The following is a 41301-nucleotide window of genomic DNA, read 5'->3' on the forward strand; positions in this document are numbered from 1 at the left end:
AGGTAGTCATCGGCGCCGGCATCCAGTCCGGTGACACGATCGTTGACGGTTTCACGTGCTGTAAGCAGGAGTATGGGCAACGTGTAACCATTGGCGCGTAAGTCGCGGCAAACGGAAACGCCGTCTTTATTAGGTAACATCCAATCCACGATCAGCAAATCGTAATTTTCGACTTCGGCCTGTGTCTGACCGGAGCGGCCGTCATATACGATATCCACGGCATTTCCGGCCTCGCTCAATCCGCGCTGAATGAAGGATGCCACTTTGCGGTCATCTTCGATCAATAAAATGCGCATAACAATACCTTTTCGATTGGAAAAATTTACATCTAAAACAGACGTAATGCAACGCATTGTGAATTAAAAAACATTAATGCGCATGCAAGGATGATATGCTTTGCGCCGCCTCCCCCTCGTAAAGTAGAACGTGTTGAAACGAAAAAAGGATTATACCGTCGTCCAATAGATTAAAAAACTTAGGGCTCATTCTTAAAACTATTTAATGCTTCATTAATCTGGTTTTAATGCGAGGTATGTACATTGGGATCAATCTTATCAAAGGAGAAGCGGCTTATGAATCCGGCGCATATGCATCTTTTATTAAACCACATTCCGGTATTGGCTTTAGCGGCGGCGACAATCTTATTGATCGCAGCGCGATGGCGATCGCAAATAGAATGGACACGATTGAGTATGTACTTTTTTGTAATCGCGGGTGCGGTATCCGTGCCGGTTTTTATGACCGGTGAGCCGGCGGAAAAAATCATTGAAAACATCGGCGGTATATCCATGATGCATTTGGAGTCTCACGAAGATTCAGCGGTAGCGAGTTTGATCGGGGCTTGTATTTTGGGGGTACTGGCCGTGATAGGGCTTTTTTTTATTGAACGGGTACACGCCCATCGCTTGATATGGGCGACCTTTTTGATCGTTGCATTGACGGCCAACGGTTTGATGGCATGGACAGCCAGTCTCGGTGGCAAAATTCATCATACGGAAATTCATAACGGCTACGCTCCGTCGCAAACACAAAAAAAGTATGATGATGATTAAAATATTTTTTCAGGAGAACTAAATTATGAAACGATGGATTGTTTACTTACTGCTCTGTGCTGGCTTTTATTTTTGGCCTGTGTACGGGCAAGAGAATAATGAAAAAGACGATGCCCGTCCTTCGGTTTCCGGTTACGCCCAGATCATATATTCTCAATACCTCAAAAATCAGGAACATGATCGCCAGAGCGGGTTTGATATAAATCGTGTGCGTTTTGCTTTTGAAGGAAGCGTCCTTCCTGATCGTGTACATTATGCCGTGGAGTTTGATCCGCAAGGGTCGCCGATCCTAGACGACACGTATCTTGATTTCATGATCTCTAAAAATTCAAAAGTCCGGCTAGGTCGGTATAAAATTCCTTTCGGCGCTGAGAACCCGACCGGTGAAGACGAACTACATTTCATCGAAAAAAGTAAAGTGGTCGAATCTGTCTTTTCCGCACGCGAAGTAGGTATTGGTACATATTATGAGCAGAATTGGATTGTCGGTGATGTCGGATATTTTCAAAAATCGGAAGACGAGCATATCGAACGCGACGTCATCGGGCGAATCGGTTTTAAACCATTCGGAAAATATATTGAAACCGGCGGTTCGGGGTATTACGAAAAAATTCATACCGATTCGACCAATTTTGCCATTCATCGCATCGGCGCCGATCTGACGTGTGAAGTCGGACCGATCAAAATACAGGGCGAATACATACGCTCCAAAGGTACGATGGAAGACAAACACCTTTCCGGATACGGGTATTATGGATACGGGCAATACACCCACCATATCGGTGATACCCAAATTTCGTGGGGCGTGCGGTATGAATTTTATCAACCGGATAAAAACAACAAATCCGATCAGGAAAGAAAGTATGTCGTAGGTTCTACGATCGCATTCCATCCGAGAATGCGGGCACAGGTCAATTTCCAACATATCCGTGAGAATATTGAAACCAATAATCAGGGACAAAATAAACTGATTGTCCAATACCAATTTAGTTTCTGATCAGAGGGCATTGCATGTTTAAAAAGTACGGCGTACTCACAGCGGCTTGTATTTTCGGTATAGGCACGTTCTCAGTTTATCTTTTCGGAGAATGGCATGAAATACAAGATGAAGGTCTGCGTTGGTTTTTAGAATTGCCGCACATGACCTTATCTTTTTTTCTGATCATCATGCTTCCTTTAGCGGTCCATCAGATGGCTATTCTGATTGAGCGTAAGAATGAGACGCGGATGTTGTGGACACGATTTATGGTGGTCGTCGTGCTGCCGTATATCGTCGTGGCGACCTATCTGGCCGCCGAATGGGATGAGATCGAGGAGGAGTGGTTGCCGTGGTTGATCAAACCGTCTCATTTTCTGATTGTACTGATCAATGGGATTATGATTCCGGGCATTCTGTGGCTGATCATCAATAAATTCATACAGCTTTGGGATGAACGCGAGCGTTTCTTAAAACGCATTGTCGAGTTAGAAAATGAGTTGCGTTCATTTGTACATCCCGAGGTGTACAAGCGTATTTATGAAAAAACTTCGCTGGAAGCTACCGGCGCATTTAAAATTATCATGGCGGACATGCAGGGATTCACAAAGTTTTGTGAAGCTCATTCGGCTGCAGAGGTTGCCAATCTGGCTAATGAATTCTGTAACTTGATGGACGAACGTATTCGGCAAGTCGGAGGAATCACATTATCCTATGCCGGTGATTTGGTGTTTGCGCTTTTTGATGAACACATTGCAAGTGACGATATCGTAGGGGTGGCTAAAAAAATGCAGGAAACGTTTCGCGCGTTTGCACAAGCCAAATTTCCGGATTGGGATACGAACCTCAATATCGGCATTCATTATAGCCGGGATATCGTACTAGGAACAATAGGCGGCGGAAGTGCACAGAAACATTTTACGGCCAATGGATTTGGCATCTGCGAAGTGTCGCGTATGTGTTCAGAAGCCGATCATGGGCAGATTCTCGTTTCGGAAGCATTTGCAGAAACCGTCACGAGTGACCCAATACGATCACGTCTCATAGGAATTGCATGGAGTAAACAGCCCAAAAATATTACAGTGCCTCCGGTTATGTTTGAATACCGTTTAGTTGAAATGAAATAACTTAAACGGTAAAGGTGGGACTTAAAATTTTTTAATACCTGATTACGCCGATACCGGAGACTCCTGCATAATGCGCTCGATATCCTGGCACACGCGTGTGATGAGGTCGCCGATTTTTTCGCGAACATTGGGTGTGAGCTCTTCGCCAAATTCAAAATTGGCGCCCTCTATGCCGTAAATAATGACTTCCGGAACGGGATGGTGTAATGCTTTGGCCAATTCGATAGCCTCGGAAATACTATAGGCATGCGAAGAGTAATTGAAAAAATTACCGGGTATAATATCGGCATTAGCCCGAAGCCTGTAGATGGTCCCCGGTATGTTATCCGAACACACTGTATCTATGATGATAACCCATCGTGCATCGGACCATACATCTTGCAGCGACGAGCCGTCGCCGTTATGTTCGATGACGCACACATCCGGTAAACACATGTCCGCTATGGCGCGCGCCACTTCGATACCGGCGCGATCATCCCGCCGGTATTCATTGCCGATGCCGATCACGACGACCGATGCCGGCGTTGTGATAACATTATATTCTTTCATAAGCCGTTCCTTTAATGGTGAATAAAACGAACGGTGCATTTTATACGTGTTCGATCATGTCCAAAATCTGGAGCCGTGTGGATTCCAGGCGCTGGGTCACGATATGCGAAAACCGTTTGAGCAATTGGTATCCGAGTTCATGATCGGATTCGCATTTGTTGCGCAGGCATCGTCCATCCAGTGCTATAGCTAATGTCAAATCCAAAGCCCGCGCATCAAATTGCCAATGGTACGGCGGGATGAGCCATGACCATCCGAGGATATCGCCTTCGGTCAACGTATGTATGCCGATGTGACCGCGACCGGGCGATCCGATTTCTAATGCAATCTTGCCTTGGCGGATCAGATAAAATTCGTTAGCCTCCTGCCCTTCGCGAAAAATAATTTGTCCCGTATCAAACCGCACATTGGATGCACAACCGATGATCAATTCAACGTGCTCGGCTGACATATCAATCAGTAACGGGTGCTGCATCAGAAAAAACTTCAAATCTTTCATAGTGGTTTTCCGTCTTAAAAATAAGCGCCGGCATAACAGACACACCCGGACATCAAACGATACAGCCGTAAGCTGTATGTAAACGAATCGTACACGTACTCGGGTCCTGGATATCGGGGGAAGGCGGGAACGTTATGCCGGCAAAAGTTTTCATACACCGGACTCCTATAGTCCTGTAACTTAAGATAAGGCTAATGACTCGACTGCGCGACGACGTAGGTCATCACGATGTGTGATATGCGTCAGCGGTTTAAGTTAAATGGCCCTAAGTTGTTGAGATTTATAGAAGTTCAAAGTATGAGGGGGGAGGGGATGCTCAAGGCTGAATTTTTATACGTTCTTTTTTAGGGAGTTTTTTGACGACTTCGTCGTAGGAATGATCAATCATTAGAAAAATTTCTTTATCCGGCACGGATCCGTCCAAATACACGCTATTCCACAATTTTTTATTCATGTGGTATCCCGGTTGAACGCCTTCGTAACGCTCGCGCCATTCGATGGCTTTTTCAGGATCGGCTTTGAGATTGATAAATTCGGCAATATGGGTATTGATGAGAGCGAAAATTTTTCCACTGACCCGGAATACCAATGTTTCGTGATCAAACGGAAAATCCTCATCGGTTGATTTTTTCTTAAGACAATATGTGCGGATCGTTTCGAGATTCATGATGCGTGAGTAATTTTAGTTTGAATTCACTTCGTAAAAAACAGAACCCCGCTTTTCAGCGGGGCTCAACGATTTCCGGGAACCCCCGTAGCACGTCGCTAGCGGGCATCACCGGAGGTTCCCATTAAGTTATGCTTAATACGGATCACCTCCTATCCCCAGGGTTGAAACTTCTCGCCTGAAATCGCCCTGAACAATTTCACGCGAAGCGTTAATTACGTATTAAACTTACAAGCTATCCTTTCCATTGTCAATACTCATTTTTGCAGATGACGCTCCTGTTGAAGTATTGTTCTGAAAACATCAGTACATACGGCTTGCAAAAAAACAAGTTCTCGCTAAGACGCTAAGTTTTTAATTACAATCGAAACATTTTTTATCTTTGCGGCTCTGCGAGAGGTTATTATTGATGGTAGCTTCAGTAGGTGCACGACACCTCGGTACGTCGCTTCGCTCCTACTCGGTGTCAGATAGCATGCGCCGAGTTGAGGGTTCTGTAAAGACAGAAAACATATTCTCGCTAAGACGCTAAGTTTTTAATTACAATCGAAACATTTTTTATCTTTGCGACTCTGCGAGAGAATTTTATTGATGCTATCTTCAGTAGGCGCACGACACTTCGGTACGTCGCTTCGCTCCTACTCGGTGTCAGATAGCATGCGTCTAGTTGAGGGTGCTATATATATAATAATATAGACAGAAAACATGTTCTCGCTAAGACGCTAAGCCTCGAAGTGCAATCGAAGCGTTTTTTATCTTTGCGACTCTGCGAGAGGTTATGATTGATGGTAGCTTCAGTAGGCGTACGGCACCTCGATACGTCGCTTCGCTCCTACTCGGTGTCAGATAGCATGCGCCGAGTTGAGGGTTCTGTAAAGACAGAAAACAAGTTCTCGCCAAGGTGCTAAGTTTTAAATTACGATCGAAACATTTTTTATCTTTGCGACTCCGCGAGAGGTTATTATTGATGGTAGCTTCAGTAGGCGCACGACACTTCGATACGTCGTTTTGTTCCTACTTGGTGTCAGATGGTTGTTGATGAAGAAATGATGGGAGAAGCGGTGTCCCGCGTGAGGGATGTGGAGGGTGAGCTCGCGTACAGGCGCGAGCGAAGACCCCGTAAACGCGCCAAAGGCGCGTGCGGAGGCCGATAGCCCGGAGCAAGCCCGACCCGTCACGCCGCGCGCGTGACGGGGCACGCCTAAAAAATGAATATCTATAATTTATTATGCGCCGGCTTCGTCGCGTAAACCGAAACGCATCGGATGCGGCGGAAGATTGATGATTTCATCCGGATAAAACGATACGATATAATCAATCACGCCGCGTACGGACGTAAACGCAACCGGTTCGCCGTTTTCATTGACGATCGGGATATGGCGTACATCGTGCAGTGCAAGGATACGAATCGCCGCGCTAATAGGGTCGTGCATTTGCAGACACTGCGGTGCGACACGCATATAGTCATCCACTTTAGCGGTATCAAAATCCGGCGTCTCGTGTGCGATCTTGTACAATAAAAAACGCTCCGTCACGGTACCGATCAATTTTTTGTCACGCACAACCATGACGCAGCCGATATTGCGATCGGCCATCTGCCGCACCGCATCTTTGAGCAGGCCGCCGGACTCCACACACAAAGCCGCGGGCGGATCCAGGACACCGATCGGACGATCAAAATCTTCGGGATCAATGCCTTGCTTTTCACGGGCTCGTTTTTTTTCGGATGAACGCGGTTTTTTTTCTTCGGTATCAAGCCGGACATGCATTTTGGCTAAAATGTGATCCAAGATGTCTTCGAACGTGAGAATGCCGCTCGGATCTCCGACCTGGCTGAGTACGGTGATATTGCGAAATCCGCCGAACGTCATTTCATTGAGCGCGTACTCCGCCGAATCGTCGGCATACAAACAATGCGTATCAGTGCTCATCAGGCGCGTAACCGGCGTATGTGAAAACTCCATATGCATCGCGATCAGATTGCGAAGAATGGTCCGCTCGGACAGCGTTCCTATCAATGCGCCTTTGTCACGCACCAAAATACATCCGCTTTTGGTTTGCTCCATCATCGCGACCACATCGGCCACGGTCGCATCTTTTTCTACATAGAGCGGTTTGCGGGGATTGAGTGAATCCACACGGGCTTTGGTAATTCCTGCATTCATGGTAACCTCGCCGTTAAAATGTCCGTTGAACGGACCGTTGATCTATCGCTTTTCCAGTTCTCGCATCCATTCTTTTTCGATCATGCGCCCCACGTCATGCATTGAAATCGGTCGGTATGATCGGCGAGAATTTTCTTTTTATTTTCATCCGTGCTAAAAAACAAACCCGTAGCCAGCGCATCCGTGTCGCGTCCATTGGTCCCGACGATAGTCAGGCTTTGGAACTGTGCCCGTTTGGGTTCGGCTAGTTTGGGATCGATCAAATGATGGTACACGCGTCCGCCGGAACGGAAATACTGTTCATACGTACCCGACGTCGCGATCGCCTGATCATGCAGTGTCACGATAGTCGCCATCACATCGGCACGTTCGGGATCGCGCACACCGACACGCCAGCCTTCGCCGTCGGCTCGCTGGCCCAGTGCGACGATATCTCCTCCCAGATTGATCAGCGCCTGCGTGATCCCTTCTTTTTTCAAAACTTCGGCGGCACGATCAGCGGCATACCCTTTGGCGATACCGCCAAGATCAAGCCGTACGTCGGGTGATAAAATTTTTACCGACGCCTCGGAGCCACTCGTCACATGAATAAAACGATGCAGGGACAGTCCGGCGAACCGCTGCCATACGTCTTGCGCGGGCGGCTCCGTGCGATGCTTCACATCCCAGGTATCGCTCACTTTTCCCAGCCCGGGCTCAAATCCGCCGTCGGTCACTTTGGACCAATGCAGCGCCCGTTCGATCAGATCGGCCGTTTCCGGTGCAACGCGAATTTCCGCGCCCGTCACCGCCGCATTGATACGTCCGACATCGCTGGCCGGCGAAAAATATGTCAATAGACTTTCAAGTCTCTGTAATTCCTCAAACGCCGCTTCCATGGCGCGATCGGCCCAGCGCGCATCGTCCGACACGACATGGATTTCGCCGATCGTTCCCATCAGAGGGCGCGTCATCGTGTACACACGGCGTCTTGATAAAAGCAATGGTCCCAGGCCGGCTCCGGCACATACCAGCAGCATGGCGCCGCTTGTTTTGAGAAATTGTCTTCGGTGCATAAAAAAAACTCCGTTCTTATTTCGTCGGTGCAGCCGATCCGGCCCACGGCATTTTTTTGCGAAAGGCTTCCCGCGCTTCGCAATGACCGCCGCCGCAGCTTCCGTCTTCATCGCAGTGGCCGCACGACGGCTTATGGTCAAAAAGATTTTTAGTTTTCATACGGCGTGCGATCATCTGAACGATAATCCAGAACGCGCACAAAAATGCCGATGCAAAAACGGGCAAGATGTATTTGGCTAATTCCATAATTTTAATTTGAGCTGAATAATCCGGCGAATCCCATAAACGCCATGGATAAAATACCGGCAATAATCAAACTGAGCGCCGTACCCTGCAGTGTTTTAGGAATATCCATAATGCGTGTTTCTTCACGAATACCGGCCATAATCACCAGAGCGAGCGTCATGCCGCCGCCACCGCCGAGCGCATAAAACAACGCTTGCACCAATCCGTATTCTTTGGACGTCTGGAATAACGCAATGCCGAGAATCGCACAATTGGTCGTGATCAGCGGAAGATAAATGCCGAGCGCACGAAAAAGTTCCGGGCTTAGTTTTTTGATAACCATTTCCAAAAACTGCACGGTGCTGGCAATCACCACGATAAAACTGATGAGCCGCAAATACGGCGCATACACAAGTACATAGGTATTAAGAGCCCATGCGCAAATCGCCGTAATGAGCATTACAAAAATATTGGCCAAACCCATACGGAATGCCGTCTCAATTTTATTAGACACGCCGAGAAACGGGCAAATGCCGAGAAAATTGGCCAAAGTAAAATTATTGATCAGCAGCGCCGAAATAAATATCCAGAGGTATTCGCCCATATACGCCTACACTTTCGCCGTTTGACGGCCAAACTTGATCCAATTGATCACAACCAACAGCGAGCCGAGCAATAAAAACCCGCCCGGCGGTAATATCATAATAACCCACGGTTCGAACGCGTCACCGAAAAGTGATACGCCAAAAAGCGAACCATTGCCTAAAACCTCACGGATGCATGAAAGCGTCATCAATGCGCCGAGAAAGCCGAGTCCCATACCGAGTGCATCCATTACGGCAAGCCACGGCGGATTTTTGTATGAAAAAGCTTCCTGCCGCCCGAGTATGATGCAGTTAACCACAATCAAGGCGATGAACGCGCCAAGTTCTTTATGAATTTTAGGGAAAAAAGCTTCGAGCGATTGATCAACTGCCGTCACAAATGTGGCGATGATCACAATAAAAGTCGTGATGCGTACTTGTTTAGGTATCCAATGACGCAACATGGACACCAAAAGGCATGAGCCTACAAGAACAAATGTAGTGGCCAGTCCCATAGCCAGTCCGTTGATCGCCGAATTGGTAACGGCGAGGGTAGGGCACATGCCCAGTACGGCAACAAATGTCGGATTTTCTTTCCACAGGCCTTTGATCAATTCGTGTGTTGCGCGTCCGCTTTTTTCAATCGCGTTCATGGTTGTTTCGGATTATAAGTAAGATTGTTCTGCTGCATGTAATCATCAATGGCGGTTTGCCATCGTGTCATGGCCTTTTGTAAAGCACGAATAACAGCTTTCGACGATATGGTCGCGCCGGTGATCGTTTCGACCTGATTGGGTTTGGTTTTTTTTCCGGTCTTTGCGGCCTCGATCTCCGGTTCGACCGACAGCGCTTTAAAATTGGCGACGAAGTTTTTGTCTTTGATGATTTTATCGCCGAGCCCGGGCGTTTCTTTATTTTCGAGCACTTCAAATCCGACGATGATTTTTCCGTCGGCCTGATACCCGTAAATGATTTTGATCACATCCGCAAAACCGGGTTCCGATGCAGGGATCGCAAAACCGACGACCGATTTTTTTTCATCGTACCCGAGAAATATACGATCGCCCTTTTTGGCTTCTTCGCCCTGCGCTTTTTCAAGACGGTCGTTTTTTAAAACCAATACTTCATAACTGCGGCAACCCGGTACGACGCGATAGATGGCTTCCTGCAGCGCTTCTTCCTTATTCTGCTCGATGATCGGCAGCGTCGAAAAATAAGCGACCACTAAAATCAGTCCTGAAAAAAATCCGGCCACGGCCAGCGTCAGGATCAAAATCAATGAGCTGGGTTCGGCTTCTTGCGGCGCTACGGGTGTTGCGGGTATATGTTGATGTTCCATAATTTATTTCGTTCCGTAAACGCGATGGCGCGTAACGCGGTTGATCAACGGCGTTACGGCATTCATCAGCAATATGGCATACATCACGCCCTCCGGTAAACCGCCGAAGATGCGGATGAGAACTACTAAAATTCCGATTCCGCTTCCGAAAATCCACATGCCGCGCACTGTCATAGGCGACGTCACAGGGTCGGTGGCCATAAAGACGGCGCCCAGCATCAAACCGCCGGAGAAAAGCATGTGCATCGGTGAAGGATATAAAACCGGGTTGACGATATATAATATACCCGACAGTACGACGGTAGCAGTCATGATAGAAACCGGGATGTGCCAATTGAAAATTTTTCGATAGGCCAGATATACGCCGGCTAAAAGTATAATCACGCCGCAGGTTTCGCCAAGCGACCCGGAGGTATGGCCCAGCATAAGCTGTGATAATTCGGTGGCTTCGTGCTGAAACTTCATACTCGAAAGGGGTGTGGCGCTGGAGATTGCATCTAACGGTTCGCCGTGAAAAAAAGGCCATGCCAGATTAGTACCCCGCGCGGAAAAATATCGTCCGTCCGGCACCGACCACGTCGTGATCGCCGTGGGAAATGCGGCTTGCAGAAAAGCACGGCCTACCAATGCAGGATTAAAAATATTTTGTCCGAGCCCGCCCCATATATACTTACCGATCATGATCGCGATCAGTCCGCCGAGAAATGCCATCCACATCGGAAAGCCCGGCGGTAAGGTCAATGCCAGCAAAAGTCCGGTCAATAAAGCACTGCCGTCGAAGAGCGATTGGTGACGCGGATTCGATCCGGACAAAAGCCATTCGGCAAACATGCATCCGCTCACGGCGGCAACCGACAGTAAAATCACACTCAGTCCGAAAAAATAATACGCGGCTGCCGCGACCGGCACCAAAGCGTAAATCACTTGACGCATGATCCAAGGCGTCGTCGCTTCGTCATGCAAAAACGGCGACGTGGATAGTGTTAATTTGGATTGGGTTTCGATGACGCTTTCGCCTTTCTTTCACGTATAGCATTTTTGGCAACCCGAAAACTCTGTACTAAAGGAATTCCCGAAGGACAGACAAACGAACACGACGCGCATTCAAAACAATCCATCACGTGCTGTTCTTCCAGTTCATCATACAAATCTTTACGTGAGAGCAGCCCCATGAGGGAAGGATTGAGAAACATCGGGCACACATCTATGCAGCGCCCGCACTTGATACATTGGTATGTGGAAAGTTCCTGCACTTCGTTATCTGTCAGGACAAGTACGCCCGAAATGCCTTTGGTTACGGGTACATCCAACGTTTTTTGCGCGATGCCCATCATCGGCCCGCCGAGCAAAATTCGAACGGCATCTTGCGTAACGCCGCCGCACCAATCGATCAGATGGCGAATCGGTGTACCGATCGGCACCATAAGGTTAGCCGGTTTGCGAATAGCCGGACCGGTCACGGTCACTACGCGCTCAATCAGCGGTACGGCATTTTCAAAATATTGCGCCAGTGCTACCAACGTACCGACATTGGACACAAGTGCGCCGACATCCAGCGGTAATTTGCCCGACGGCACTTCCGTTCCCAGTACCGCTTTGATCAACATTTTTTCTGCGCCCTGAGGATATTTGACCCGGAGCGCTACCACTTCATAATCGCAATTTTGTTTTTTGATTTCTTCTTGCAACGCTGCGATCGCATCCGGTTTGTTATCTTCCACGCCGATTACGACCCGCTGTGCGGGAACAAAATGTCTGAGTATCGTGAGACCATGGACCAAGTCGGCCGCAAACTCTACCATGATGCGATGATCGGATGTAAGAAAAGGTTCGCATTCGCAGCCATTGGCAATGATCGTCGTACAGGTTTTTCCTTCGGGGATGGAAAACTTCACATGCGCGGGAAATCCGGCGCCGCCAAGGCCTACCAAACCGGCGCTCTGTACAGCGGCGATAAATTCTTTGTGCCCCATATTTTTCCAATCCAGCGGTGGTCGCTGCGGTACGGTCTGTGCGCTGTACGGATCGGCTTTGATACGAATAGAGTACACCAGCAATCCGTTGGGATGCTCGCCGAGTTCGATACCCGTGACGGTACCCGTGACGGGCGCGTGCTGCGCTACGGATACGAAAGCATCCGGCCTCGCGATCACATCGCCGCGCGTGACGTGTTGGCCTTTTTGTACAAGCGGCACCGACGGTGCGCCCGCATGCTGCGCAACCGGAACGGCGTATTCTTCAACGAAGGGCATGCGTTCGATCGCAAGATCGGCGGTCTGATCTTTATAAGCTTCGGGATGAATCCCGTGGCGAAACGTCAATCGTGACGACATGTTTTCCATTATTGTTTTCCGCTCGCTTGATATCCGGAAAGCGCTAATAACTTATCCCGCAACTTGATGCGAGTGGATTCCAGATGATTTGATTCCTGTTGTTTCAGTTTGGTCTCATATTCACTACGCAGTGTATCGATGGCCGAATTATGTTTTTCGGACCATTCGGCATCCCAATGCGCACGTAATTTGACCGGGTGGGACGAAAGAAGGCCGGCCATTTCGCGAAGTTGTAACCACGCATCATAGACGACCGCACACGTTTCAGCCAAGATGCCCGATAGTAAATAGAACACGCCTTCGCGTTCATAATACGCGGTATGTTTAGCACGCTCTTCAGCGGAAGCCAACCATGTACGAATATCCAAACTTCCGGAAGAGGGTTTGCTTACCGGTGAAAAATGCGATTTCCACATCGGCTGAAGCCAGGCCCAGTCGGCAAAGGTCACGTTCTTTTCGGTTACAAAATCCAATTGATAATCGGGATTGTGATCAAGGTGTAATAATTCAGCCGCTAATTTTTTCTTCGCGTCGGGGATGTAGCGCAACAAAGGAAATACACGGGATTCTACGGACATGGCGTACATGTCTTGCAGTTTGAATTTTTCTATCATCATCGGTGTATGCACGCACATCATGGCCGGCGTTTGACTGCGCAGACAAGCTGTAATACTGCGGTACATGTCGGCCGGATAGCCGGGGGATACATGAGCCCACGCTGTTTGACGTTGCGCAAAAAGCATGGCGTTCAATCCCATACGATCGTACATATTTTGTTTGCCACCGGTGGCGGGCTCAGTGACGATCCATTTGATCGGCAAGCCGCTATTCATAAGCGCGATGATGTCACCCGCCGGCATGGCATCCAATACGGTCGCATCCGTCACTAAAAGCAAAGGCGGTGTAAGATTCTTTTCTTCTTCCGTAAGATCATTCCAAGTGATGGCCGCAATTTGTATATCGTGTTGGGACGGCAAATACGCATTTTGTAATTCGAGATCGGCACGCCGTAAAAGTTTGATATTATCAATGATGTGGCGCATTTGCCCGAGGCCGATACCGCGGACGAAGTCCGGAGCGATGGCTTCTGAAAAAACCATGACCGGCACGAGGAACGGATTATCCGGAAATTGCCGTGCCCATGCCAGAGTATCATTGCCGCTGATTACCGCCGAATACCGCGCACGTCCGATACCCGTAGGTCCTTTTGTCAAAAGCCAATACAGTTGTTTCAAGTCACGCAGAAGATACACGGCGCGTTCGATCCACACCGTATCGACGACGCCAAATCGTTGCGAGGAACCAAGTTTTCCGATCAGGGCATCAAGCGACATGCGTTCCGTGCCGTGTTCGGAAACGGCGGCCAGTAGATGTTCGGTACTTTGTGTCGGTAAAGCGTCGCGCAAAATATTTTGCAATTTATCCGTAAGATTTTGGATGCGCTTTTCTATCGCGGACGTGTGCGTAAGCATACGTGCCTGTGCCGTCGCTTCGACAGCGGCCGTGATCAGGTGCAACGCGATTTTTTCCGCCGGTTGGTCCGTGCGTCGGTTGCCGAGTTGCGTCATATAATAATGACGGCTCAGAAATAAGGCGGCCAGCGGATTGTAACTTTCGTTATCTAAATATTGTTTGACCGTGGCTCCGGGCGTATCCGGCAGCGCTTCCCAAATCCGGTACGAAGCTTGTAACTGCGCTTCCGACGCCGGATTCACGGGCTGCATGCTAAGGGCTTGTTCTGAACACGATGCAGCACAAATGCCGCATCCATTGCAAGCATGCGGATCTACGGCCAATGAAAAAATCAAGCCGCTGCCTTTAGCATACTGTTCCGGTGTTTTGAAAAATGTTTTGGTAATCACAGCCGGAAGCGGGGCAAGATATTGAGCGACGTCGTTCGCTTGCGCGATCAAATTTTCTTTTTTGGATGAATCCATTTTCATCTGCACGGCCAGTTTTTCGGCGGCCACAGGAAGCAGGTCGCATAACGATGGGTTGTTCTCTGATACCATCGGATGCAACAGTTTGGCGAGATTTTTGATTACCGGCGGAGTCATTTCTGTCAGCGATTTTCCGGCCCGTATCGTTTGTTCGACTGCCGACTGTACGAGCGTCTCTGTCGAAAGAGCTACCATCGGCAGAGCGGATTCAGGGCAATATACGGCACATTGGCCGCAACCGGTGCATGACTCCGATTTTAACACCGGATACATCGCCCGTTGTGCTGTGGCATTGTGAAACGCCGACGTCGCCGAGGGTATGACCGGTAAGGCATGAAACGGATCGGCCGTCATGGCTTTAGTTTGACCGGACTCTGTAAAAAATCCGACACGATCATAAAATGAAGCCACACGTGAATACGGTGCGCCACGATCTTCGTAACGGCGTACGATACCGGGAATGTCAGGCGAAGTCGCAATCATTGTTTTGGCTGATTCGTCGAGTCCTATCGAACGCGCATTCAAATCCGGAAATTCGCGATGCAGGTTTTGAAAATGAATTTGTTGTTTCGGATACGAGGACTTGGTTCCGGTAAAATCAAGTTGTATAAAAAACTGACGGCGTCCGCCCGTGCGCATGTGTTCATAAATATTCGCGACTGTTTTTTCCGGCATGTCATAAACGTCCGTGCCAAATTGACCGGAAAACAAAACAGGTTTTTCACGTTCATTGATTGACGGATATTCCGGGTACGGCGGCGATTTTTTTTGCCCGGCATTTTCGCCGGCTTTTTGTAATGCCGATATCGTTTCGCGATATAACGGTCCCTCCTGAACAAATCCTCCGGACAGAGGTTCAAGTACGGCCACATTTTTTTTACCACTGATGGCCTCGCAAACTGCGGTACCGGGAAAAGGCTGCCACACGCGGATATTCGCTACACCGGCTTTTATTTTGGCTATTTTGAGTTGTTCTGCGCCGGACCGAAGTGCGGCAATGACAGCGCCTCCGGAGAGGATGAGCTGTTCGGCTTTTTCTGAACCTAAAGTTTCGACGCTTTTATATGGACGACCAAACTGTGTTTGAAATTGGTCCCACGCGGCATCGATGATCGGTGCGGCCGCTTCGGAGAAATACACGCCGCCGGCCGCCGCTTCAAACGCATGCATCAGACCGGATTTATCGGCGCCCAACATAACCGGATAGTCGCTATGAAACCAGTTGGTGATACGCCGCCGCATTTTTCCGAAAATTATTTTTTGTCCGGATGTCGGTGTTTCGATCATATCATCGGGATCGCCAAGATAAGTGCGTAAGGCTTCTTCATTTGGAAAAGTAACATGGCCCGCCGATGAGTTTGTCATATCGGCTAAAACCATTACCGGAATCATCGTCAGTTCGGCTATACGATGCGCCGCTATGATCATATCGGCCAATTCCTGATGGTTTGCCGCTATCAATTGTATCCATCCGGCTTCACGGGCCAAACGACGTACTCGTGTATCGCAAAACGATCCTTCTCCGTTTTCATTTTGTTCACGTTCAAATGCCACGAGTACTACGGGCAAATGACGACGAACGCAGGCGTGCATCATTTCTGTATCTTGAAGGAGCGCCTGAAGTGTAACTGTTGCAGAGGCGCGAATACCCGAAGAAGCCAATCCCATCGCCTGCCCAAGATTGCGGGCCGATACGTGCAGTAGCGGTCTTCCGAAAATATTTTGCCCGCTTTCGTCGTGACCGGAAGCCGTCTCCGTCAAAGCCGATGCGATGATATCAAAACACGCCGCCGCCGTCGTGGTGTTGGTCAAACCGGCGTAAAGAGTATAATTGTTCTTATTGTGCATCATAGTTCCTCAGGTAAAACTTCCACACGCCCTATCGGTAGCGGCGTTGCAGGCGCTTTTTCAAATTGACGGCCTTCCACCCACACGATGGCTCGTGTCGGGCAACGGCGCGTCGCGTCGGGGCGCGCTAATACATTTTGACTATAATCAATCACGGGCAAATTATTCTTCATCTGGATCAAACCCGGCGCTGCATCGGCCACACACCGGGAGCACGCATTGCAAGCTACCGAACACCGTTCCAATGCGGCATCGCCCTCAAGCAGTGAACGGCACTGTACGATCAGTTTCTGACTGACGGGCATGATGGTAAAAAGTTTTTTGGGGCATACATCCACACAATCGTTGCACGCCGTGCACTGGATGGGATCGACGACCGGTAGACCGTCGCTATTCATCGTGATCGCGTCAAAATCGCAGACCGATTCGCAATCTCCGAGACCTAAACATCCCCATACACAATCTTTCGTTCCGCCGGTAACCATCGCTACACTGCGGCAGGTGCGTTTTCCATAATAGTCGGCCTGGTTGTGGCTTTCTTGTTTTCCACCGGCACATAAAAGACGTGCTACGCGTTTTTCTTCAAAGCCGGCGGCCACACCGAGGAATTCCGCGATTGATGCTACCGCCGAAGGTGAACTGACGGTACACTTGCCCGGTTTATTGATGCCGCCGACGACACTTTCTGCAAATGCACGGCAACCCGGGCGACCGCATGCGCCGCAGTTGGAACCCGGTAACATAGATTCGACCTGATCAATGCGCGGATCTTCTTCGACACGCAGCTTTTTATACGCGAACGCCAGTACCGATGCGAAAAGCAGCCCGAGCCCGACCATGATCGTTACAGCTATGATGATTTCGGAAAACACGATAAATTCTTCTTACGTAACAAAAGTTGTTAGTTAAAAACGGCAGCCCGCTGGATCAACGCATCCAATCCGTCTTCCGAAAGATTGAGCGGTAATCCGGGGTGAATACATTTAGCCGGACATTTCTCAGCCGCTTGCACGATATGCAAATAACTTCCGGCACGGGCGTCGCCGATATACGCTTGTTTAGCGCTGTTATACTTAAAAATATTCGGATTCAGGTTGATGCATTCATTACAACTTGTACAACGTATCGTTTCAAGCCAAGCTTCGTTGGATATGACCGGTTCTTCCTCCACCGGTGCAGAAACCGTCGGTGTATCGGACACCGTAGCCGATGTTTCAGCTTTGGACACACTTAAAGAGGGTACGGATGAAGGCGTGTTGTGCACAGGCAAAGTATCCAGATCCAACAGCACCGCTGATAATTTTTCCATCGCACTGCGCGCGGTTTCTTCACGCACTTTTTCAATTTCACTTTGATGAAGCGCATGCAGCGCGTCCAGTGCCCGTTCTTTTTCAGCCGTCATTTCAGTTCGGGTTTTTGCAATCGCCCGCGCAACGTGATAACTGTTGATGCCGCCGAATTCCTGAATAAAATGCCATGCATCCAGACGATCCTGCGCCATCAATACGAGCGCATGATCAACCGCCGTTTTGTGTAAAATCCCGTCTTTATCGGCGGTCCACACATAAGGGATTTTGGTATATGCTTCCGATGGAGGCAGCGCGAGATAATCCGCGAGTAAAACAAGATCCGGTGTCCAGTGCGAAGGCGGCACATCCATGAAGTGATGCGTCATCGTGTCATCCAACACAAGATGATCGGCAAACGTGAAAGGCAATCGCAGCAAGGTTTCGGTTTTATCATATTGCGTGGCGGTCAATTCATACACCGGCCAGTCGCTGTCAGCTTGGGGATTGGCTTCCACACTAAATCGGCTGCCCCATTGAACGCCGCGTTGCGGATCGTAGGAATATTCGGGGAAAGCGCGGCTTTCTAATGCGGAACCCGATGCCAGCAGTGCGTGTTCCGATACCGGTGCCAACATATAAAACAACGATGGTGCCGATTGAGACAATCCGGTGCGGATACCGTGAAACACTTGCTCGGGATGAACCATCGCGGCCTGATACACATACGCCTGGCGATGTGCGACCGCCATCGCGGCCAGATCATGAGCAAATGAGATAACACCTGTCGGCGCCGCTTGGTCACTGTGGTATCGTGATTGCATGACAAAAAATTTGATCGGACGCCGCGAAGCTAAGGCTGTCGAAAAATCATGAAGATGGTCACGCAGGATTTCTTCATCCGAAGCTAAAACGACGACCGGCGCACACAAAGCCACCTCCTCATCGCTCAATGCACGCCAGTCAAATTTTTCAAAATACACATCGTGTACGTCGGCCTCATAACGATCTTGCGATTCAAGTTGCGCGATGCGTTTGGCACGAACCCACGAGGTCATCGTTTGCATGTACGCATCAAACTGCGCTTCGGCCAATCGCAGCGCCTCTGCACTGGGTGCTATGGATATCCGTGCGGAGGTCATGGTGTCGGTCCATGTCATACCGTAACGCGCTTCGATGTCCGGCGTGACGATAAGTAATGCCGATTCTTTGAAAACAGTATCAGGCTGGCTGAGTATCGCCAAAGCTTCAGTTATCCGCTTGCGGCGTGCCGGTGCCATCGGCAAGGTCGGTGATGCCGGCAAAACGCGTGATACCGCGGTAAAATCAACAAACGCACTGCCGTAACCATGATTGCGGGATGCGGCCGATGAATTTTTTGCTTCAGGATTTCTGTGGTCTTCGATGAGAATCATTTCTTGCAACCGCTGACGCAAAACAGCGGCGTCTTTGAGAAGCCGGGTACGTGCATCCGCGACACGATGACGGAGCGCCGATGAAAGCAATGTAAGCGCCATAGCTTTCGAAAAATCATACAAGTGCCCGTCCTTGGGCAAATGATCTTTCAGATGCTTTGCGTCCGATAAAAAAGATTTTTCTGTTTCGCCTTTGAGATGCAATTGTTCGGTAAGTCGCGTGACCGCTGTTTCCCAGATCGCAGTACATGCTGCGGTGCCGCCGTTTTCACTCAGATATTGGCGAATCATTTGTTCTAACCGCAGCCGGTTGTCTTTGAGTATTTTGGCATCGTCCGCACCCGGTGCAAAGGATACTATCGCGTCCTCCAAAAGTTGATTTAGCGTGCGAACGGATTTCGCGTCATCCGATGAAACGGCAATCCAAACGGGATAATCAAACCGAATGCGATCGGTATCGCGGAATGGTAAGAGCAATGCCGGCAACCGGTTTTTGGCGATCGCGCCGGAGGCGTCACCGCGATAAAACGCACGGAGATTTTTCCAGAACAGTGACGTCTGCGAAGGGTCTGCCGCTTTGGATTCCGGGATAAATGGTTTCGCCGCTTTTTCGGATTTTTGTTCCGCACGGGTATGGTCTTGCGTACCGTGCGTCGACGTGTTTCGCAACACGTGATCGAGATGGGCAAACATAGGATCAGGGCTCGTCATGGGAGCTTCCTCATTTTTCATAAAATTTCAAACCGCAAATTTGTCTAATTTTCTGCTAATGATTTTTTCTTGTTGTTTAACACTTGAATTTATTTTATGAGGGTCATTTTTTTTGACTGAACGAAATTACCAGCTTGTATTCTATAAATATAAATTCCGCTAGCAACCTGCATACCTACATCATCTTTACCATCCCAAAAGGAATCATAATATCCTGCTTCAAGAAAGTGACCAAACACCGTACGCACCTCTTGCCCTTGCATATTATAAATTTTAAGAGTCACGTTAGACGCCCCGGGTATTCCAAATGAAATAGTTGTCGAAGGGTTGAAAGGATTAGGATAATTTTGGTCTAATTCAAACTTTGAAGGAGTGAAGTTTACTTTTGTTTTTGATTTTGCTAAGCAAGGTAACGCGTTGGAGTTATTTGCAATAGCCAAAGGTTCATCGCATCCACCGCCGCCGCCTGAACATACAGAAACTGGTGTGCTTGTTGAAATGGTTTGTGAGCCGCTGGACATGGTTAATGTCAAAGTAAAATCATAACTAACCTGTAAAGAAATAGATGCACTTGTACCAAGAATAGCACCATTGCGAGTCCATTGATACGAATTCGTTCCAGTACCGCCGGAAACAACAGCCGAGAAACTCCCTATCTGACCTTTGTTTACACAGGAAGGGCCTTCGATATAAGTAGACAAAGGAAGGTAATACTCACCTGAGTATTCAACTTGTGGTCTTGAATTCCCCGCTGTATTAAACGCAACTACTACATAACTTTGCTTACCAACTAGATAAGTACTGTCAGTCCAAGACGTCACATTTGTACCAACCGACCCGATTAAGCTGTAGCCATTTAGAGTACCATCCCATACTGAATTTGTGGCTTTTCTATAAATACGAAACCCTTGTTCTTGATTCTCTATTATATCAAACCAATATATACCATAAGTATATTCGCTCGGGCAAGTATTATCATTCCAACTCAAAGTACGCGAATTAGGAGAGCCTGATACTGATAGTGAAGTTGGGGTTGACGGGAGTGCAGAACCGGATTTCAGGATCAATGAATTATATAATGCATTTATGGATGGGTGATACTTTGATTCCGTTGAATTAATTAGTGCATTCCTATATGCCTCAATGTGAGTGTCCCCAATTAATTGGCCTAAGACATTGTAACGACTGATAAATTTACTAATTAAAAACGCAGCAGACAATGATATATCATCATTATCCCCTGTGTAATTGGGTGCTCTTAGTCCATTACCATCCCAAAGACTATAAAAAAAGCAAGCAACAGCGCCCTCGACTTTTTTATTGTTTCTATCTGGAAATAGTATTCCTTGAGAATAATCCATAAATTGATAAGTCGGTGACGGTCCTGCTTCTACATCGTAACTGCCCCGTTCAGGAAGTGATGGCTGTTCGACTGAATACCAGTACATGTGGGTGGCAGCAGCATAAAACTCAGCCCAGCCTTCATTCCAGGCTAATGTATTGTTTGTCTCTTTTGAGAACCAGTGTGAACTGGAATAATTGGCATCAGCTATAAAGCCGACACGGTCATATTCTATAAAATGCCCATATTCATGATAAGCGGTTTCCGTCCTTGGCGATACATCAAAAACAATGCGCGGTGCATTGATGTTTTGACCGCCGCAATTTCCTGGTTGACAGAAAAACGCGCCATCAACATTCCTAAAGTAATAACGAACCTGATGTGGCGTATAATTTAACTGAGCTATGCTAAATTGGCGAGCTCTGTATAAATGACGAAGAGCGCTACCTTGTTTATCATTAGTTTCGAGATCACGAGCAGCAATGACCGACGTAGTCGCACCGGAGATGTCAATCTTGACAGAATTTGAAATAAGTGGTACCATTTTAGCGCCGTTTCCAAGATCGGCATCATAACCTGCTGCGTTCGCGTTGTTTGCGTAAACACGTATTCTTTGAGAATAGTAGTTGGCCGGCTGTGAACTTGCAAACGTAAAGCTGAAATAGTAGTAGCCATTGTTATCACTGATATCGTAGTCAACGTGCAGCGTGTTTCCTCCATAATATGGCGTATAACCGGTTGTTAGATTATCATCATAGTCCCAATCCAGATAGACTCCGACCGCTGGAATTCCTTTCATGCCATAAGGGTAATAAGGATGGTTGTATTTTATTTGCCCGGAAATCTGAACGGTGATATAATATGTTGATTCGGTCATCTCTTGGTTTTGAATTTTTTGACCAATACCTCCGTTTTTAAATGTGGTATCCATTGGAATATACGAAGCAGTAGCTTTCTGTTCATTCTCAGACCTATTAACTTCTATAGGCCATTGGGTATACTTGATACTTGGCTTAGTATCATAATTTGTAACTTCGCCATTTAAGATTTCAATGTAGATTTCAAAACTCTGATATTCAGAGAGTCTATTTTTTTCAGATTCATCATTAGCCGGTTTGAAATGTAATTTGATTTGAAGGGTGAAATAGCCGTCCTCTGCAAAACTGAATTCCCATTTCTTAATAAATTGTTCAAATTTGTTTTTTCGACCTTCACTTGATTTCATGATGCCGCTTTTCAAAATAAAAGATTCAGGTATACTAAAATCGACGCCTACGTCACCGCTTGCTTCCATATTGAGCGACAGGTCAATCGAAGCTTGTTTTTTGTTATGAGAAAGTTTCAAATCGTTAAGTTTAAATGGGCTTTTAGTGTCTTCAGATGCGTAGGTTAGTTTGAATCCAAATAATGCAATAAGAAAAATTAATTTCATAATTCGGGACATAATGAATCTCCTTAATCCTATTTATATGGTTTAACAAGACAATCACTAGGCACTCCGTCATCGACAGGTCCAAACTTTGAACGGGTTTCCACCGAATTGACGAGATAGTATTGCAGACTGTCTATAACATACAGCGAATCCATTCGGAATAGAAAACATGCCAAGATTCGTAAATTGGTAGCATCGCCTAGGTCTATGATTTTCCACATCTGTTCATATACAGAATCCTTTTCAAAGACAACTTCTCCGTACGTAATATGACTTACAGAGTCGGAACCCAAAGTATCTAAGAACGGGGAAGTAATAATAATACTTCCTGCTGAAAGCATAATTATTCCTTTTCCATCAAAAGCGGGCTTGATGCGCGTTTTAACTGTAATTGTGTCGCCAACTTTAATGCTATCGACATTGCAGTTTATTTGTAGGCTCCCGGTTTCAAACACACTAGGACCTGAATAGGGTTCCGGTTCATCTTTATGATTACATGAAATAATCGCATAAGAAAATAAGAAAAGAATTAGCGTTTTCATTTTCCCCCTTTTCTATTGGTTGATTGATTCGGTTTTTTTTGTATTACTCCATTTCATATCTCGTTGTAGCGCTTTGGCCGAGGTTTGATTTTGCTCATTGGGAGGTACGTGATACCAATCTAAGTTCTCTACTCTTGCTGATTCAGCAGTGCTATCTGGAAAGCCCCCACAATCCAAACAATCTTCTTCTGTACATGAGAAGTTTGGTGAAAATACGAACAAAAATGAAAGCAAAACAAAAAAACATAGCATAAAACCTTTATACGTCATCATAAAATTTACTCCAAATTTTCTTACGCTATTTATATCGAATCAAATATATTCTAACTGAAGAATTTGAAATAACATTTCATTTACACCGCAAATTTGTCTAATTCCTTGTGGATCGCGCGCATTTTGTCCTCCGGTGAAATGCCGAGATTGTGCGCACCGTAATCATCATACCGTTCGGCGTTCTTATTCTGATACAAAAGGCCGATCACTTCGCGGTCATGATTGCCCGCCAAAGTTCTGGCCTGATTGATATCCGACGGATCATGCTCGACCACGTTTTTATATATTTTTGTGATCGCGGGGTCAACTTGAATTCCGTTTTTATGCGTCAAAAGTGTGATCGCATCGGGACTGCTCATGGTTGTCTGAAAAAGATCTTTTTGGAAAACCGGGCAACGTTGTAAAACGCGGATAAACGACAAACCGGGATGATTGTAACCGGCTTCGATCGTAGCGTACAGATGCGCCGGATTCCAATCTACCGTCTGTGCGACGAAGGAAACATTGGAGACGCCGAGCGTGGTTTGTATCGGATTGATCGGAGGTAATTGCGATCCGCGCGGTGAGGTATTGGAAACTGTACCTTTATTGGAAGTCGGTGAAGCTTGTCCTTTGGTCAATCCATAAATTTCGTTGTCCAGAAGCAGCACGGTGATATTCATATTATAGCGAATGGCGTGAATCCAATGCGCCGTACCGATGGAGCAACAATCGCCGTCGCCGGTGGCGACAAACACATGCAGATCCGGACGGCGAAATTTGATACCATTGGCTACGGGAAGTGCACGGCCGTGCAAACCGTGAAATCCGTAGGTTTTCATATAATGCGGCAGACGGCTCGAACAGCCGATGCCGGACACAAATACTGTTTTTTCGGGCGGTAATTGTTTTTCGCTGCACAGTCTTTGTACAGCGGTCAAAATGCCGTGATCGCCGCATCCCGGACACCAGCGTGCCGTTGCGCTTTCATAGTCGGCTAACGTGTAATAATCCTCAGGTATATCGAGGACGCAATCGGATTTTAATCCAAACACGGGAGTGCTCCTTTATATGATTTTATTATTATAGTTGACATGGTCAGGCCATAACCGGTTCGTCGTTTTCGACCAGGGATAATTCCTTTTTGATCATATCCAAGATCATGCCCGGACGTATCGGTTGGCCGTGCACATTGGAGAAACAATCCACATCGGTCAATGTGTGAGCGCGCAAGTACCAGGCCAGTTGCGACATCCGGCGGTTTTCCGGCGTGATCAGCGGATCATTCAGATTATCCGAATAGTTGATTTCCACCGTCATGACTTTTTTGAACCGTTTGAAAATATCTTTGAGACCCGGTTCTATCGGCGAGAGGAAACGCAGATGCAGAGACGATACGCGACCGCCCAATGCACGGGCACGATGGACGGCTTCTTCGATCGCACCGAGGGTCGAACCCCAGCCGACGATCAGCAGATCACCTTCGGGATCGCCGTTGACGACCGGCGGTTTGAGTGATTGGAGAAATGCGGCCAGCTTACGGCTGCGCATATCGCAACCGACCTGATTGGTTGCCGCTTCGTACGCGACTTTGCTGCGCTGGTCATGAGCCAATCCGGTGAGAGTGTACATCCCGTTTTTCTGGCCGGGTATCGGGCGGCGGCTGAGGCCAGTTTCTTCATCCCAATCAAACGCCGGAACGCCTTCGCGCCACGGGCTTTGATCAATCGGCGGAGCAAACCATTCCTGATTGATTTGCGGACGCGGGTACGGCTGTACGCCGGTTGCGAGATTGGCATCGCTGAGCAAAATGACCGGCATGCGGAAAGCCTCCGCAAGACGCCGGGCGAGAATGACGAAGTGAAAACATTCTTCGATCGTTGCAGCGGCTAAAACTATTTTTGGGGCATCGCCGGGTTGGCCGTATAGCGCATAGAGTAAATCACCTTGTTCGACTTTGGTCGGTAAACCGGTCGAAGGTCCGCCGCGCTGGACATTGACGATCACGAGGGGAACTTCCGCCATGACCGCAAGGCCGATGAATTCGGTTTTGAGCGCCATGCCGGGTCCGGAGGTGATCGTGATGGCCGTTTTACCGGCATACGATGCGCCGATGGCAAAACCGATTGCGGCGATTTCATCTTCCGCTTGATGGATCAGCCCGCCCGCTGCTTCAAAACATTCAGCCAAATGATGCGATGCCGATGTCGCCGGGGTGATGGGATACATGGAACACAATTCGATGCCTGCGGCCAATGTGCCGAGACTGATCGCTTCATTACCATTCATCACGACAAATTGTTCATCGGTCGCCATCGCCGGTATGTCATATTGAAATTTGAGATTTTGTTCGGCCCAGGCGTATCCCGCACGGAACAGTTTGAGGTTGACGTCCACGACGTCTTGCTTTTTTTTGCGGAAAGTATGACGAATCTGATTTTCGGCTTTGGCCGTATCGCGCTGATAGATGCAGCACAACATGCCGAAAACCCACATGTTTTTGCCCTTGCGCGGATCAGCGATATGCTTCATGGATTCTTGTTCGATCGGTATCTCGATCACGTCATATCCGCGCGATTTCAGATCGTTGAGACCTTCGGTATATTCGTCCTGTATTTTTTTGACATCATGTTTGGCCCACTTGTTATCCAGAAGGATTTTTGTACCCGGGCGAAACGCTTTTTGATCAATGCGCCCATAAAGCACCTGTTCATTCAACGCAACGACCAGGTCGGCTTCGTCGCCCATATTGGTTATTTTTTTGGAGCCAATGCGGATACGAATACCCGACGCACCGGCTTTGGAACGTGCCGGCGGTTGGATTTCGGCGGGAATGATCTCGACGGTCCAAACCCCATTGCCCATTTTGGCGGACAGCATACCGAGCGATTGACCGGCCTTTTGTGCGCCTTCACCGGAATCGCTGACAATTTCTACAATATGTTCGTGAATTAAGGTTTTTTGGACTGAGGCATGATTTCCCCCGGAAGAAGTGGATTCTTTCATGATTTCCTCGTTGATATCGGTTAATAAAGGACTTAAAAAGACTATATCATTACTTTTGTCAGGATAAATGTCGTTTCGGAATTCTCATGAAACAATGACATTAGTCTTGAATCAGCATGACCTTTATAAGGCGAAGTATCAATAGAAAGAAGGGATGAACCGCGTATAATGGAAAAAAATACCCATAACCAATGATGCGAATATTGGAGTTCCAAAAACATAGTTTAGATTTCTCTTTGCGGCTTTGCGAGAGGTTATTACTGATAATTATTTCGGTAGGTACAAGACACTTCGGTACGTCGCTTTGCTCCTACTTGATATCTGATAGCGTGCGCCGAGTTGAGACGCTTATAGTAACAGAATACATATTCTCGCCAAGACGCCAAGTACCCAGAGTACAATCGAAATATGGTTATTGCGGCGTTGTACAAAAACATGTACACATCAAGACGTCAGATGCGCTAAGAATACGCCCACGCCAAAAACACTTTATCCATTCTTTGGCGGGTCTTGCTTTTGTCTCGTTTATTTAATTAAATAAACGCACCTGCCTGTACGATTACTTTATATAGTTGAAAAAATACGTCCGTAAAATAATAAAAGGAGTCCCATCCAATGAGCGTCGGAAAATTTAAAATCGAACCGTTGATGCTATTGTTGGTTTTTGTGCCGATCAGTATTGTATTGGAAGTGATGCATGCCGATCCGGTTTGGATTTTTGTGTCAGCGTGCGGAGCGATTATTCCTTTGGCGGGTCTTATGGGAAAAGCCACGGAGCATCTTTCGCATAGTCTCGGCGCCGGGTTGGGTGGCCTGCTCAATGCGACGTTTGGCAATGCGGCGGAATTGATCATCGCGCTTTTTGCACTCAAAGCTGGTTTGCACGATGTAGTCAAAGCGTCGCTGACGGGATCCATTATTGGAAATATTTTGCTTGTGCTCGGTTTGAGTATTACAGTGGGCGGGCTTAAATTTGACAAACAAACGTTTAATCGTACCGCTTCCAGTAACGGCGCTACGCTTTTGGCCCTGAGTGCAATTGCGCTGGTAGTACCGGCCATTTTTCATATGCTCGTCAAAGGTCATCCCGATGCACATGAACAGGAATTGAGTCTGGAAATCGCCATCGTACTTTTTGTGATTTATATTTTGAGTTTGATTTTTTCACTGCGCACGCACAAACATTTGTACGCCGGCGACAGCGCCGAGGTGCCGCATGAACATGACGGTCCTATTTGGTCAAAAAACAAAGCGATCGGCGTTCTGCTGGCTGCAACGGCATTCGTAGCCCTGATGAGTGAATTCCTTGTGGGCGCCGTCGAACATACGGCTAAAACCTTCGGCATGACGGATGTTTTTGTCGGTGTGATTTTAGTGGCGATCATCGGTAATGCGGCAGAACACAGTACGGCTATTTTAGTGTCGGCTAAAAATCAAATGGATCTTGCGATGAATATTGCTATCGGATCAAGTATTCAGATTGCGTTATTCGTTGCCCCGGTACTGGTGTTTGCGAGCTATTTTTTTGGTCAACCGATGGATTTGATTTTTACGACATTCGAAGTTCTGGCGGTAGCGTTATCGGTTGCCGTACTGGCTTTGGTGACAATAGACGGTGAGTCCAACTGGATGGAAGGCGTTCAACTTTTGGCGGTGTATGTGATATTAGGTATCGCGTTTTATTATTTGCCCGCGCATTAAAAAAACCTAGGATAATTTTGGAGGACGTCGAGCGTTGTGTTTAACACGATACGCCGAGACGTCCTTATTTTTTTTACGCATCGCGATAAAACAGTTATCGGTCATTTCGGCGGGATTACGCAACGACTTAGAAATGACAGACTCTTAGAAAATTTATCAGCGGTGGATTATCCCACTTTCGCGTGTACGGTCAATAAATCATTTCCGAGTATGGCGTGAAGTTGATCGCCTGTCACGACCGGACCGACGCCTTTCGGCGTTCCCGTATAGATCAGATCGCCGCGCTCCAGTGTAAAAAATTGTGAAACGTAACTTACGATAGCGGCGATATCAAATATCATATCCGATGTATTGCCGTTTTGACGGATCGTACCGTTGACAAGAAGTTTGATATCTTGCTGCATGATATTTCCGGTCTGTTCTTTAGGCATAACCTGAGAAATGCACGCCGAGGTGTCAAAGCCTTTAGCGATCGTCCAGGGCCGTCCTTTTCTCTTGGCTTCGCTTTGCAGATCGCGCAATGTCATGTCTAGTCCGACAGCGTAACCGAGTACGTGATGCATTGCATCGGCCGGTGATATTTGTTTTCCGGTTTTTCCGATCACGATGATGAGTTCGACCTCATGATGCATATCGTTGGAAACGGACGGACGTAGGATCGTACCGCCGTCGTATATCAGCGCGGAAGGCGGTTTCATAAAAATCACCGGTTCGGTAGGAAAATCGGGTTCTTTGCCCGCCGGCGTCAATTCGATGATGTGTTCGCGGTAGTTTTGGCCGACGCATAAAATTTTTGAAACGGGTATTTTTTCTCCCGATGTGTGCATAGTGACATGTGCCATGATATTTTCCTTGGGCTTGAATTGTGTGCAATAACTTAGTAAGTTTTTACGCGATCAGGAAGAGATAATTTCTAATCGCACCGTCTGTCTAAATATTGAAAAATTTTTCCGTACATACAGGAGAACCTATGTCCAATAACAATGTCAAAATCCCCAACGCTCAGAGCAAAATAACACGCGATCCGTTTCCGGCTTCCAAAAAAATCTATGTCGAAGGAAGTTTACCGGGTGTGTACGTGCCGATGCGCGAAATACAGATCAATAGCCGCGGCGCGCATGGTGTGAAGAGTAACGGGAGTTCAACCGAGCAGGTGACCGTATATGATACCAGCGGACCGTACACCGATCCGGATGCGCAGGTGGATATCTATAAAGGTTTGGCCGGCGTGCGTTCCCCGTGGATACAGACGCGCGAAGTGCAGGCATTGGAGGGGATTTCCTCACAGTACGGGCGTCAACGTGAAAACGATCCATCGCTGGATGCCATTCGTTTCAAACGTACACGCAAAGTGCTCAAAGCCAAACCCGGAAGCAATGTATCGCAAATGCATTACGCGAAAAAAGGCATCATCACTCCGGAAATGGAATACATCGCTATTCGTGAAAATCAAAAACGGGAGTCGGCGATAGCAGAATATGCGAAACAACATCCCGGCGAACATTTTGGCGCTTCGATTCCGCCGGTGATTACCCCGGAGTTTGTGCGCAGCGAAGTGGCGCGCGGACGGGCGATTATTCCGGCCAATATCAATCACCCCGAGATCGAACCTATGATCATAGGTCGTAATTTTTTGGTCAAGATCAATGCCAATATCGGTAATTCGGCTGTGGCCTCGAGCATTGAAGAAGAAGTGGAAAAAATGATTTGGGCGATCCGTTGGGGTGCGGATACGGTGATGGATCTTTCCACCGGAAAAAATATACATGAAACGCGCGAATGGATACTCCGGAATGCACCCGTACCTATCGGTACCGTGCCGATCTATCAGGCGCTCGAAAAAGTCGGCGGTAAAGCGGAGGAACTTACCTGGGAAATTTACCGCGACACGCTGATCGAACAAGCCGAACAAGGCGTGGATTATTTTACGATTCATGCCGGTGTTTTATTGCGGTATGTGCCCCTCACAGCCAAACGTGTGACGGGTATCGTGTCACGCGGCGGTTCGATATTGGCTAAGTGGTGTCTCGCGCATCATAAAGAAAATTTTTTGTACACGCATTTCGAAGAAATCTGTGAGATCATGAAGGCCTATGACGTGAGTTTTAGTTTGGGTGACGGTTTGCGTCCGGGTTCCATCGCCGATGCCAATGACGATGCGCAGTTCGGGGAATTGGAAACGCTCGGCGAGCTTACGAAAATCGCATGGAAACATGATGTGCAGACAATGATCGAAGGGCCGGGCCATATCCCGATGCACATGGTGCAGGTCAACATGACCAAACAACTTGAAGTGTGCGGTGAAGCGCCGTTTTATACGCTGGGGCCGCTGACGACGGACATCGCGCCGGGTTACGATCATATCACGTCGGGTATCGGTGCAGCGATGATCGGATGGTACGGTTGCGCCATGCTGTGTTACGTCACACCCAAGGAACATTTGGGATTGCCCAACCGCGATGACGTCAAAGACGGCGTGATCACTTATAAAATCGCTGCGCATGCCGCCGATTTGGCCAAAGGCCATCCCGGAGCGCAAATTCGCGATAACGCGCTGTCGAAAGCGCGGTTTGAATTTCGTTGGGAAGATCAGTTTAATCTGTCGCTGGATCCGGATACCGCGCGGGAATTTCATGATGAAACGTTGCCGGCGGAAGGCGCCAAAGTGGCGCATTTTTGCAGTATGTGCGGCCCGCATTTTTGCAGCATGAAAATCACTCAGGACGTACGCGATTATGCTGAATCCATTAAGACGGATGAAACCAAAGCGCTAGAAGTCGGTATGCGTGAAAAAGCTGAAGAATTCAAAAAAACCGGATCCAAAATATACGTTGAAGTATAACACGGCTAGCGGCCTGAATAAAAAACGGCGGCTTCTAAAATGCGTATGAAACGATACGTTGGGCGTGAAGTAATCACGGTATAAATTTTGTAGTTTAAACCGAGTTCCTAGGCATGCTGTTGAGATTTAAGAGTATAACAACATGTGTTACAAAATCTCTAACAGTCGTTAATATATACCGGCATTATTCCAAAAGTCGGCACGATCATTTTAATACCCATGAATAAACCCGATCGCAAATTCTGGATCATAGTAGCCGCGGCTTGGTTGCTTTTGGGTTTGCTCTACAGCATACAATCCTACCATTATCGCGTCACCATCGGTCGTCCCGGTGATTTGCTACCGTTACTTATCAACGATATAGGCTTTTTTTTCCTATGGGCGTTGTTTAGCGTTCCCGTCATTCGATGGATTTTGCACTGGCCGATTCTTCGGAGCAACTGGCAACGTCGGTTACCCGTTTTTTTAATGGCCGGTTTAGTCATCGCCTTTTCTCAAAAGGGATTGTATGATGCTTTTTTGCTGGTTGCATACAGTGAAACGACACAGGGTTTTCCTTGGGAACGTTGGTACCGCTCGGTGATCGGTTCTTTTGAACTCGGTTTTTTCATTTACGTATCCATGATCTTTGTTGTGCATACGTGGATTTATCATGTCAACCTACAGCGTGAGCAACTGGATGCCGCCGCTTTGCGCGAACGATTATCACAGATCCGTTTGCAGGTTTTACAAAGTCAACTGCAGCCGCATTTTCTTTTTAATACGCTAAATACGATTTCCGGACTTATTGACGTTCGTCCTGCGGATGCAAAACTGACGCTTGGCCGACTGGGAGAATTGCTTCGCATGTCGCTGGAATCGGATCAGTTAACCGAAGTAACACTTCAACGTGAATTAGATTTTTCGCAAGTGTATATGGCTATCCAGACAACCCGTTTCGGCGATCGTCTGACTTATAAATGTACCGTAGATTCCGCGATGCACGGGGTGTTGGTTCCGACGATGATGTTACAGCCTTTGCTGGAAAATGCCGTGACGCACGGTGTGTCGAAAGTTCCCGGCGCCCATACGATTGAGTTGAAATCATGGCGTGATGGGGATACGTTGTGTTTGGACATAAATAATAGCTTTGAAGCTACGGCCAATCCGGAACAAACACCGGGACTGGGCATCGGTCTTACCAATATCCGTGAACGTCTCCGGCAATTGTACGGTGAGAAGGCTAAGTGTGAACTGGCGGTGCATGCACACGGTGCGCACGTTACGATCAGGATGCCGTGGCGCACCTCCGACGGGAACCAAGGATAATATCTATGCGCGTACTCATCGTAGATGACGAGATGCCCGGGCGTCAAGCCATCAAAGATCTCCTGCGTAACGAATCGGACATGCACATTATCGGTGAAGCAGGCGACGGCCACGAAGCGGTGCGTCAGATAACCGAGCAAAATCCGGATCTCGTTTTTTTGGACATTCAAATGCCCGGTTTGGACGGATTTGGTATTGTTCGCCAGATCGGTATCGAACGCATGCCGATGACGGTATTTGTAACGGCCTACAGCATGCATGCACTCAATGCCTTTGATGTGCATGCTATGGACTATGTGCTCAAGCCTATCCATCCGGAGCGGTTTGCGGCGTGTTTGAAACGCATTCGCCAGCTGAAAATACCGAATGTACCGGCCATGGTCGGTGCGATGACGATGGTTCAACAAAAGTATCCTTCACAAATACTCATTCGCTCCACCGGAAAAATGGACGTGATAAAAACTGACGATATTCGCTGGGTGGAAGCGCAGGGTGACTATGTGCAAATCCATACCCGATCGCAAAAACAACTGATGCGAAGCACGATGAGTGGGTTTGAAACGCTTCTTGACCCTTCCGTTTTTCAACGTATCCACCGATCCGTCATTGTTCGGGTCAGCCTGATCAAAGAGCTCCAACCGATGTTTAACGGTGATTATAAAATCAAATTAGACGACGGTACGTCACTTTCGCTAAGCCGTACTTACCACGAAAAAGTATTACACTGCCTCAACGGTTGATCTCCGAACCAACCTGACCTTTCAATTTCTCATCGCAGGATCCTCACGGTTCAACCTGTTTTTCTAACGTATTATCGCGTTTGGATAGGACGGCGCGGTTTCATCGCGTAGGTTGGCCATGAATAGATATAATAGGAGACGCGTATGAAACGATGGTTGTTACTATGGATTTCAACGGTATTTGTATCGGTCACGGCTCAGCAATTTACCAAAATTACTACCGGGCCGGCCGTTAGCGACGGCGGCGCTTCGCGCAGTGTAAACTGGTTTGATTATAACAATGACGGGTACTTGGATTTATTTGTCAGTAACAGTGGCGGCGCTAAGGGAACATCGGACTTTTTGTATCGCAATCTCGGTGCTTCAGGAAACTACGGCTTCAGTAAAATTATCCGTGGTCCTGTGGTTACAGACTTCGGGCAATCCGACGGGGCGAGCTTCGGCGACTATGACAACGACGGTGATGAAGATGTTTTTGTGGTCAACTGGTACAATGAAAATAATATGTTTTATGAAAATGGAGGTGCCCCGTATTTCCGCTATTCAGCTGTTACGACCGGTGCTCCGGTGACCGATGGCGGCTTATCGGAGACATGTGTATGGGGCGACTATAATAATGACGGGTATCTGGATTTGTACGTAACCAATAGCGGCAATGCCGGTCTCGCGCAGGCTAATTTTCTGTACAAGAATAACGGCAATAAAACATTTACAAAAATTACGACAGGCTCACCGGTTACCGATGTCACATTTACTCGGGGCGCTAACTGGATTGATTATGACCGGGACGGAGATCAGGATTTATTTGTAGTTAATGAGAATGGGCAGGATAACGCACTGTATAAAAATACGTTGATCGAAAACGGCACAGAAAGCTTTTTGAAAGTGATTGGGGTACCTATTGTGTCGGATGGAGGAAGTTCCATGAGTGCCAGTTGGGGAGATTTAAACAATGATGGAAACCTTGACGTATTAGTTGTCAACGGCATCGGAGAACATGAGTTTTTGTATCTTCAGAATAACGATCATACCTTTACCAAAGTCACAACCGGTGATCTCGTAAACAGCGGCGGCTCGTCCATGGGCAGCGCACTGGGTGACTTTGATAATGATGGTGATCTCGATGTGTATATTACGAATTCTTACGCCGGGACACCATCCGTCGATTTTTTATTCAAGAACATGCTGATCGAAAACGGTTCTCTTTCTTTTCAAAAAATTACGACAGGCAGTATCGTAACGGATCAGGGTGACGGCTACGGTTGCGCATGGGGCGATTATGATAGAGACGGTGATTTGGATTTGTTTGTTGCCAAAACAGCGGGCGAAGATCAGAATAACGCGTTGTACCGCAATGATAATACGACCGGTTATCACAGCGTACAATTTCGATGTGTTGGCACGATGTCCAATCGCAGTGCAATAGGAACTATCATCCGCGTAAAAGCGGTTATCGGTGGTCAAGGCCGGTGGCAAACACGCGTCGTCGAAGGTCAGAGCGGTTATTGCGGGCAGTCACAGATAGCCCATTTTGGATTGCATAATGCGACGACAATTGATTCGGTAGAAATTACCTGGCCGCGCGGGGATGTGGATATTTATACCGGCTTGTCTTCGGATAGTATTTACGTGTTGACGGAAAATACCGGTTATGGGACGTTAGGCTTTTCTTATAATACGGAACCGATTCAATCGCAAACGCTTCGTGATACTACGGTGTTAGAAGACTTTGGGCGTATATCTTTTATTTCACTCACGGATTATTTTTACGATCCCGATTATACCGATCTCAAGTTTTCGGTATCCGCGATTACATCGGGGATTACGGTGAGCCTAACCGGCGACAGCCTGATATGTAATAGCGTAAAAGATTTTTTCGGTTCGGTCAAAATCGCCGTACGTGCTACCGACGATGTCGTAACTCTCTATGACACGCTGACCATAACAATCGAGGATGTCGCCGAACCCATACTCCGACCGGCTGTGACAGTGTCCGTATTTCAGAATCCGGTACTGTCATCGTATGCGGATATTATCGTGGTGAGCACACTAGATCTGGATACCGCACCATCGCTTCAAATACAGATACCCGGCGGATCCGGCGACGTATCGCTTTCATTGCAGGCTATTTCGGAGTCGGCGCGTATTTTCAAAACATCGTATAAACTGCAGACCAACGGTACGTACACGTTATCGGCGGGCATTCGTACCTATCAGTTGTTTGATACTACGATTAGCCGAAGCTTTACAGCATCGCTTGCAAAAGTCGGCCAAACTCAGATTGCATTTTCACCGGACGAACGTTCACATCTGACTGTACCCGCGGGGCAATCCTATGGTTTGGATTGGATTTTGGCTACGATCGAAGAAGCTGCCGACGAAATAGTATATAACTATCAGGCAAAATCATTGCCGCCGCATACCCGATTTGAATATGTTGCTGATATGAGCCAAATGCCGGCGGGAATGCGTCCGGTGATTTCACGTTGGGACGGTGTTCAATGGGTAGTTCGGCCTTCGATCTATAATGAACGCACACATATCGTTTCAACAGAAATTTCCGAGGCAGGTCAATTCAAAATTTTATTTGTAAACTACGATACCCCATCGGCTATCATACCGGAAGATTTGCAGCTTGAACAAAATTATCCGAATCCATTTAACCCTTCTACGCATATCCGATTTGCTGTTCCGGAGGCGTCGAACGTCCGGCTTACTGTATTTAATTTGCTGGGTCAAAAAGTGAGAACGCTCATCGAAGACTACCGTTCATCCGGTTCGTACGGGGTTGTCTGGGACGGGCGTAATGATGCCGGATTGGGCGTTGCCTCCGGAATCTATGTATATCGTCTGGAAGCAGCCGGCCGAATCGTTTCTCGAAAAATGATGTTGATCAAATAACCCAAATTACCGGAGACGTTATGAAAAAATATATTTTATGCTTTCTTACGCTATGGGTGCTGTCCTGCGGCGGAGATTCCGGCAGTTCTGTTTCGTATAGTGAAACGGTTGAACGCGGTGCAACGGCCTTAAACGAAGGTTCTTATGCGGAAGCGATCAAGCATTTTTCAGAAGCTGTCGCGATGCATGCCGATCGGCCTGAAGCCTTTGCGGGTTTGGGGTGGGCATACCTGTTTTCGGATAGCGTGGAGGCCTCCGAAGCGGCATTCTCTGATGGCAGCATGCTTGCCAATCCCGGAGCGGATTTGCAGGCCGGATATGCGTTTTTATTGGGCGTTCAAAAAAATCACGAAACTTCCAACGCGCGTATCGTTAGCGTATTGGCCGCCGAGCCACAGTGGTCTTTGAGCTACGGCTTGAATATTGATTACAAGGATTTGTACCTGCTTAAAGCGGAAAATCATTTTCTCCTTGGTGAGTATAGCCAAAGTGTATTGGCTGTCAAACAGATCCAATCGTCGTTTATCGCCAATACCAATACAGCGGAAGGCATTGCCCAACTGGCTGCCAAAATAGAGTCCCTCAAGCTAACTACGGAAGCGACACCGCGGAGCATACTTTGGTGACAAGGGTATCCATCGTAATATAGTTTTCCGACCTTTCAAGAACGCCCGCCTCAATTGAAGCGGGCGTTTTTTATGTCCTAAAACACCTTGTTCATCAAACAAATTGCCGTTTTCGTCAAGTGGGGTCCCCCAATTACTTGTTTTGACCTTATGTTAGTGGCGTGTTTACAAACTTATGGGAGAACAAGTATGCCAAACACAATATCTGCATTATTGCACAACCGCTTCATTCGGTCGACTTCTGCATTGTATCGTCTTTCTTTATCAGCGGGCAAAAGTTTTATCACATAACCGCGCAAGTACCTCCCATAAGTTGGCCGGCGAAGACGTTCACCGGTCGGCTTGCGCGGAGTTTTTTGCGTTTATTCACGTAGGTTCGGTTCTCATTATCATATATAACAAGAAAGGAAAAACACATGAAACGAATTCTGTTCACGTTTGGCGCGCTGATCGTCCTCGGTGGATCGGCATTTGCAGGAATCCATAGCGTTCCTGCATCCGCAGAGGATATTCAAGCTACGTATCCCAATCTGGTTATGCCGGAGGATATGATTAGCGGTGAAGTTAATTGTATGCTTGTAGCGGGCGATGTATTGTACGTCGGCGGACGATTTGAAAAGATGGATCGCCGCGTAGTCAATAACGTCGTCAAATGGGATGGCACCAAATGGTCCGGTCTTAATAAAGGCGTGGACGGTGTAGTATATTCGATGGCCATGATCGGTACCGATTTGTATGTAGCCGGTGATTTTAGTTATGTCGATGTCAATATCGAAGCCGGAAAAATTGCCCGATGGGATGGTACTAAATGGAATGCGCTGTCACCTCAGACCGTAGATCGCCAGATTTATGCCTTGGCCGTGTTGGGCAATGATCTCATCATCGGTGGAAATTTCCAAAAAGTCGGCGGTACGATCGAAACCAAAGGTGTTGCCAAATGGAACGGCAAAGCTTGGAGCGATGTGGGTATGGCCAAATTTGACAGAACGGTTTTGACTCTGACAGTGATGAATAATGAAATCTATGCCGGCGGTTTTTTTACGCTTGTAGGTGACGAGCCGGCTACTTCCGTGGCTAAATGGGATGGTAAAGCATGGACGGAAGTCGGCAATAAAGGTATCAACGGCACGGTGACATTCATGACCAATGACGGGAAAAATGTGTATGCCGGTGGAAAATTTATCAATGCCGGCGACGGTACGGTGCTTAACCGCGTAGCTATGTTTGACGGGCAAAAATGGCAACCTCTCGGCGAAGGTGTGGATGGTGATGTAAAATCAATTCATATCTCCGGAACGGATGTGTATGTGTCGGGCACTTATGGAGAAGCCAAAGGCGGTACCGCCGCTGCTCCGGCAAAAGAAGAAACCGCTAAAGGCAAAGATAAGAAAAAAGGCAGCAAAGAAGATAAAGGTAAAGCCAAAGCCAAAGGCCCGGTACAAACTCAGGGCATCGCTAAATGGGACGGCAATGGTTGGACCGGATATCCCGTGATCGGCAAATATGCTGTTGGTACATTTGCTTCCGCTATGTTTAAAGGAACATTGTATGTCGGCGGAAACTTTATGGCCAATGAAGGCGCCGTCAGCACGGGTACCGCCAAACTTGAAAATGGCGCTTGGGGGCCGGTTTCTAAATAGTTGAGACTGATTGAGTACATCGTATGAATAACTTGAAGGAGCTATGTTGCTATAGCTCCTTCATATTTAATAAAACATGAGGACGGAGATTTAAATACATGAAATGGATATATTTTTTTCTGATTTCTACTATGGCGCTTATGATAGGGTGCGACACTAAAAAGTCTAACGATCTGACGATACCGGATGTGACCAATGTTTTGATCATGTCGCCTGTGGTTGATTTTACAGAAGTGGCCAATACCTTTCCGACTTACACGAAAGGCATTCAATACACGACGTGGAATTGTAATGATTCCGTGCCTTCACCGGCTTATATGAAAACATTTGACGCCGTGCTGTTATTCAGTAATTATGGCAGCAGCCGCTCCGTTGCTGTCGGCGATAGTTTGTATGCATATGTGATGGATGGCGGTGCCTTAACCTTGGGTGTGTTTTATAATTACCATCGTAGCGATACGACGATTACGCAGTACTGGGGCGAGCTGGAGACCATCGATCCTTTTATCGGTAATGGAAACTATTATGGTTACGATACGTTGTCTTTGGAGGGCAATCACGATTTATTAAATGGTCTTGATACACTAGTGACGTATTATCATGCAAATAATCTTCGTATTCGCAGCGGTGCGAAAGTGGTAGCTTCCTATGGCTCGGGCAATCCGGCTATTGCGTTTAATAAACCTAACGGGAGAATCGTTGCAGTGAATGCCTTTCCGGCTGAATTTAAATACAATGCTGTAACGCGGACGGAATTTTACCGTATATGGGAAAATGCGTTATTATATGCCGCATGGGGAACTACGGATGATCGTCCAAATGATCATATGCCGATAGAGACTACAAAAACGAACTTGATGGAACGTCAAACCGAAAGTAGTGCAGTACGATAAAGCGTATCCGATCAATCTAGTCAAGACGAACTTATGTTGAGGTCATAACGTGTGTCTACGTGTTTTTACGTATCCTGCGTTTTGAGAGAATACGCTCTTGCTTTCATGCCGTTTAAAGTACATTTTGATATTGGTTCGCATTATATCAACTGTATTACATGTATTACAAAAGGAGTGGCCATGATAAATTTATTTGCTCACACGGGGCGAGCGACGTTCGTATCATGTTTGATCGCTTTTTTTAGTATCTATGTTTTTACCGGTTGCGATCCGAAGGCATCCGACTCTGATATCGGTGATCAGACGATGGTACTGGTTATGTCCAACGACGGTACTGAAAATGATTCCATTGCTGCGGTGTATCCTCGTTATATGAGCGGCATAACATTCACTACATGGACCATACCGGACTCTGTGCCGACGCTTTCACAATTAAAAGAATACGATGTTGTACTTTTATATGAAGATGGTACGTTCGGAACATATTCCGATTCGATCGGCGGTGTGTTGCACGATTATGTGATGGATGGTGGCAATCTGGTAATAGGTACTTTTTATTGGCAGGAAAGTTCCGATGGAGGGTATGAAGAAGTCGGATGGGGTAAACTCGAAACGATTGACCCTATCATAGCCAATGATGGCAATGCTTATTATTATGACTCGACGGGTACCTGGATTAATCATCCTCTTACGCGCGGATTGGATACGATATATTGCCATTACGGTGGCGGTTATGATTCTGTTCGACATACAGCCAATGATTCGGCACATACTAATGCAACGGCTGTGGCTTGGTGGAAAAATGGCGATGTGCTGATGGCTTATAATAAACCCAATGGTCGTATAGTAGCTGTGACTTTATGGCCTTTTGAAGCCATTGATCGTGCCGGCAAATATGACGGATTTTACCGCGCATGGGAAAATGCATTGCTCTATGCGGCGTGGGGCGATACTCGCAACGAAAAATCAGTGAAGGTATTTTCTAAGGCCTCCAACACACAAAATCAAACACCGCGAATGAAACGAAGTGCATATAGTAAAGGTGGTAGTCATTAAAATTTTACCCTCGTATAATAAAAAAACCGCAGATCATCACTGCGGTTTTTTTATTTTATATACATTGTCTCGTCCTTCAATACGTCCACAGGAGGAGTAACAGATGCAAGAAGGACAAGGGTCTAGGTTGTATGTGAAGCGGACGCAACGGGATTACAGTTTAGGGACGCAACGGGATTACAGTTTAGCGTTCAAATTACAGGTTGTTGATGCCATAGAAAAAGGCGATCTTACACGAAAGGAGGCTTTGGCGAGGTACGGAATTCAAGCCAAATCAACACTGTATGTATGGCTTTGTAAACACGGACGATTAGATTGGAGTTCAACTATGCAGAAGAAAGCACCCCCCGGTAAACGGATTCGGGAATTGGAGAAAGCCTTGGAACGCGCCCGTGAGGATAAGGAGATTTTGCAGCGTGCCATAGATATAGCTGAAGCGCAGCTAGGCATCGACATACGAAAAAAGTACTTAGCCCAACTGTCCGAAGCTATAGCGAGCAAGCGAGCCGGCGATACGGCGTTGGGCGAATAGCCGGTCTTTTGGGTTACAGCCGTTCGGCATACTATAAACAAGCCAAGCGGCGGTATGTACAAACTACGGATTCACGTCATTGGATGCGAAAATATCCTAATTTAATCAGCGAACTCCCGCTACCAACCCGTAGTGAGCAGATATGGGTGAGTGATATTACTTATGTGGCTAGTGACGAAGGGTTTGGATACTTGAGTCTGATAACGGACGCTTATTCTAAGAGGATTATGGGCTATGCGTTCCGCTCTGATTTAACCAAAGAAGGCCCGCTCTGGGCATTGCGCATGGCGTTAAAAGGGCGTCGGTACACGGATCAAGCGCTTATTCATCACTCCGATAGAGGGTATCAGTACTGCAGCAAGGATTATGTTACGCTATTGAAAATCAACAGAATAAATATCAGTATGACGGAGAGGGGCAGTCCATATGAGAATGCCATCGCTGAACGAATCAATGGCATCCTCAAACAGGAGTTCTTGTTACAAGAATCCTTTGTCGATAGAAACACGGCAAAACAAGTGATTGATCAAAGCGTTATGATCTACAATTCCAAACGCCCTCATTTATCGTTGGATATGCAAACGCCCGATCAAGCGCATAAGGCCAATCAGCATCGCAGAATTTTATGGACAAAAAATCGGTGTAGGCATGCCTACACCGATTTAACGGAATAAATCACTAACTAAAAAACTGTGTACTTTTTCTAGGACGACACA

At 47.4% G+C, this 41301-nt stretch carries 35 protein-coding genes (1 of these 35 cut by a window edge); 14 read left to right on the forward strand and 21 right to left on the reverse strand.

Annotated features, from left to right (window positions below; translation table 11 throughout):
• Positions 1 to 296, reverse strand: the 5' portion of a protein-coding gene (locus HUU58_06870) for a response regulator transcription factor (GenBank protein NUN45388.1). The gene continues 376 nt to the left of window position 1, outside the view; 296 of the gene's 672 nt are visible here — the first part of the coding sequence; the start codon lies at positions 294 to 296; the stop codon falls past the left edge of the window.
• 276 nt (positions 297 to 572) lie between these two features.
• Between HUU58_06870 and HUU58_06875 the strand changes: the two genes are divergently transcribed.
• From HUU58_06875 to HUU58_06885, 3 genes are read left to right on the forward strand one after another with little or no spacing between them, the layout of a single operon-like run.
• A complete protein-coding gene (locus HUU58_06875; protein ID NUN45389.1) occupies positions 573 to 1052 on the forward strand; it encodes a hypothetical protein in 480 nt (159 codons plus the stop codon).
• Between the two features lie 25 nt (positions 1053 to 1077).
• Positions 1078 to 2049: a hypothetical protein gene (locus HUU58_06880; GenBank protein NUN45390.1), complete on the forward strand. Its 972-nt coding sequence runs from the start codon at positions 1078 to 1080 to the stop codon at positions 2047 to 2049.
• Between the two features lie 14 nt (positions 2050 to 2063).
• On the forward strand, positions 2064 to 3155 hold the full coding sequence (locus HUU58_06885; GenBank protein NUN45391.1) for an adenylate/guanylate cyclase domain-containing protein: 1092 nt from the start codon (positions 2064 to 2066) through the stop codon (positions 3153 to 3155).
• A 42-nt stretch (positions 3156 to 3197) separates the two neighbouring features.
• On the opposite strand, the gene HUU58_06890 is transcribed toward HUU58_06885, so the two are convergent.
• From HUU58_06890 to HUU58_06980, 19 genes are all read right to left on the reverse strand, one after another.
• Positions 3198 to 3704: a hydrogenase maturation protease gene (locus HUU58_06890; protein NUN45392.1), complete on the reverse strand. Its 507-nt coding sequence runs from the start codon at positions 3702 to 3704 to the stop codon at positions 3198 to 3200.
• Positions 3705 to 3744: 40 nt separating this feature from the next.
• On the reverse strand, positions 3745 to 4203 hold the full coding sequence (locus HUU58_06895; GenBank protein NUN45393.1) for a cyclic nucleotide-binding domain-containing protein: 459 nt from the start codon (positions 4201 to 4203) through the stop codon (positions 3745 to 3747).
• 316 nt (positions 4204 to 4519) lie between these two features.
• Positions 4520 to 4870 carry an MmcQ/YjbR family DNA-binding protein gene (locus tag HUU58_06900; protein NUN45394.1) on the reverse strand — a complete coding sequence of 117 codons (351 nt, stop codon included), beginning with the start codon at positions 4868 to 4870 and terminating at the stop codon, positions 4520 to 4522.
• A gap of 1226 nt (positions 4871 to 6096) precedes the next feature.
• The gene (locus HUU58_06905) at positions 6097 to 7035 is read right to left on the reverse strand and encodes a CBS domain-containing protein (protein NUN45395.1); all 939 of its coding nucleotides are present in this window, start codon (positions 7033 to 7035) and stop codon (positions 6097 to 6099) included.
• An 80-nt stretch (positions 7036 to 7115) separates the two neighbouring features.
• On the reverse strand, positions 7116 to 8090 hold the full coding sequence (locus tag HUU58_06910) for an FAD:protein FMN transferase (GenBank protein ID NUN45396.1): 975 nt from the start codon (positions 8088 to 8090) through the stop codon (positions 7116 to 7118).
• 16 nt (positions 8091 to 8106) lie between these two features.
• Positions 8107 to 8337 (reverse strand): hypothetical protein, encoded by a 231-nt coding sequence (locus tag HUU58_06915; GenBank protein NUN45397.1) that lies wholly within the window; start codon positions 8335 to 8337, stop codon positions 8107 to 8109.
• Positions 8338 to 8341: 4 nt separating this feature from the next.
• Positions 8342 to 8920: an RnfABCDGE type electron transport complex subunit A gene (locus tag HUU58_06920; GenBank protein NUN45398.1), complete on the reverse strand. Its 579-nt coding sequence runs from the start codon at positions 8918 to 8920 to the stop codon at positions 8342 to 8344.
• 6 nt (positions 8921 to 8926) lie between these two features.
• Entirely contained in the window at positions 8927 to 9553 is a 627-nt protein-coding gene (locus tag HUU58_06925) for an electron transport complex subunit E (GenBank protein ID NUN45399.1), read from the reverse strand.
• Positions 9550 to 10239 (reverse strand): RnfABCDGE type electron transport complex subunit G, encoded by a 690-nt coding sequence (locus HUU58_06930; GenBank protein ID NUN45400.1) that lies wholly within the window; start codon positions 10237 to 10239, stop codon positions 9550 to 9552. The genes HUU58_06925 and HUU58_06930 overlap by 4 nt, the downstream gene beginning before the upstream one ends.
• A gap of 3 nt (positions 10240 to 10242) precedes the next feature.
• Positions 10243 to 11244: an RnfABCDGE type electron transport complex subunit D gene (locus HUU58_06935; GenBank protein ID NUN45401.1), complete on the reverse strand. Its 1002-nt coding sequence runs from the start codon at positions 11242 to 11244 to the stop codon at positions 10243 to 10245.
• The gene (rsxC, locus tag HUU58_06940; GenBank protein NUN45402.1) at positions 11223 to 12581 is read right to left on the reverse strand and encodes an electron transport complex subunit RsxC; all 1359 of its coding nucleotides are present in this window, start codon (positions 12579 to 12581) and stop codon (positions 11223 to 11225) included. Before rsxC ends, HUU58_06935 begins: the two co-directional genes overlap by 22 nt.
• The gene (locus HUU58_06945) at positions 12581 to 16363 is read right to left on the reverse strand and encodes a 4Fe-4S binding protein (protein NUN45403.1); all 3783 of its coding nucleotides are present in this window, start codon (positions 16361 to 16363) and stop codon (positions 12581 to 12583) included. Before HUU58_06945 ends, rsxC begins: the two co-directional genes overlap by 1 nt.
• On the reverse strand, positions 16360 to 17199 hold the full coding sequence (locus tag HUU58_06950; GenBank protein ID NUN45404.1) for an RnfABCDGE type electron transport complex subunit B: 840 nt from the start codon (positions 17197 to 17199) through the stop codon (positions 16360 to 16362). Before HUU58_06950 ends, HUU58_06945 begins: the two co-directional genes overlap by 4 nt.
• Before the next feature lie 62 nt (positions 17200 to 17261).
• A complete protein-coding gene (locus HUU58_06955; protein ID NUN45405.1) occupies positions 17262 to 19772 on the reverse strand; it encodes a ferredoxin in 2511 nt (836 codons plus the stop codon).
• Positions 19773 to 19861: 89 nt separating this feature from the next.
• Entirely contained in the window at positions 19862 to 22558 is a 2697-nt protein-coding gene (locus HUU58_06960; protein ID NUN45406.1) for a T9SS type A sorting domain-containing protein, read from the reverse strand.
• 17 nt (positions 22559 to 22575) lie between these two features.
• Positions 22576 to 23088: a hypothetical protein gene (locus tag HUU58_06965; protein NUN45407.1), complete on the reverse strand. Its 513-nt coding sequence runs from the start codon at positions 23086 to 23088 to the stop codon at positions 22576 to 22578.
• A 12-nt stretch (positions 23089 to 23100) separates the two neighbouring features.
• A complete protein-coding gene (locus tag HUU58_06970) occupies positions 23101 to 23361 on the reverse strand; it encodes a hypothetical protein (protein ID NUN45408.1) in 261 nt (86 codons plus the stop codon).
• A gap of 80 nt (positions 23362 to 23441) precedes the next feature.
• On the reverse strand, positions 23442 to 24395 hold the full coding sequence (locus HUU58_06975; GenBank protein ID NUN45409.1) for a 2-oxoglutarate oxidoreductase: 954 nt from the start codon (positions 24393 to 24395) through the stop codon (positions 23442 to 23444).
• Between the two features lie 43 nt (positions 24396 to 24438).
• Positions 24439 to 26346 (reverse strand): 2-oxoacid:acceptor oxidoreductase subunit alpha, encoded by a 1908-nt coding sequence (locus HUU58_06980; protein ID NUN45410.1) that lies wholly within the window; start codon positions 26344 to 26346, stop codon positions 24439 to 24441.
• Positions 26347 to 26961: 615 nt separating this feature from the next.
• Here HUU58_06980 and cax point away from each other — a divergent pair.
• A complete protein-coding gene (cax, locus tag HUU58_06985; protein NUN45411.1) occupies positions 26962 to 28047 on the forward strand; it encodes a calcium/proton exchanger in 1086 nt (361 codons plus the stop codon).
• Positions 28048 to 28214: 167 nt separating this feature from the next.
• Here cax and HUU58_06990 read toward each other — a convergent pair whose 3' ends face one another.
• A complete protein-coding gene (locus HUU58_06990; GenBank protein ID NUN45412.1) occupies positions 28215 to 28889 on the reverse strand; it encodes a fumarylacetoacetate hydrolase family protein in 675 nt (224 codons plus the stop codon).
• 128 nt (positions 28890 to 29017) lie between these two features.
• Here HUU58_06990 and thiC point away from each other — a divergent pair, with 128 nt between their 5' ends.
• The 10 genes from thiC (at position 29018) to HUU58_07040 (ending at position 41259) form a co-directional block, all read left to right on the forward strand.
• Positions 29018 to 30889, forward strand: coding sequence for a phosphomethylpyrimidine synthase ThiC (gene thiC / locus HUU58_06995; protein ID NUN45413.1), 1872 nt, complete (start codon positions 29018 to 29020; stop codon positions 30887 to 30889).
• 219 nt (positions 30890 to 31108) lie between these two features.
• Positions 31109 to 32197, forward strand: a complete 1089-nt coding sequence (locus tag HUU58_07000) for a histidine kinase (GenBank protein ID NUN45414.1) — start codon at positions 31109 to 31111, stop codon at positions 32195 to 32197.
• A 5-nt stretch (positions 32198 to 32202) separates the two neighbouring features.
• Complete coding sequence (locus HUU58_07005) at positions 32203 to 32937, forward strand: response regulator transcription factor (GenBank protein ID NUN45415.1); 735 nt, start codon at positions 32203 to 32205, stop codon at positions 32935 to 32937.
• 144 nt (positions 32938 to 33081) lie between these two features.
• Positions 33082 to 35838 carry a VCBS repeat-containing protein gene (locus tag HUU58_07010; GenBank protein NUN45416.1) on the forward strand — a complete coding sequence of 919 codons (2757 nt, stop codon included), beginning with the start codon at positions 33082 to 33084 and terminating at the stop codon, positions 35836 to 35838.
• 20 nt (positions 35839 to 35858) lie between these two features.
• Positions 35859 to 36464 (forward strand): tetratricopeptide repeat protein, encoded by a 606-nt coding sequence (locus HUU58_07015; protein NUN45417.1) that lies wholly within the window; start codon positions 35859 to 35861, stop codon positions 36462 to 36464.
• 416 nt (positions 36465 to 36880) lie between these two features.
• The gene (locus HUU58_07020; protein ID NUN45418.1) at positions 36881 to 38104 is read left to right on the forward strand and encodes a hypothetical protein; all 1224 of its coding nucleotides are present in this window, start codon (positions 36881 to 36883) and stop codon (positions 38102 to 38104) included.
• Between the two features lie 98 nt (positions 38105 to 38202).
• The gene (locus HUU58_07025) at positions 38203 to 38997 is read left to right on the forward strand and encodes a hypothetical protein (GenBank protein NUN45419.1); all 795 of its coding nucleotides are present in this window, start codon (positions 38203 to 38205) and stop codon (positions 38995 to 38997) included.
• Positions 38998 to 39177: 180 nt separating this feature from the next.
• Entirely contained in the window at positions 39178 to 40053 is an 876-nt protein-coding gene (locus HUU58_07030) for a hypothetical protein (protein ID NUN45420.1), read from the forward strand.
• 103 nt (positions 40054 to 40156) lie between these two features.
• A complete protein-coding gene (locus tag HUU58_07035; GenBank protein NUN45421.1) occupies positions 40157 to 40585 on the forward strand; it encodes a transposase in 429 nt (142 codons plus the stop codon).
• 8 nt (positions 40586 to 40593) lie between these two features.
• Positions 40594 to 41259 (forward strand): IS3 family transposase, encoded by a 666-nt coding sequence (locus HUU58_07040; protein ID NUN45422.1) that lies wholly within the window; start codon positions 40594 to 40596, stop codon positions 41257 to 41259.
• Positions 41260 to 41301 lie beyond the last annotated feature (42 nt).

This window comes from bacterium, assembly GCA_013360215.1.
Classification (GTDB): domain Bacteria; phylum CLD3; class CLD3; order SB21; family SB21; genus JABWCP01.

What these genes read in the sequence shown, in the direction of transcription:
- HUU58_06875 (NUN45389.1), top strand. Translation starts at nt 573, where the DNA reads ATGAATCCGGCGCATATGCATCTTTTATTAAACCACATTCCGGTATTG.
- HUU58_06880 (NUN45390.1), top strand. Translation starts at nt 1,078, where the DNA reads ATGAAACGATGGATTGTTTACTTACTGCTCTGTGCTGGCTTTTATTTT.
- HUU58_06885 (NUN45391.1), top strand. Translation starts at nt 2,064, where the DNA reads ATGTTTAAAAAGTACGGCGTACTCACAGCGGCTTGTATTTTCGGTATA.
- HUU58_06890 (NUN45392.1), bottom strand. Translation starts at nt 3,704, where the DNA reads ATGAAAGAATATAATGTTATCACAACGCCGGCATCGGTCGTCGTGATC.
- HUU58_06895 (NUN45393.1), bottom strand. Translation starts at nt 4,203, where the DNA reads ATGAAAGATTTGAAGTTTTTTCTGATGCAGCACCCGTTACTGATTGAT.
- HUU58_06900 (NUN45394.1), bottom strand. Translation starts at nt 4,870, where the DNA reads ATGAATCTCGAAACGATCCGCACATATTGTCTTAAGAAAAAATCAACC.
- HUU58_06905 (NUN45395.1), bottom strand. Translation starts at nt 7,035, where the DNA reads ATGAATGCAGGAATTACCAAAGCCCGTGTGGATTCACTCAATCCCCGC.
- HUU58_06910 (NUN45396.1), bottom strand. Translation starts at nt 8,090, where the DNA reads ATGCACCGAAGACAATTTCTCAAAACAAGCGGCGCCATGCTGCTGGTA.
- HUU58_06915 (NUN45397.1), bottom strand. Translation starts at nt 8,337, where the DNA reads ATGGAATTAGCCAAATACATCTTGCCCGTTTTTGCATCGGCATTTTTG.
- HUU58_06920 (NUN45398.1), bottom strand. Translation starts at nt 8,920, where the DNA reads ATGGGCGAATACCTCTGGATATTTATTTCGGCGCTGCTGATCAATAAT.
- HUU58_06925 (NUN45399.1), bottom strand. Translation starts at nt 9,553, where the DNA reads ATGAACGCGATTGAAAAAAGCGGACGCGCAACACACGAATTGATCAAA.
- HUU58_06930 (NUN45400.1), bottom strand. Translation starts at nt 10,239, where the DNA reads ATGGAACATCAACATATACCCGCAACACCCGTAGCGCCGCAAGAAGCC.
- rsxC (NUN45402.1), bottom strand. Translation starts at nt 12,581, where the DNA reads ATGGAAAACATGTCGTCACGATTGACGTTTCGCCACGGGATTCATCCC.
- HUU58_06945 (NUN45403.1), bottom strand. Translation starts at nt 16,363, where the DNA reads ATGATGCACAATAAGAACAATTATACTCTTTACGCCGGTTTGACCAAC.
- HUU58_06950 (NUN45404.1), bottom strand. Translation starts at nt 17,199, where the DNA reads ATGGTCGGGCTCGGGCTGCTTTTCGCATCGGTACTGGCGTTCGCGTAT.
- HUU58_06955 (NUN45405.1), bottom strand. Translation starts at nt 19,772, where the DNA reads ATGACGAGCCCTGATCCTATGTTTGCCCATCTCGATCACGTGTTGCGA.
- HUU58_06960 (NUN45406.1), bottom strand. Translation starts at nt 22,558, where the DNA reads ATGTCCCGAATTATGAAATTAATTTTTCTTATTGCATTATTTGGATTC.
- HUU58_06965 (NUN45407.1), bottom strand. Translation starts at nt 23,088, where the DNA reads ATGAAAACGCTAATTCTTTTCTTATTTTCTTATGCGATTATTTCATGT.
- HUU58_06970 (NUN45408.1), bottom strand. Translation starts at nt 23,361, where the DNA reads ATGATGACGTATAAAGGTTTTATGCTATGTTTTTTTGTTTTGCTTTCA.
- HUU58_06980 (NUN45410.1), bottom strand. Translation starts at nt 26,346, where the DNA reads ATGAAAGAATCCACTTCTTCCGGGGGAAATCATGCCTCAGTCCAAAAA.
- cax (NUN45411.1), top strand. Translation starts at nt 26,962, where the DNA reads ATGAGCGTCGGAAAATTTAAAATCGAACCGTTGATGCTATTGTTGGTT.
- HUU58_06990 (NUN45412.1), bottom strand. Translation starts at nt 28,889, where the DNA reads ATGGCACATGTCACTATGCACACATCGGGAGAAAAAATACCCGTTTCA.
- thiC (NUN45413.1), top strand. Translation starts at nt 29,018, where the DNA reads ATGTCCAATAACAATGTCAAAATCCCCAACGCTCAGAGCAAAATAACA.
- HUU58_07000 (NUN45414.1), top strand. Translation starts at nt 31,109, where the DNA reads ATGAATAAACCCGATCGCAAATTCTGGATCATAGTAGCCGCGGCTTGG.
- HUU58_07005 (NUN45415.1), top strand. Translation starts at nt 32,203, where the DNA reads ATGCGCGTACTCATCGTAGATGACGAGATGCCCGGGCGTCAAGCCATC.
- HUU58_07010 (NUN45416.1), top strand. Translation starts at nt 33,082, where the DNA reads ATGAAACGATGGTTGTTACTATGGATTTCAACGGTATTTGTATCGGTC.
- HUU58_07015 (NUN45417.1), top strand. Translation starts at nt 35,859, where the DNA reads ATGAAAAAATATATTTTATGCTTTCTTACGCTATGGGTGCTGTCCTGC.
- HUU58_07020 (NUN45418.1), top strand. Translation starts at nt 36,881, where the DNA reads ATGAAACGAATTCTGTTCACGTTTGGCGCGCTGATCGTCCTCGGTGGA.
- HUU58_07025 (NUN45419.1), top strand. Translation starts at nt 38,203, where the DNA reads ATGAAATGGATATATTTTTTTCTGATTTCTACTATGGCGCTTATGATA.
- HUU58_07030 (NUN45420.1), top strand. Translation starts at nt 39,178, where the DNA reads ATGATAAATTTATTTGCTCACACGGGGCGAGCGACGTTCGTATCATGT.
- HUU58_07035 (NUN45421.1), top strand. Translation starts at nt 40,157, where the DNA reads ATGCAAGAAGGACAAGGGTCTAGGTTGTATGTGAAGCGGACGCAACGG.